The sequence below is a fragment of the Ruegeria sp. BG3 genome, assembly GCF_056538485.1.
The window spans coordinates 108,991-166,661 of the sequence record NZ_JBQFTE010000007.1; the positions used below are offsets into that span (position 1 = coordinate 108,991).

At 59.2% G+C, this 57,671-nt stretch carries 49 protein-coding genes (1 of these 49 running past the window's edge); 27 read left to right on the forward strand and 22 right to left on the reverse strand.

Annotated features, from left to right (window positions below; genetic code table 11):
- The 10 genes from murB to ACR0AI_RS12485 form a co-directional block, all read left to right on the forward strand.
- A protein-coding gene (murB, locus tag ACR0AI_RS12440; RefSeq protein WP_480674506.1) for a UDP-N-acetylmuramate dehydrogenase crosses the window boundary here: on the forward strand, window positions 1-361 show its final stretch. Its footprint begins 566 nt before the window's first position; 361 of the gene's 927 nt are visible here — the last part of the coding sequence; its start codon lies beyond the left edge, outside the window; its stop codon occupies window positions 359-361.
- A gap of 108 nt (window positions 362-469) precedes the next feature.
- Window positions 470-1,387: a D-alanine--D-alanine ligase gene (locus tag ACR0AI_RS12445; protein ID WP_480674504.1), complete on the forward strand. Its 918-nt coding sequence runs from the start codon at window positions 470-472 to the stop codon at window positions 1,385-1,387.
- On the forward strand, window positions 1,375-2,382 hold the full coding sequence (locus tag ACR0AI_RS12450) for a cell division protein FtsQ/DivIB (protein WP_480674502.1): 1,008 nt from the start codon (window positions 1,375-1,377) through the stop codon (window positions 2,380-2,382). The genes ACR0AI_RS12445 and ACR0AI_RS12450 overlap by 13 nt, the downstream gene beginning before the upstream one ends.
- 8 nt (window positions 2,383-2,390) lie before the next feature.
- Entirely contained in the window at window positions 2,391-3,725 is a 1,335-nt protein-coding gene (gene ftsA / locus ACR0AI_RS12455; protein WP_170375007.1) for a cell division protein FtsA, read from the forward strand.
- Complete coding sequence (locus tag ACR0AI_RS12460) at window positions 3,712-4,128, forward strand: hypothetical protein (RefSeq protein WP_480674500.1); 417 nt, start codon at window positions 3,712-3,714, stop codon at window positions 4,126-4,128. The genes ftsA and ACR0AI_RS12460 overlap by 14 nt, the downstream gene beginning before the upstream one ends.
- A gap of 349 nt (window positions 4,129-4,477) precedes the next feature.
- Entirely contained in the window at window positions 4,478-6,079 is a 1,602-nt protein-coding gene (gene ftsZ, locus ACR0AI_RS12465; RefSeq protein ID WP_480674498.1) for a cell division protein FtsZ, read from the forward strand.
- A 213-nt stretch (window positions 6,080-6,292) separates the two neighbouring features.
- Window positions 6,293-7,213: a UDP-3-O-acyl-N-acetylglucosamine deacetylase gene (lpxC, locus tag ACR0AI_RS12470; protein WP_480674496.1), complete on the forward strand. Its 921-nt coding sequence runs from the start codon at window positions 6,293-6,295 to the stop codon at window positions 7,211-7,213.
- A 126-nt stretch (window positions 7,214-7,339) separates the two neighbouring features.
- Window positions 7,340-8,203: an outer membrane protein assembly factor BamD gene (locus ACR0AI_RS12475; protein ID WP_170468611.1), complete on the forward strand. Its 864-nt coding sequence runs from the start codon at window positions 7,340-7,342 to the stop codon at window positions 8,201-8,203.
- Window positions 8,204-8,239: 36 nt separating this feature from the next.
- The gene (recN, locus tag ACR0AI_RS12480; RefSeq protein WP_480674493.1) at window positions 8,240-9,889 is read left to right on the forward strand and encodes a DNA repair protein RecN; all 1,650 of its coding nucleotides are present in this window, start codon (window positions 8,240-8,242) and stop codon (window positions 9,887-9,889) included.
- 100 nt (window positions 9,890-9,989) lie between these two features.
- Window positions 9,990-11,675 (forward strand): chloride channel protein, encoded by a 1,686-nt coding sequence (locus ACR0AI_RS12485; RefSeq protein WP_480674491.1) that lies wholly within the window; start codon window positions 9,990-9,992, stop codon window positions 11,673-11,675.
- Here ACR0AI_RS12485 and ACR0AI_RS12490 read toward each other — a convergent pair.
- Window positions 11,672-13,039 carry a DUF3179 domain-containing protein gene (locus tag ACR0AI_RS12490; RefSeq protein WP_480674489.1) on the reverse strand — a complete coding sequence of 456 codons (1,368 nt, stop codon included), beginning with the start codon at window positions 13,037-13,039 and terminating at the stop codon, window positions 11,672-11,674. The genes ACR0AI_RS12485 and ACR0AI_RS12490 overlap by 4 nt on opposite strands.
- A 159-nt stretch (window positions 13,040-13,198) precedes the next feature.
- Between ACR0AI_RS12490 and ACR0AI_RS12495 the strand changes: the two genes are divergently transcribed.
- Window positions 13,199-13,396, forward strand: a complete 198-nt coding sequence (locus ACR0AI_RS12495) for a hypothetical protein (protein ID WP_480674487.1) — start codon at window positions 13,199-13,201, stop codon at window positions 13,394-13,396.
- 124 nt (window positions 13,397-13,520) lie between these two features.
- Window positions 13,521-14,186, forward strand: coding sequence for an outer membrane protein (locus ACR0AI_RS12500; RefSeq protein WP_480674485.1), 666 nt, complete (start codon window positions 13,521-13,523; stop codon window positions 14,184-14,186).
- Window positions 14,187-14,212: 26 nt separating this feature from the next.
- On the opposite strand, the gene ACR0AI_RS12505 is transcribed toward ACR0AI_RS12500, so the two are convergent.
- The 6 genes from ACR0AI_RS12505 to ACR0AI_RS12530 form a co-directional block, all read right to left on the reverse strand.
- Complete coding sequence (locus ACR0AI_RS12505) at window positions 14,213-14,554, reverse strand: DUF427 domain-containing protein (RefSeq protein ID WP_170375024.1); 342 nt, start codon at window positions 14,552-14,554, stop codon at window positions 14,213-14,215.
- A 60-nt stretch (window positions 14,555-14,614) separates the two neighbouring features.
- Complete coding sequence (locus ACR0AI_RS12510) at window positions 14,615-16,405, reverse strand: aminopeptidase P family protein (RefSeq protein WP_480674482.1); 1,791 nt, start codon at window positions 16,403-16,405, stop codon at window positions 14,615-14,617.
- 83 nt (window positions 16,406-16,488) lie between these two features.
- Window positions 16,489-18,366 (reverse strand): cobaltochelatase subunit CobT, encoded by a 1,878-nt coding sequence (gene cobT / locus ACR0AI_RS12515; RefSeq protein WP_170643028.1) that lies wholly within the window; start codon window positions 18,364-18,366, stop codon window positions 16,489-16,491.
- A 120-nt stretch (window positions 18,367-18,486) separates the two neighbouring features.
- Window positions 18,487-19,473, reverse strand: coding sequence for a cobaltochelatase subunit CobS (gene cobS, locus ACR0AI_RS12520; RefSeq protein ID WP_480674480.1), 987 nt, complete (start codon window positions 19,471-19,473; stop codon window positions 18,487-18,489).
- A gap of 298 nt (window positions 19,474-19,771) precedes the next feature.
- Complete coding sequence (locus ACR0AI_RS12525) at window positions 19,772-20,548, reverse strand: hypothetical protein (protein ID WP_480674478.1); 777 nt, start codon at window positions 20,546-20,548, stop codon at window positions 19,772-19,774.
- A gap of 32 nt (window positions 20,549-20,580) precedes the next feature.
- Window positions 20,581-21,207: a J domain-containing protein gene (locus tag ACR0AI_RS12530; RefSeq protein ID WP_480674475.1), complete on the reverse strand. Its 627-nt coding sequence runs from the start codon at window positions 21,205-21,207 to the stop codon at window positions 20,581-20,583.
- A 107-nt stretch (window positions 21,208-21,314) separates the two neighbouring features.
- On the opposite strand from ACR0AI_RS12530, the gene ACR0AI_RS12535 reads away from it, so the two are divergent.
- On the forward strand, window positions 21,315-21,569 hold the full coding sequence (locus ACR0AI_RS12535; RefSeq protein WP_480674473.1) for a BolA family protein: 255 nt from the start codon (window positions 21,315-21,317) through the stop codon (window positions 21,567-21,569).
- A gap of 6 nt (window positions 21,570-21,575) precedes the next feature.
- Here ACR0AI_RS12535 and ACR0AI_RS12540 read toward each other — a convergent pair whose 3' ends face one another.
- The 7 genes from ACR0AI_RS12540 to pepN form a co-directional block, all read right to left on the reverse strand.
- A complete protein-coding gene (locus ACR0AI_RS12540; RefSeq protein ID WP_480674471.1) occupies window positions 21,576-22,475 on the reverse strand; it encodes a TonB-dependent receptor in 900 nt (299 codons plus the stop codon).
- Between the two features lie 142 nt (window positions 22,476-22,617).
- Window positions 22,618-23,028, reverse strand: coding sequence for a DUF4177 domain-containing protein (locus tag ACR0AI_RS12545; protein ID WP_170467971.1), 411 nt, complete (start codon window positions 23,026-23,028; stop codon window positions 22,618-22,620).
- 80 nt (window positions 23,029-23,108) lie between these two features.
- Window positions 23,109-24,353: a peptidase T gene (pepT, locus tag ACR0AI_RS12550; RefSeq protein WP_480674468.1), complete on the reverse strand. Its 1,245-nt coding sequence runs from the start codon at window positions 24,351-24,353 to the stop codon at window positions 23,109-23,111.
- An 88-nt stretch (window positions 24,354-24,441) separates the two neighbouring features.
- Window positions 24,442-25,953, reverse strand: coding sequence for an Asp-tRNA(Asn)/Glu-tRNA(Gln) amidotransferase subunit GatB (gene gatB, locus ACR0AI_RS12555; RefSeq protein WP_480674466.1), 1,512 nt, complete (start codon window positions 25,951-25,953; stop codon window positions 24,442-24,444).
- A gap of 69 nt (window positions 25,954-26,022) precedes the next feature.
- Window positions 26,023-27,276 carry a hypothetical protein gene (locus tag ACR0AI_RS12560; RefSeq protein WP_480674464.1) on the reverse strand — a complete coding sequence of 418 codons (1,254 nt, stop codon included), beginning with the start codon at window positions 27,274-27,276 and terminating at the stop codon, window positions 26,023-26,025.
- Between the two features lie 125 nt (window positions 27,277-27,401).
- Entirely contained in the window at window positions 27,402-27,785 is a 384-nt protein-coding gene (locus tag ACR0AI_RS12565; protein WP_480674663.1) for a hypothetical protein, read from the reverse strand.
- 41 nt (window positions 27,786-27,826) lie between these two features.
- Complete coding sequence (gene pepN / locus ACR0AI_RS12570) at window positions 27,827-30,379, reverse strand: aminopeptidase N (RefSeq protein WP_480674462.1); 2,553 nt, start codon at window positions 30,377-30,379, stop codon at window positions 27,827-27,829.
- 216 nt (window positions 30,380-30,595) lie between these two features.
- Between pepN and ACR0AI_RS12575 the strand changes: the two genes are divergently transcribed.
- The 3 genes from ACR0AI_RS12575 (at window position 30,596) to ACR0AI_RS12585 (ending at window position 34,247) form a co-directional block, all read left to right on the forward strand.
- Window positions 30,596-32,731, forward strand: coding sequence for a malate synthase G (locus ACR0AI_RS12575; RefSeq protein ID WP_480674460.1), 2,136 nt, complete (start codon window positions 30,596-30,598; stop codon window positions 32,729-32,731).
- A gap of 81 nt (window positions 32,732-32,812) precedes the next feature.
- A complete protein-coding gene (locus tag ACR0AI_RS12580; RefSeq protein WP_480674458.1) occupies window positions 32,813-33,238 on the forward strand; it encodes a GlcG/HbpS family heme-binding protein in 426 nt (141 codons plus the stop codon).
- Between the two features lie 229 nt (window positions 33,239-33,467).
- Window positions 33,468-34,247, forward strand: coding sequence for a gamma-glutamyl-gamma-aminobutyrate hydrolase family protein (locus ACR0AI_RS12585; protein WP_170678481.1), 780 nt, complete (start codon window positions 33,468-33,470; stop codon window positions 34,245-34,247).
- Between the two features lie 50 nt (window positions 34,248-34,297).
- On the opposite strand, the gene ACR0AI_RS12590 is transcribed toward ACR0AI_RS12585, so the two are convergent.
- Window positions 34,298-36,538 (reverse strand): xanthine dehydrogenase family protein molybdopterin-binding subunit, encoded by a 2,241-nt coding sequence (locus tag ACR0AI_RS12590; protein WP_480674456.1) that lies wholly within the window; start codon window positions 36,536-36,538, stop codon window positions 34,298-34,300.
- A 3-nt stretch (window positions 36,539-36,541) separates the two neighbouring features.
- A complete protein-coding gene (locus ACR0AI_RS12595) occupies window positions 36,542-37,006 on the reverse strand; it encodes a (2Fe-2S)-binding protein (protein ID WP_170461012.1) in 465 nt (154 codons plus the stop codon).
- A gap of 97 nt (window positions 37,007-37,103) precedes the next feature.
- On the opposite strand from ACR0AI_RS12595, the gene ACR0AI_RS12600 reads away from it, so the two are divergent.
- Window positions 37,104-37,682, forward strand: a complete 579-nt coding sequence (locus ACR0AI_RS12600; RefSeq protein WP_480674453.1) for a TetR/AcrR family transcriptional regulator — start codon at window positions 37,104-37,106, stop codon at window positions 37,680-37,682.
- Here the strand turns inward: ACR0AI_RS12600 and kynU are convergent.
- Window positions 37,675-38,868 (reverse strand): kynureninase, encoded by a 1,194-nt coding sequence (gene kynU, locus ACR0AI_RS12605; protein ID WP_480674451.1) that lies wholly within the window; start codon window positions 38,866-38,868, stop codon window positions 37,675-37,677. The two genes, ACR0AI_RS12600 and kynU, sit on opposite strands and share 8 nt — an antisense overlap.
- A gap of 193 nt (window positions 38,869-39,061) precedes the next feature.
- Between kynU and ACR0AI_RS12610 the strand changes: the two genes are divergently transcribed.
- From ACR0AI_RS12610 to ACR0AI_RS12635, 6 genes are all read left to right on the forward strand, one after another.
- The gene (locus ACR0AI_RS12610; protein WP_480674449.1) at window positions 39,062-39,511 is read left to right on the forward strand and encodes a methyltransferase family protein; all 450 of its coding nucleotides are present in this window, start codon (window positions 39,062-39,064) and stop codon (window positions 39,509-39,511) included.
- Window positions 39,512-39,641: 130 nt separating this feature from the next.
- On the forward strand, window positions 39,642-41,213 hold the full coding sequence (locus tag ACR0AI_RS12615) for a Re/Si-specific NAD(P)(+) transhydrogenase subunit alpha (protein WP_170554269.1): 1,572 nt from the start codon (window positions 39,642-39,644) through the stop codon (window positions 41,211-41,213).
- 13 nt (window positions 41,214-41,226) lie between these two features.
- Window positions 41,227-42,678 (forward strand): NAD(P)(+) transhydrogenase (Re/Si-specific) subunit beta, encoded by a 1,452-nt coding sequence (locus tag ACR0AI_RS12620; protein WP_170375069.1) that lies wholly within the window; start codon window positions 41,227-41,229, stop codon window positions 42,676-42,678.
- 159 nt (window positions 42,679-42,837) lie between these two features.
- Complete coding sequence (locus ACR0AI_RS12625) at window positions 42,838-43,194, forward strand: VOC family protein (protein ID WP_480674447.1); 357 nt, start codon at window positions 42,838-42,840, stop codon at window positions 43,192-43,194.
- Between the two features lie 107 nt (window positions 43,195-43,301).
- A complete protein-coding gene (locus tag ACR0AI_RS12630; protein WP_480674445.1) occupies window positions 43,302-44,579 on the forward strand; it encodes a DUF3422 family protein in 1,278 nt (425 codons plus the stop codon).
- Window positions 44,580-44,651: 72 nt separating this feature from the next.
- Window positions 44,652-45,788, forward strand: a complete 1,137-nt coding sequence (locus tag ACR0AI_RS12635) for an MFS transporter (RefSeq protein WP_480674443.1) — start codon at window positions 44,652-44,654, stop codon at window positions 45,786-45,788.
- A gap of 6 nt (window positions 45,789-45,794) precedes the next feature.
- Here the strand turns inward: ACR0AI_RS12635 and ACR0AI_RS12640 are convergent, their stop codons facing one another.
- The 3 genes from ACR0AI_RS12640 to ACR0AI_RS12650 all read right to left on the reverse strand — a co-directional run bounded on the left by ACR0AI_RS12640 (window position 45,795) and on the right by ACR0AI_RS12650 (window position 49,578).
- On the reverse strand, window positions 45,795-46,775 hold the full coding sequence (locus tag ACR0AI_RS12640; protein ID WP_170493718.1) for an ABC transporter permease: 981 nt from the start codon (window positions 46,773-46,775) through the stop codon (window positions 45,795-45,797).
- Entirely contained in the window at window positions 46,768-47,775 is a 1,008-nt protein-coding gene (locus ACR0AI_RS12645; protein WP_170375080.1) for an ABC transporter permease, read from the reverse strand. The genes ACR0AI_RS12640 and ACR0AI_RS12645 overlap by 8 nt, the downstream gene beginning before the upstream one ends.
- A gap of 96 nt (window positions 47,776-47,871) precedes the next feature.
- On the reverse strand, window positions 47,872-49,578 hold the full coding sequence (locus ACR0AI_RS12650; protein ID WP_170375081.1) for a peptide ABC transporter substrate-binding protein: 1,707 nt from the start codon (window positions 49,576-49,578) through the stop codon (window positions 47,872-47,874).
- Between the two features lie 286 nt (window positions 49,579-49,864).
- On the opposite strand from ACR0AI_RS12650, the gene ACR0AI_RS12655 reads away from it, so the two are divergent.
- Genes ACR0AI_RS12655 through ACR0AI_RS12670 form a run of 4 tightly spaced genes read left to right on the forward strand, consistent with a single transcriptional unit; the run spans window position 49,865 to window position 55,222 of the window.
- Window positions 49,865-51,685, forward strand: coding sequence for an ABC transporter ATP-binding protein (locus ACR0AI_RS12655; RefSeq protein WP_170375083.1), 1,821 nt, complete (start codon window positions 49,865-49,867; stop codon window positions 51,683-51,685).
- Between the two features lie 5 nt (window positions 51,686-51,690).
- Window positions 51,691-52,857: an acetylornithine deacetylase gene (gene argE, locus ACR0AI_RS12660; protein ID WP_480674440.1), complete on the forward strand. Its 1,167-nt coding sequence runs from the start codon at window positions 51,691-51,693 to the stop codon at window positions 52,855-52,857.
- A gap of 17 nt (window positions 52,858-52,874) precedes the next feature.
- Window positions 52,875-54,041: a M20 aminoacylase family protein gene (locus tag ACR0AI_RS12665; RefSeq protein WP_480674438.1), complete on the forward strand. Its 1,167-nt coding sequence runs from the start codon at window positions 52,875-52,877 to the stop codon at window positions 54,039-54,041.
- A 17-nt stretch (window positions 54,042-54,058) separates the two neighbouring features.
- The gene (locus tag ACR0AI_RS12670; protein ID WP_480674436.1) at window positions 54,059-55,222 is read left to right on the forward strand and encodes a M20 aminoacylase family protein; all 1,164 of its coding nucleotides are present in this window, start codon (window positions 54,059-54,061) and stop codon (window positions 55,220-55,222) included.
- Between the two features lie 42 nt (window positions 55,223-55,264).
- On the opposite strand, the gene ACR0AI_RS12675 is transcribed toward ACR0AI_RS12670, so the two are convergent.
- Window positions 55,265-56,587 carry a 3-deoxy-D-manno-octulosonic acid transferase gene (locus tag ACR0AI_RS12675; RefSeq protein ID WP_480674434.1) on the reverse strand — a complete coding sequence of 441 codons (1,323 nt, stop codon included), beginning with the start codon at window positions 56,585-56,587 and terminating at the stop codon, window positions 55,265-55,267.
- Between the two features lies 1 nt (window position 56,588).
- Window positions 56,589-57,596: a GTP 3',8-cyclase MoaA gene (gene moaA / locus ACR0AI_RS12680; RefSeq protein WP_170467931.1), complete on the reverse strand. Its 1,008-nt coding sequence runs from the start codon at window positions 57,594-57,596 to the stop codon at window positions 56,589-56,591.
- Between the last annotated feature and the right edge of the window lie 75 nt (window positions 57,597-57,671).

Genomic DNA, 57,671 nt, shown 5'->3' on the forward strand with positions numbered 1-57,671 from the left:
CGACGCGCTTCATGCCCGAATGGCGGCGCAGTTGCAAAAGCGCGACGAGACCCAGCCCACCAAGGACCGCAGCGCCGGTTCGACCTTCCGCAATCCGGCCGGGTTCTCCTCGACGGGGAAGGCAGATGATGTGCATGACCTCAAGGCTTGGAAGGTCATCGACGATGCGGGCATGCGTGGGGCCACGAAAGGTGGCGCGCAGATGAGCCCCAAGCACTCGAATTTCCTGATCAACACCGGTGATGCCACCGCCGCAGACCTAGAAGGTCTGGGTGAAGAGGTGCGAAAAAAGGTTTACGAAACAAGCGGCATCACGCTAGAGTGGGAAATCATGCGGGTCGGTGATCCGCTGAAAGAATAAAGCCCCAACCGTCAGACCATAACAGGCAATTAACGGCGACGGATCAAAGGCATAAACGCAATACGGACCACCACATAAGGTCCGGGGACATTGAGGCGCATGTTGGGTATGTCGAGCAGGACAAACCCCAAAGTGGCGGTATTGATGGGTGGCCCCTCGGCGGAACGCGAGGTGTCTCTCAGCTCTGGGCGCGAATGCGCAGCCGCCCTTGTGGGAGAAGGCTTTGAAGTGGTTGAGCTGGACGCAGGTCCCGACCTCTGCGCGCGCCTTTTGGATATCAAGCCGGACGTGGTTTTCAACGCCCTGCATGGCCGCTGGGGTGAGGATGGCTGCGTGCAGGGTCTGTTGGAGTGGATGCGTATTCCCTACACCCATTCGGGTGTTTTGGCCTCGGCGCTTGCAATGGACAAGCAGCGCAGCAAAGAGGTCTATCAGGCCGAAGGACTGCCCATTGTTCCCAGCGTGATCGTGCCCAAGGTCGAGGTGGTCGAGGTCCATGTGATGGAGCCGCCTTACGTCGCCAAGCCCAACAATGAGGGATCGAGCGTCGGCATCTATATCGTACACGAGGGGTCGAATGGTCCTCCGCAATTGTCGGAGGATATGCCCGATCACATCATGGTCGAGAAATACGTGGCGGGTCGAGAACTGACTGTGACCGTTATGAGTGATCGCGCCCTGACCGTGACCGAGATCATGACGGATGGTGGTTGGTACGACTACGATGCCAAATACAAGCCCGGCGGCTCGTGGCATGTGCTGCCCGCTGACATCCCGCAGGATATCTTTGACCGCTGCATGGACTACGCTTTGAAAGCGCACAACGCCTTGGGCTGTCGTGGCGTGACCCGGACCGACTACCGGTGGGACGACACTATGGGCGCGGATGGTTTGTTCCTGCTGGAAACCAATACTCAGCCCGGGATGACGCCGACCTCGCTGGTGCCGGAACAGGCAGAACACTGCGGGATGAGTTTCGGACAGCTCTGCGCCTGGATGGTGGAGGACGCCTCATGCGACCGCTAAGAGCCTCCCGCGCGCCAGTGATCCATCGGGCCAAACCTCTGGCCGGGCCGGATGCTGATTTCGAATCCGCTGATACCGAATCCCATGAAACGCAGCCTGTTCTGCGTTTGGGCGGGGTGAAGCTGTTCAACCGCACCGCGCGTCGGTCTGATCCGGCACCGTCGCGCCTCAGCTACCGGTTCCAGCGTTGGATGTTGACGCCGGGCATCCGTATGGGCGTCAAGCTGGGTCTGCCGATCTGCGCTGTTGCGGCCGCCGTCGGGCTCTACTTTGCGTCCGAGGAGCGGCGCGAGGCGCTCAATACCTATATCGCCGACATACGCACCTCGATACAGGAGCGTCCTGAGTTCATGGTCAATCTGATGGCCATTGATGGCGCAGGTCCCGGCCTGTCTAATGACATTCGAGAGGTGGTGCCTCTGGATTTCCCGATCAGCTCCTGGGATCTGGATGTCGAGCAGATGCGCGACACGATTACCGGGCTTGATCCTGTGAAATCGGCCACTGTGCGCATTCGGCCCGGTGGCATCCTGCAGGTGGACGTCGTTGAGCGTCAGCCTGTCATCGTGTGGCGCACCCGAGAGTCTATCGAGCTTTTGGATGAGACCGGCGTTCATGTCGACCTGATCGCCTCGCGCAAGGATCACAGCGACCTGCCTTTGATCGCCGGCAAGGGCGCGGATGAACATGTCGCCGAAGCGCTTGAGATTTTCCGCACTTCGCGCAGCCTTGGCACCCGTGTTCGGGGCCTTGTACGTATTGGCGAACGGCGCTGGGATTTGGTGCTGGATCGCGGCCAGCGCATCATGCTGCCGACGGATCGCCCAGTGCGTGCGCTCGAACGGGTGCTGGCCGTGAACGAAGTACAGGACTTGTTGGAGCGTGACGTGGCTGTGGTGGATATGCGCCTCGGACAGCGGCCAACAATCAGAATGACCAAAGCCGCCAGCGAAGACTGGTGGAATACAAAAGTGACAGTGGGTAACGGGCAGTAACGACCATGATGACCGATCTTTATCAGTCCCAACGCGCCATGCGGCAAATGCGCAGACAAGCGATGCAGCGGGGCGTTATCGCCATTCTGGATGTGGGCAGCTCGAAAATCTCATGCCTCGTGCTGCGTTTTGATGGCACCGGGCGGCTGAGTGAGGATAACACCATCGGTTCAATGGCCGGACAGACCGGGTTCCGGGTTATTGGCGCGGCGACCACCCGCTCGCGCGGGGTGCAGTTTGGCGAAGTCACGGCCATGCAGGAAACCGAGCGCGCCATTCGCACCGCCCTGCAAGCCGCGCAGAAGATGGCCGATATTCGCGTTGATCACGTGATCGCCTGTTTCTCGGGTGCGAACCCGCGTTCCTACGGTTTGGATGCGCAGGTCGATCTGGAAGGCCAGCTTGTGACCGAGGCCGAGGTTGGCCGTGTTCTGAACGCCTGCGATGTCCCGGACTACGGGGCGGGGCGTGAGGTACTGCATGCCCAACCGGTGAATTTTGCCTTGGACAACCGCTCGGGCCTGATCGACCCGCGCGGGCAGATGGGGCAATCTCTGGCCGTCGACATGCATATGCTGACCGTAGACGCGATTGCGATCCAGAACATCGTCCGCTGCATCAAGCGTTGCGATCTGGAACTCGCAGGGATTGCGAACTCGGCCTATGTGTCAGGTATCTCGGCATTGGTTGAGGATGAGCAGGAGCTGGGTGCGGCCTGTATCGACATGGGTGGCGGCACCACCAGCGTGTCGATCTTCATGAAGAAACACATGATCTACGCCGATTGTGTGCGCATGGGCGGTGATCATGTCACACAGGACATCTCGATGGGTCTTGGCGTGCCGACCGCCGTGGCAGAGCGGATCAAGACCTTCAATGGCGGTGTCCATGCGACCGGAGCCGACGATCGCGATCTGATCGATATTGGCGGTGATACGGGCGATTGGGAACATGACCGCCGTACCGTCAGCCGGGCCGAGCTGATCGGGATCATGCGCCCTCGGGTCGAAGAGATTCTGGAAGAGGTTCGCGTCCGTCTGGATGCCGCCGGGTTCGAGCATATGCCCAGCCAGCAGATCGTGCTGACCGGTGGAGGGAGTCAGATCATGGGGCTCGACGGGCTCGCGACCCGTATCCTTGGTCAGCGTGTCCGTCTTGGCCGCCCACTGCGCGTTCACGGCCTGCCACAATCTGCGACGGGGCCGGGCTTTTCCTCGGCCGTTGGTCTCAGCCTGTTTGCGGCGCATCCACAGGACGAATGGTGGGATTTCGAAATCCCAGTCGACACCTATGCTGCACGCCCGTTCAAACGCGCCGTTCGGTGGTTCCGTGACAATTGGTAGAGCCCTGCGCTGCGCCTTGTGCGCGGCGCTTGCGCCCGGCCTCGCTTCGGCGCAGTCCGTCATCTCACCTGAGACGTTTCTGGATGCAGTGCTGGGCAAAACGGTGCAGTTCCACGAAATCCGCAGCGGTGAGCTGGTTGGAACCGAGCAATTCCTGAACCGCAAGACCTCGGTCTGGCGGGTCGAAGGTGGGGGATGCGTCTACGGTCAGATCACAACACCGAATGGGCAGATTTGTTTTCTCTACGACGATGATACAGACGGCTTTCCCGTCTGCTGGTGGCCATTCGAATATCAGGGCCGTTTGATGGTTCGGTTGGCAGAGCTCAGCAATGGTGAAATCCAGGAGGTGCGCAGCATGACCAATCACAGCCTGAATTGTCCAAGTGCCCCAATCAGTTGAAAAACACCTTGCAGAGGCCTGATTTATCCCTCAAGATATCCACAGGACCCGCGAGAGGTTTTGCGGCAGGACATTGAGCAGTTTTCCGCACTTGTTTTGATTTGAATCCGGGGCGTGACGCATAGGTCGTTCACTGCTCGGATGCTCTGTGTCTTGTAGTGATCCGCATTGTTTCCGCTATATTTGGCAAAGCCTGCGAAATGCCGCCGGTTGCTGCCTTATTTCGTCCATATTTTGTGGAATCGCGTGATTTTTGACGTGACCTTTACGCATCACATCGCTAGAATCGAAGATGGATAGGTAAAGAAAAACACCGCTTTGGCGGAACAAAAATACAGGCGGACAGAGCATGACATTGAATCTTTCGATGCCCGGGCACGACGAACTGAAGCCTCGGATTACAGTATTTGGCGTTGGCGGCGCGGGCGGTAACGCAGTCAACAATATGATCGAGAAACAGCTGGACGGCGTGGATTTCGTCGTCGCGAACACCGACGCGCAGGCGCTGCAGCAAAGCCAGTCCTCGGCGCGAGTGCAGCTGGGTGTGAAGGTCACCGAAGGTCTGGGGGCAGGGGCCCGTCCTACCGTTGGGGCCGCAGCCGCTGAAGAAAGTATCGAACAGATTGTCGACCATCTCGCGGGTGCGCACATGTGCTTCATCACTGCCGGTATGGGCGGTGGCACAGGGACTGGTGCTGCTCCGATCATCGCGCAGGCCGCGCGTGAGCTGGGCGTGCTCACGGTTGGTGTTGTCACCAAGCCCTTCCAGTTCGAAGGCGCCAAGCGCATGCGTCAGGCGGAAGACGGCGTTGAATCGCTGCAAAAGGTCGTAGACACGCTGATCATCATCCCCAACCAAAATCTGTTCCGTCTGGCCAACGAAAAGACCACCTTCACCGAGGCGTTCTCGATGGCGGACGACGTTCTGTATCAGGGCGTTAAAGGTGTGACCGATCTGATGGTCCGTCCGGGCCTGATAAACCTCGACTTCGCGGACGTGCGCGCCGTGATGGATGAGATGGGCAAAGCGATGATGGGCACGGGTGAGGCCACTGGCGAAGATCGCGCGATCCAGGCGGCCGAGAAGGCGATTGCCAACCCGCTGCTGGACGAAATCAGCCTCAAGGGCGCGAAGGGCGTGCTGATCAACATCACCGGTTCGCACGACCTGACGCTGTTCGAACTGGACGAAGCCGCGAACCGCATTCGCGAGGAAGTGGACCCCGAGGCGAACATTATCGTTGGCTCGACGCTGGATACCGCAATGGAAGGGGGTATGCGCGTTTCGGTCGTCGCAACCGGCATCGATGCCAGCGAGAAGACCTCGGAAGTTCCGGTCGCGCGCCGCTCGATGTCCGAGCCTCTGACGCGCACTGTTTCCGCTGAAGAGCCGGTCCAGGAAGAGGCACCCGTCGCAGCCGAGGCCGCGCCGGTTCAGACCGAAAACCGCGAACCGTCGCTGTTCGAAGCGGCTGAAGAGCCGGCCCCGAGCCAGTTCCAGCCGCAAGTTGAGCAGGATGATGATGGTCTTCCGCCCCCGGCCTACCAGCCGCGCGTGGCCGAGTTCGAGCCGCAGCCGGAACCGGTTGAAGAGACCCCCGAAACCTATACCGCGCCACATCAGCATTCTGCCGGCACCCCCTCGCCCGAGGCGCTGCAACGCCTTCAGGCCGCGGTTCAGAATGTCCCCTCAGCGGCGCAACGCCTGACGGCTACTCGGCCTCAGGAACCAGCCCCTCAGCCGCAGGCAGAACACGAAGAGCGCCCCCGCTTCGGGTTCAATCGTCTGATCGACCGGATGACCGGCCACGCGGCAGATACACCTGCGCAACCGCCGCGTCATCAGCCGCAAATGCGCCAAGCTGACGCTACGGCACCTGTGCAGGAAGAGGCTGATCCGGATCAGGATCGTATCGAAATTCCGGCCTTCCTGCGCCGTCAAGCCAACTGATCGCGGTAACAAAATCATCGTAAAGGGTCGCCAAAAGGCGGCCCTTTTTTCATGATTTACAGGATCTTAAATAGCCCTGAGCAGGGTTTTGCCGATCTGTCACATTCATGTTTCATTCAGTTGCAAAGAGTGAGTTGAGCCTGAGGGGCCTCTTCCTTAACTCAGTGTCCAACACAGCCCGTATAGGCTGGACACCACGCGCTGAGGCCCATTTTGCAACATACGCTCAAATCTCCGGTTACGTTTAAAGGCGTTGGACTGCATGGCGGTCAACCTGCAATGATGACTCTGAAACCGGCAGCCGCTGGTCACGGGATCTGGTTCAAACGGACGGATATAGAGCTGGGCAATTCGTTGATCCCTGCAGTCTACGACATGGTCGAGCGTACACCGCTTTGCACCCGTCTGGTGAATGACGCCGGTGTTTCCGTCTCGACCATTGAACACATCATGGCAGCGCTTGCCGGGTGCGGTGTACACAACGCGCTGATAGAAATTGACGGGCCGGAAGTCCCGATCATGGATGGATCCTCGATCGACTTTGTGCGTGGCATCATGTCGAAAGGCGTTCGCCGCCAGGCCAGCCCGGTTCTGGCCTACGAAGTGCTGAAGCCCGTGACCGCGTCTCGTGAAGGAGCCAGTGCCTCGATCAAGCCTGCGGACGGGCTGATCATCGACTTCCACATCGATTTCGAGGATGCGGCCATCGGGAGCCAAACGAAAACGCTGGATATGCGCAACGGGTCCTTCGTGCGCGAACTCAGCGATAGCCGCACCTTCTGCCGCCGGATCGACGTCGAGACCATGCGTGAGAACGGCTTGGCTTTGGGCGGGACGCTGGAAAACGCTGTGGTCGTTCAAGGCACCGAGATTCTTACACCGGGCGGTTTCCGCCACGCGGATGAAGCTGTGCGCCATAAGATGCTCGACGCGCTGGGTGATCTCTATCTGGCTGGTGGTCCGATTCTGGGTCACTTCACCGGCGACAAGTCGGGCCATTCCATGACCAACACGCTGTTGCGTTCATTGTTCGAAACGCCCGGCGCGGTTCGTCCGATCCTGTGCACCCCCGAGCAGGCCGCCCGTCTGCCCGGTCAGGGCCTTATTGCCGCCGAAATCCCTGCTGTAGCCTGATCTGATCAACTCTGACGACATTTCCGCCAGTAAGTGGATAATGCGTTTTGCACCGGAATTTTCTGTGCTAGACCAAGGCTCGATCCGGTTTGGATCCTGTAAGTAAGACGACTAAGGATGAGCGGTATGGTTGGCAACAAAGCGGCAGTCAGATTCGCAAGTGCGATTCTTCTGGCAGCAGTTTTGAGCGCCTGCGGCAACGGGGGAGGCCTGTTCGGTAGCAAAGGCGCGGATCGGGATCAGAACCTTGAAGGGTTCACACCGGAACAAATCTATACGCGCGGTGAATATGAGCTGTCGCAGAATCGCTCGGACGACGCGGCGTGGTATTTCTCGGAAGTTGAGCGTCTGTATCCCTATTCCGATTGGGCCAAACGCGCGCTGATCATGCAGGCGTTTTCCTTCCATGCCGACAAGAATTACGAAGAAAGCCGTGCCGCGGCTCAGCGCTATATCGATTTTTACCCAACGGACGAAGATGCGGCTTATGCGCAGTATCTTCTGGCGCTCAGCTACTATGACCAGATCGACGAAGTCGGCCGCGATCAGGGCCTGACCTTTCAGGCCCTACAAGCGCTACGCACCGTGATCGAGGTTTATCCGGACAGCGAATACACCACCTCGGCCGTGTTAAAATTCGATCTGGCCTTTGACCATCTAGCGGGCAAAGAAATGGAGATCGGACGCTATTATCTGCGTCAGGATCACTACGTCGCGGCCATCAACCGGTTCCGCGTCGTCGTTGAGGATTTTCAGACCACCTCTCACACCGCCGAGGCGCTCTATCGCCTGATCGAGGCGTACCTGTCGCTCGGTCTGTTTGACGAGGCGCAGACGGCGGGTGCAATCTTGGGCTACAACTACCAGTCCTCGGAATGGTATGACGACGGGTACAAGCTGCTGACCTCGCGTGGGTTGGATCTGAAGAGCCGTGGCAACAACTGGCTCAGCACGATCTATCGCCAGACGATCAAAGGTGAGTGGTTGTAATCGCCATGTCATCTGGCTTGGGACGTTAAAGACCCGATGCTGCGCGCCCTCGATATTCGCGACATGCTGATCATTGACCGGCTGGAATTGAGTTTTCAGCCGGGATTGAACGCGTTGACCGGTGAAACCGGCGCGGGCAAGTCGATCCTTCTGGACTCGCTGGGTTTCGTTCTTGGTTGGCGCGGACGGGCTGACCTGGTTCGCCAAGGCGCTGCGCAGGGCGAGGTTGTGGCCGAGTTCGAATTGCCCGAGGGCCACCCCGCTCATGCTGTTCTGTCTGAGGCCGGTTTGCCGGGAGGTGAAGAACTGATCCTGCGCCGGGTCAACACGGCAGAGGGCCGAAAAACCGCTTGGGTCAATGATCGCCGCTGTTCAGGTGAGGTCCTCCGCGCTCTGTCCGAAACGCTGATCGAATTGCATGGGCAGCATGATGACCGAGGATTGCTGAACCCTCGCGGGCACCGGGTGCTGCTGGACGACTACGCTCAGGTTTCGGACCTGTTGGCCAAGGTCCGTCGGGCGTGGTCCGAGATGTCTCGCAGCCGCAAAGCCCTGGCCGAGACCGAAGCCGCTTTGGCCGCCATGCGCGCAGAGGAGGAATTCCTGCGCCATTCCGTTGCTGAGTTGGACAAGCTCGATCCGCAACCCGGAGAAGACGCTGATCTCGATGCCCGCCGCCGCATGATGCAAGGGGCGGAGCGTATCCGCGACGATGTTGCTCGTGCATTTGACCTACTGGGTGGCGACGGGGCCGAAGGCGCGATGTCGGATGCGATACGCTGGCTCGAGGGTGTGTCGGACTCTGCAGGCGGACAATTGGAGGAACCGATCGCAGCGCTTGGCCGGGCCATGATCGAATTGGGCGAGGCGCAGGATGGTGTGAATGCCTGCCTTCAGGCGCTGGACTTCAACCCCGCCGAACTGGAAGCCGCCGAGGAGCGTTTGTTCGCCATCCGAGCACTGGCCCGTAAACATGATGTGGCCCCGGATGATTTGGGCACGTTTGCTGATACGCTGCGTGATCGTCTGGGCAAGCTTGATGCGGGCGATGCCGATCTGGCCGACCAACGTGCCGCGGTCGAGGCGGCCCAGGCGACCTACGATGCGGCTGCGGCAGATCTTAGCGCTGCGCGTCAAGCGGCGGCTGGACAATTGGATCAGGCCGTCATGGCCGAGCTTGCGCCGCTTAAAATGGAACGTGCGGTGTTTCGGACAGAGCTTACCGAGTCCGATCCCGGACCCGAGGGCACCGACGCGGTGGCCTTTACGGTTGCCACCAATCCAGGCGCACCATCGGGACCGCTGAACAAAATCGCCTCAGGCGGGGAACTCAGCCGCTTTCTGCTGGCGTTGAAAGTTTGCCTGTCCGGCGATGACAGCGCCAGGACCATGATTTTTGATGAAATCGACCGGGGTGTGGGAGGTGCGACGGCCGATGCGGTGGGCCGCAGGCTGGCGTCTCTGGCGCAGGGCGGGCAAGTTCTGGTCGTCACGCATTCCCCTCAGGTCGCGGCGCGCGCGGCCCATCACTGGCGTGTGCAGAAGCAGGTCACCGATGGCCAAGCGCTTTCAACCGTTGTGCCGCTGGCCGAAATAGATCGCGTGGACGAAATTGCCCGCATGGTCTCGGGCGATACGATCACAGAGGAAGCGCGGGCGGCTGCTCGCGCTTTGTTGGAGGCTTAGTGCGTCTTTGGCGCAATCCGCCGGCCTGACCGTCGCTATCTTACTTTTCTCAGACCCCGCCGTGGCTTACTAAGGGTTAAGTTATGATCCCCGAGAGCCAATGACCCAATCAACCCGCACCGTTCTGCGCAACCAGCTCAATCAGGCTCTTGCCGCGATCAAGGATGCGTTGCGGGTGATGCGTCGCCGAGGGCCGAGCCAAATCCAGTTCTGGTTTATCGCTCTGGCGATTGGGATTGCGGCAGGGTTCATGGCGCTTGGGTTCCGCAAAGCGATCCGAGGCTTGCAGGCCTATATTTACGATACCGAGGATATCCTGCTGCTGCACAGCCACGCTGAGAAGCTGCCTTGGTTCATCGTGCTGATCATTCCAATCATCGGCGGGGTGATCGTGGGGCTGATCCTCACGCGCTTTACTGATGATGGCCGAGTACGCTCGGTCGCGGATGTGATCGAAGGGGCGGCGGTCAGCGATGGACGGGTCGAGACCAAGGCAGGCGTCGCTTCGTTGTTCGCCTCTTTGATTACACTCAGCACAGGCGGCTCCACGGGTCGGGAAGGGCCTGTGGTGCATATGGCCGGGGTCATCTCGACCTGGGTCAGCGACCGCATCCATGCCGACGGAATCACCGGGCGCGACCTGTTGGGCTGCGCTGTAGCGGCTGCGGTTTCGGCCAGCTTTAATGCCCCCATTGCAGGAGCACTATTCGCGCTTGAGGTCGTTTTACGCCATTTCGCGGTCCACGCCTTTGCACCCATCGTCATTGCCTCGGTCGCGGGGACGGTGATCAACCGGCTGGAATATGGCGACGTTACCGAGTTCACGTTGGATACGCCCGGCTCGCTGCAATTCTACGTCGAACTGCCTGCCTTCCTAATCCTCGGGCTGATCTGCGGGTTGGTGTCCTTGCTTCTGATGCGCTCGATCTTTTTTGCCGAGGATTTTGGCAATCATGTTCAAGCCCGACTGTCACTGCCCGGATGGCTGCGCCCGGCGGTTTCGGGCGCGATGCTGGGCCTTTTGGCGATCTGGTTCCCGCATATCATCGGCGTTGGGTATGAAACGACGATCCGCGCTCTGACCGGTGATCTGGTGCTGACTACGGCAATCCTGTTTGCGATCCTCAAGACAGTGGCGGTTGCAATTACCATGGGCGGGCGCATGGGCGGAGGCGTGTTTTCGCCTTCTCTGATGATCGGAGCGCTGACCGGGCTGGCCTTTGGGCTGATCGCCACCGGATTGCTTCCGGATGTATCGGGAACCCATACCCTTTACGCTTTTGCCGGAATGGGGGCCGTGGCTGCAGCGGTTCTGGGCGCGCCGATCTCGACCACTTTGATCGTGTTCGAGCTGACCGGAGACTGGCAGATCGGTCTGGCGGTGATGGTATCAGTGTCTATGTCCACCGCCTTGGCCTCACGCCTTGTGGACCGGTCGTTCTTCCTTACCCAGCTGGAACGTCGCAATGTGCATCTGGCGGCGGGACCACAGGCCTATCTGTTGGCCATGTTGCGTGCCGGAGCGGTGATGCGACCCATTGGCGATGTGCGCTCGATCACCAAGGAGGAAGCGCGGGCGCTGATAGAAAAAGGCCTCTGCGTCAAAGCAAGCGCGACGCTCGAGGCGGCAATGCCCTATTTTGACCGCGAGGATATTCCCTGTATCCCGGTGATCGTCATGGACGAAAACGGGACAGAGACGCCGGTTGGCGCGCTCTATCACATCGACGTTTTAAAGGCGTATAACCGGGCGCTGGCGGCGACAGCGGCCGAGGAACACTCCTAGCCGTTATACACGCTCGCCGCGTCGCCCAGATAATTGTCCCACGCGAACCAAAAAGAGATATGCCCGGCCACGCGCGGCAATTGCGTGCCATCCGGCCCGATCAGCATCTCTTCGGACAAGGTCCATTTACGACCGCTCTCATCGACCAGACCTCCGCCTGATGCCTTGAACCGGTGGCCCGCACGCTCATAGGCACGTACTGTCCGGCGGTCCGGATTGCCGATCAAAACCAAGGGTCGATCCGCAATAGCATCGTTGATCACGCGGGTCTTGTTGAAAGCGTCCAGCGGCCAGGCCCGCGCGGCGCCGAACTGGCGGATGGTGAAGATGTAGTCTTTCTGGCGATGCTCGGACTGATCCACCAAAGCTGGGAACATCAACTCGGGTGAGGCGAAATACTCGCGATACACCACGCCCGAGCCATAGTTGCGACGATGCCCGGTGCTGAGCGACAAGACGCGCGTGTCAGGGTGAGAGGTTTTCCAGCTGTCCCAGGTCGTGATCACCACGGGGCGCTGCTTCAGTTCGATCCCGCTATCCACCAGGGGCCCCACCACCGGTTTGCCGGTATACTGGTTCCACAGCGAGTGCGTCTCGCGGTCGAACATCAGCTTGTTCGAGCGATACAGGAACCCCGAGGAACCGAAGACAAACGGTTTCCGCTGACCCGGCACCTGCGTCTCAAACAAGATGCCGGACCCGCAGAGGGTGCAATAGGCCAGCGCCACCGGCACGCCGCCGATCACCTCGTTGAACATCTCGTGCCAACCCATGATCCTAAGCGGGTAAGCGCGCACGTCACCGTTGATCGAGACCCCAAAGACCAGATCATCATCTTTCAGATAGTCGGCGTCGGAGGCCGAGATCAGCTTCGGATTGTCCAGCGAAGGGATGCCATCCTTGCGCACGCCGCCCCAGGTGATCTCCTCCAGCCGGATCTTCATCCGCTCGCGCTGCAGGTATTCGGGACGCAGGAACAGGTCGAAATTGTCGTCGATCCGCAGCAAGACCTCGCGTTTGAACGGGATCAAAGAAGGGTGTGGGACGATCTGAGGGTTCTGCTCTTGCCAGAGCATCCAGTCGAACCAGTCGGTGCCAAGTTGCTCGCCGGTCAGAGTCTCCATCACCTCGACGATGTCGTCCCGCCGCCGGTCAGTGAAACGCATGGCGGTCAAGAGGGCAGGGACCACATCCGGGTTTCCGCGCTGAGCCAGAAAGGCCATCTTGGCTTCGAAATCCGTACGACCGCCGCGCAACGTGCTGTGCAGCGCGTCCAGCACAGGGTCTTCCTGCGCCCAGCTTGTGGCAGGCGCCAGCGCGCTGGCTCCGACCATTCCAACAAATTGGCGACGAGAAACAGGCATGGCACCCTCCGATCCTTTTTCGCGCTTAGTATGAGGGCAAATGCACCGCCTTGCATGAAACAGCTGCGTGATTGGCGCGTGATCACCCGCGATCGTTGATTTGAGGGGTTAGGTCTGAAAAACAGAGAGGGTATTTTCAGAGCAGATTTCCCATGACCAATGCGATGCTGGGTGGTCAGCCGCATCCCGCGCGCTCTGGCCGGCGGCGGGTTTTGTGTCTTGCCTGCCTTTGCGCATTGCCTTGCCTTCACCGCTTTGCCCATTTTCTATGTGTTGGGGTCGGACTTCCTGGCTATGCGCTCGATTTTGATCGCGACCTCTTTACTGGCGGGGACAGCGGCTGAGGAACACTCATGAGGTTTTGGTGGCGGCCGGGCCACTATGGGCTTCTCTTTGAATTGAACACGTTGTTTGAAAGTGCGGTGTCTCCTAGCCTAATTGACGAACTTCTCATGAAAGTCACTCTGATTGAGGTTTGGACATGTCTTACGAACGATTTTCTTGGCTGACAGCGGCGGTTGCGATCTCGATGATTGGTGCTGTCCCAGCTCGCGCGCAGGAGGCGCCCTATGTCACCGGCTTTCTCGGTATTACCGATATGGGCGACTATGATTTTGATTTCTTCCAAACGATTCCTTCAGTCGTGGTCGGTCAAGGCACCATCACAACCGACACTGGAATCTCCTACGGTCTTGCCGTCGGAATGAGGGTCGCGCCAAATCTGCGGGCCGAATTCGAACTTTCACACGCCTCGAATGACACAAAGGAAATCGGCCGCCCGTTTACCCAGTACGACGGAAGCTTTGATGCGACATTCGGGATGGTAAACCTCTGGTATGACATCCCGGTCCAAGGCAGGTTCAAGCCCTATGTTGGCGGCGGGCTTGGGTTTGCGCGGGTTTCCCACGACGGTCAGTCCGGTGCTGGCGTCACATTGGTCGATGACAGTGACACCGCTATTGCAGGGCAATTGGGGTTTGGTGGCCGCTTCCAAGTAGGGGAACGCGGAAACATCGACATCGGGTACCGTTACAAGACGACCGGCGATCTTGATTTCACCACGACCCAAGTGTTCATCCCGACAGATCTCACGGATGGCCGCTACTCGTCGCACTCGCTCATTCTTGGGTACAGCTACAGTTTCTGACAGACGTAACTAAGTAATTCCGGCCCTCAAATCTGTTCGACCTTGATCGAGTCCACCGGGTAGAAAGCCAGATAGTCTTTGAGGCCAGCCGTCTCCTTGCCGGGGGCCTCAAAGCTCCAGGCCGCGTTTTCGGTGACCGAGGACTTGTTCACGATCGAGAAATGCGTGGCATCGCCTTTGTGTGGGCAGTGAATCACCTTGTCTGTACGGTCCAGGAAGGCCATCGCGATGTCAGAACGGGGAAAGTAGATCACGGGTTCCAGATCACCTTCGCGCAGCTCTAGCGCGTTCGAGCTTTCGCCCAGAATGGCCCCACCAGAGCGGACGCTCCATTTGCCGGGTGCTTCGGTGATCGTGATTTCAACCATGTCTTTTCCCTCGTTCTTGTCAGGGCCTCTCCTTTGCCCATTTTATGTGACAGTCTGATGTCAAACTGGCGCAGTTGCGGCATCCAACCACAGTTGAGCGTCCTCGCCCAGCCTTGGCCTGATTTTTTCCGCAACGTCGCGGTGATAACTGTTCAGCCAATCCCGTTCCTGCGCGGTCAGCATGTCGACCAGGATCAGGCGGCGGTCTATGGGCACATAGGTCAACGTGCGCCACTGCAACATGGCCCGTTCCGCATCGCCGTCGGGCAGCGACGGTGCTTCCTCTACGACAATCAGGTTTTCGATCCGGATGCCAAACGCGCCCTCGCGGTAATAGCCGGGTTCGTTCGACAGGATCATACCGGGCTCAAAGGGTACGTGGCTGACGCGCGACAGGCGTTGCGGGCCTTCATGCACGCTCAGATACGCGCCGACACCGTGACCGACGCCGTGGTTGAAGTCCTGCCCCGCCTGCCACAGAGGCGCGCGCGCCACGCATTCGATATCGCGCCCGGCCAGTCCAATTGGCCAGCGCAACATCGACATGGCGATCATGCCTTTCAACACGCGGGTAAAGCAGACCTTTTCGGTCTCTCCGACCTCACCTATTGCGATGGTGCGCGTGATGTCGGTGGTGCCGTCCAGATACTGCCCGCCGCTGTCCAGCACCAACAAATGACCTTCCTGCAAGGTGCTGTCGGTCTCTTCCGTCACGCGGTAATGCATGATCGCCCCGTTGGCGCCGGTTCCGGCGATCGTGTCGAATGAGATATCCTGTAGCGCATTGTCCCGCCGACGGGCTTCTTCCAGCCGGGTCACGACCTGCGTTTCGCTGATCTGCCCCGGCGTTTGCTGATCCAGCCAGAACAGCGTTTCGACGACGGCAACGGCGTCGCGCAGGTGGGCCTCGGCGCTGCCTGCAATCTCGGCCGGGTTTTTGCGAGCCTTGGGCAGGGCGCAAGGGTCGCCTCCATCAACCATCCGGTCCCCAAGCGCATCCGCTACAATTTGAGGCACTGTGCCCGGATCGACCTGAACCTTACCTTCTAGGGCAGCAACGGCGTCCAGAAATCCATCAGGCTGGTGAACCGAAACCTGAGGGCTCAGATGTTCTCCCAGTTCGCCTAGTTTTGCTGCAGCCATGAACAGATCAACACGACCGTCCGCATGTAGAATGGCAAAGCCATGGGCGACCGGGTTGTAAGCAATGTCCGAGCCGCGAATGTTCAACACCCACATGATCGAGTCGGGCAAAGTGATCACCGCCGCACTCCGCCCGCCGTCACGCAGGCTTTCAGCCAGTCGGGTGATTTTGCTCTCAGCGGTTTCCCCTGCAAACTCAATCGGATGTACCTTGACAGGGTTCATCGGTGGGGCGGGCTGATCCTGCCATATCCGGTCCACTAGATTGGCACAGCGCACCAACTCGATCCCGCTTCCCTCAAGGTCCGTCTGCGCGGCTTTGATCTGACCAGCGGCATGTAGCCATGGATCAAATCCGACCGATCCCCCGTTCGGCAACTGCTGTTTCAACCAACTGCTCAGGCTCACATCGGGCCAGGGCACCGGAGTGTAGTCCTCCGCCACCTGCGCCTTGACCTGCGTCCGATAGCGCCCGTCTATGAACACCCCGGCCACGTCCCGCAGGGCGGCGCAAAACCCGGCCGAGCCAGTGAACCCGGTCAGCCAGGCCAGTCGTTCGTCCCGAGGGGCCACATACTCACCCTGATGCGCATCCGCACGCGGCACCAGAAACCCGTCCAAACCTTCGCGCTCTAGTTCCTGCCGCAAAGCAGCCAATCGCGGAGGTCCCTGTTCGGGCCGCGCTGTCACCTCAAAAGACTGAAACATACCTGCCTCCCTCAAGCCAAAGTGTGGTTCCAAGCCACCTCTTCATCTTTTTGAAAATATACCCGGCGGAGGCAAGGCCAGCCTCAGCTGGCCCTTTTCATCCCCATTACCCGGGCCCGCGCGCGCGGGTCGCTGTCGAACAATGCCGCCAACTGTTCGGTCATGGCACCAGCCAGCTGTTCTACATCAGTTATGGTCACCGCGCGATCATAGTACCGGGTCACGTCATGCCCGATCCCAATGGCCAACAATTCCACCATCTTGCGCTTTTCGACCATGGCGATCACGTCGCGTAGGTGTTTCTCCAGATAGTTCGCCGGGTTCACACTCAGCGTGGAATCATCGACCGGAGCGCCATCGGAAATCACCATCAGGATCTTACGCGCCTCGCGCCGCGCCAACATCCGGCGATGGGCCCATTCCAGCGCCTCGCCGTCGATGTTTTCCTTCAGCAGGCCTTCTTTCATCATCAGACCAAGATTGGGCCGCGCCCGCCGCCATGGGGCGTCGGCACCTTTGTAGATGATGTGACGCAGATCGTTCAGGCGTCCCGGCTGCTGCGGGCGGCCTGCATTCAACCAAGCCTCACGGGCCTGACCGCCTTTCCATGCGCGGGTCGTAAAGCCCAGAATTTCGACCTTCACGTTGCAACGTTCCAGCGTCCGGGCCAGAACATCCGCGCAGATGGCCGCAATTGAAATCGGACGCCCGCGCATCGATCCCGAGTTGTCCAGAAGCAGGGTCACTACGGTATCGCGGAACTCGGTGTCCTTTTCGACCTTGAAGCTCAGCGGCGTAGTCGGGTTGGCAACCACGCGCGCCAGACGACCGGCATCGAGGATACCTTCCTCGCGATCGAACTCCCACGACCGGTTCTGTTGCGCCTGCAAGCGACGCTGCAACTTGTTGGCCAAGCGGCTAACCGCACCTTTCAACGGCTCAAGCTGTTGATCCAGATAGGCACGCAACCGTTCCAGTTCAGCAGGCTCTGCCAAATCCTCGGCAGCGATTTCCTCGTCATGGGTGTTCAGGTAGACCTTGTACTCTGGATCAGCCTCGGACGCAGGCGGAGGGGCAGGCGGCTCCAGCGGAGCCTCTCCCTCGGGCATCTCCGCCTCATCGCCCATCTCATCCTCGGCCATCTCGTCCATTGAGACTTGGGCCTGAGATTGATCCTGCTGTTCTTCCTGCGACTGCTCGGGCGTAGCGTCAGGATCCTGTTCCTCCTGATCATCTTGCCCGGTGCTGTCGGGATCGGGCTGCTCTTCGGCGTTTTCCTCGGCCTGATCTTCCTGTTCTTCGTCCAGCTCATCAGGATCATCGCCCAGCTGGTCGCCATAGCCTAGATCTTTGATCACCTGACGGGTGAACTTGGCAAACTCTGCCTGATCCGAGAGGATTTCGTCGAGCTTCTCAAGCGTGCCGCCAGCCTGCTCCTCAATGTATCCACGCCAGAGGTTCATGACATTGTTGGCCGCCGGCGGCAGGTCACGCCCGGTGGCCAGATGCCGGATTAGATAGCCCGCAGCAACGGACAAAGGTGCATCGGCGGGCTGCTTGCACTGGTCATAACCGCGCCGTAAGGCTTCATGGCTGATCTTGACATCAATGTTGGAAGCCGTACCGGGCATATCCCGCGCGCCCATCGCCTCGCACCGAGCGGTTTCCATCGCTTCATAGAGGTCCCGCGCCATATCTCCGGGCGGGGCATAGCGCATATGGGTCGCGTCATCGTGATAGCGGCGCTGCAAGGCCAAGGCATCGGCGGTTCCGCGCGCCAGCAAAACCTCTTCGCGCGTCATCCGTCGCGACACCTGAGGCAACCGCATAGCCTCACCCGAAAGGCCCGAGGGATCGACGGTATAGCTTACGGAAAGCTCCGGATCGTCGGCCATGACCTTTGTAGCCTCGGCCAGAGCTTTCTTGAACGGATCAGCAGGGTTGTCGTTCTTTTGTGCCATGTCCCCAAGCCTTTCACATTGCCGTCCCGATTTCCACCAAACAGGAATCCGGATCCGCCTTCATCTGGCTAAAAATACCTCCGCCGGAGCCATTGCGTCCGAAGCGGGCGCAATTCGGCGTTAGCCCAAGCTCGCGCTCGCCGCGCTTTCCGGCAGTTCTTCGTCAAAACAACGCTGATAGAACTCAGCCACTGTCTGGCGCTCAAGCTCATCGCACTTGTTCAAGAAGGACAGGCGGAACGCATAGCCCACATTGCGGAAAATCTCGGCGTTTTGGGCCCAGTTAATCACGGTCCGGGGGCTCATCACGGTCGACAGGTCGCCATTCATGAATGCGGTCCGGGTCAGATCGGCAACGGTGACCATCTGGCTTACGGTCTTGCGGCCCTCGGCGGTGTTATAGAGCGGCGCTTTGGACAGCACGATCATCGTCTCGGCATCGTGGCTGAGGTAGTTCAGCGTCGAAACCAGAGACCAGCGGTCCATCTGCGCTTGGTTGATCTGCTGCGTACCGTGATAGAGGCCGGTTGTATCGCCCAGACCCACAGTGTTTGCGGTGGCGAACAGGCGGAAATTCGGGTTCGGAGTGATAATCTCGTTCTGGTCCAGCAGGGTCAGCTTGCCGTCATGCTCCAGAACGCGCTGGATCACGAACATCACGTCCGCACGGCCTGCGTCGTATTCGTCGAACACGATGGCGACAGGGTTGCGCAGGGCCCAGGGAAGGATGCCTTCGTGGAACTCGGTCACCTGCTTGCCATCGCGCAGCTTGATCGCATCCTTGCCGATCAGGTCGATCCGGCTGATGTGGCTGTCCAGGTTCACACGCACGGCGGGCCAGTTCAGGCGGGCGGCAACCTGTTCGATATGGGTCGACTTACCTGTACCGTGATAGCCCTGGATCATCACCCGACGGTTATGCGCAAAACCTGCCAGAATCGCCAAAGTCGTCTCTGGGTCGAACTTGTAGGTCGGGTCAATCGCAGGCACCCGATCGCTACGTTCCGCAAAACCTTTGACCGCCATTTCGGTATCAATGCCGAACACGTCACGGACGGAGATCTCTTCGGTGGGTTTTGCGTTGATATCAATCGATCCGTCAGCCATTCGTCTTGTCCTTATCCTTAGGCCCGTCTTGCCGGGTTTGAACCCGTGTGTGGTGCAACATATTCCGACCAAGGGCAAGAGGAAGAGGCGCCGGGGTCGGGCTGAGCGGATGTTTCTTTCAAACTGGCCCTATGAAGATAAGGCGTGCGCTAGCCGTCGGACTTAAGTTCAGGGCAAGTGTGGCCTCAAAAAGGGCGAGGAACAGGTTTTTCCTGTCGTGTTGCCGAACCGCTGGGTAGGTCAAACCAGAGACTAGTGTGATAAGCGGCTGAATGCGCACTGAGCTTCAGTGCATAACTTATTCCTCGGCATTCCAGTACCCGTTCTGCTCAATAACGCTGGCTACCGCAAAGGCTTTCTCTGCCAGTCGTTTCTCGGTCCTGTCATCCAACGCCAGTTCAGTGAAGCGGTCATAGAGCAGTTTGGAGGTATAGAATTCAAACGCTTTGGAGTTGCCTGGGCTTTCCCAGAATGCCGTGATCCAAACAGATTCTCGCCCAAGGGTACAAATCTTGCACCAGTCATTCCAAAGCCGTTCAACCAATTTCGTGTCGGGCGTCGCGGCGACCTGTGCAAACAAGCTGTCCAGGTTCCACCCGGCAAGAGCGAACATGCAAAGAGTGTCATCGAGATACCCGGTGTCACGCGAGATTTCGCGTTCAAGATATGCGCGTTGAAACCGATCCAAGACGCGCCATTCTTCGGCAGACCAATTGTTCGGATTGCCGGTCGCGAACCGGTTCAGGCTGACTTCAAGCCCAACACTCGCAGCTTCTTCGTCAGCAGCAAGAACTTCCAAAATGCGAGGCAGCAAATAGCCCCAGGTTCCCTTGGAGATTCCGTTTGGGTCGTATGCCGCAAAAAACCAGTCCTGAAGATAGTGTAGAGGCAACTCCGCGATGGGAGCCGAGAAAAAGTCGGCTTCGATATCCGCATCCATACAACACTTTTGGCAAACATCCGTGCTGGACGGTTTTGCGTAGTCAAAAACCGCGTAGGCATCACTGATGATCTCAAAGAACGGATCGTCGGGCTGCAGCTTTGCTCTAAGAGGTTTCTGGTGTTTGCGCGGCATTTTTCGACGTCCTCGAAACTGCGCCTCGAAAACTATTTAAAGTTCCGGCTGTCCTTGATCTGATCCCAGGCCCAGACGACCTCTTGCAGTTGCTCTTCCTGAGACCGGTCGCCGCCGTTCATATCCGGGTGCAGCACTTTGATCAGCTTCTTGTAAGCCTTGCGAACCTCGGCCTTGGACCAGCTGTCATTGGCCTCCAGAATCTCGATGGCGCGCCGTTCGGTGGGCGGAAGGCGGCGGCCACCGCCACCCGAGGTGCGGCCTTTGTTCTGGGTGCTGTTTGCCCCCAGAACCTGGTGGGGGTCTTCGATGCCCAGACGCGCCCACGCACGGGCCTCGGGGTCGCCCATGGGCTTGGTTTCACGCTCCCAGACTTTGTCCTTAGTACGTTGCGCGTTCAGTTCAGCCTCGGTCGTGCCGTCGAAGAAGTTCCACTTCTGATTGTACTCGCGCACATGCTGCTGGCAGAACCAGAAGAAGTCATCCAGAACGTCCGGGGCCTTGGGTGCGCGATACTTGCCCGCCTCTTCACAACCCGGATGATCACAGATTCGCACCGAGGTTTCAGAGGCGCCCGACATGCCCCGACGCCCGCGCGGGTTCTTTTTCTTGGCGCTGGAGACGGACATATCGAATCCGAAAGGGTCTGATTTCGTCATGCTGTGATCCTTAAGAACGCATCTTCTCGACTCGGAGGCAGCAGTTTAGTCTAAGCAGCCGAAAGTAGAAGAGGGGGGCGGCAAGTTTTTTGCCGCTGAGCGTAAAAATGACTGTGAGCGATGAAATCCGAACCCGACTGCAGGCCGCCTTTGATCCGCGTGAGCTTGAGGTGGTGGATGACAGCGAAAGCCACCGGGGTCATGCCGGGTTCCAGGAAGGCGGCGAGAGCCATTTCAACGTCCGCATCCGCGCCGCCGCATTCGAAGGACAATCTCGCGTGGCTCGACATCGCGCGGTTCACAAAGCGCTGGGTGACTTAGTGCCGCGTATCCATGCCTTGGCGTTGGATATTGGCGTTTAATCTCGCTTAAAACCTTAGTCGAAAGGCGAGGCCGACTAGAGGTGCTGTATCGTAGCTCTGGCGGCTGATTTCGTTGCCGTTTTCGTCCTCCAGTGTCAGTCGACCATCGAATTCGGCCCCGGCGAAGACGGTTAAAGACACGCCCGGATTCGGATTGTAACTGAGCGACGCAACCACGGGGAGGCTCTTGTCTTCGCCGATCCCGCTCGGAGCCAACCCCGCGTCGTCTAGCCGGAAGCGAATTTTTTCGGATCGGGCCGACAGCGAGAGGCTGAAATCGTCATTCAACGCGTAGCTGAGGGTGAGACCCGGCCCGCGAGTCGCACCGATTCCGGAACCGGTGTTCAGGTTCCAGCGATCATTGATGTCCCAATCCACCAAAAGCGCCGGAAAGAGATCGACACCACTATCTTCCAATTGCGTGAAGGCGCCAAAGGCCGGTCCTATGGTCAGGCTTTCGCTGATCTGCCACGCAACGCCCGCAAAAACACCATAGGTACGACCATCTGAAGATGCGGCGCCTTTCTGATAGTCCCACCTGACCTGAGGCGACACGAAAACACTGGCCCGCTGGCCAGCCTGAAACCGCAGAGGAGCCGATATTCGGATGTCACGAATGTCATTCCAAGGCTGGTTGTCCGCCGTGCTGAAGTCGTAGTCCAGCAGCCCGTAGCTGACTGAAATGCCAAGTGATGTTTCGCTATCAAATCGGTAAAGCCCGGTGGCCCGCAGGAACGATCGCGTCGCGCTGAAGTCTCCACCCTGATCCAGATCGGCGCTTCCTTGGTAAGCGGCGAGTCCCTCGATCTGGCTGACCCATCCCAGCCGTTGTTGTGCGGTGGCCGGCAGCGCGATCTGGCAGGCGATTGCGGAGAGGAAACAAAGAAGAGCGGTGCAAGGTTTCATCGCGACCGTGGTCCTGTTCTGTGACGAAGGATGTTTTGGAACGATACGAGCAAAACTCAGGAACGGATGACCGCCTGAGTCTCGTTGGCTCAATCCGTGTTATCTAAACCACACCCTCTAGTCCGTGCGGTCTGGATGCGTTTTACTTGGCCTCTTCGCTCGGTTTCAACGTCAACGGCGGCTCATCTACTTCGGCTGAAATTGGTTCCGGGGCTTGAACCGCATCTGGCCCGGGAACGGGCTGAGCCAAGGGCACACCTTCGGGCGTTTCGCTTGGCGATGGTGTGGCCACGGGGGCCACTACCTCGGTGGCGTCGGCCTCAATCACCCGCCGAAACACCAGCACGTTGCGCCAGTTCGTGGTCGATCCGGTCAGGCCCGAGCGTTCCTCGCTGGGCAGCAACTCGGCGCGCTGGTATTCCCATCCCTGTTGACCCATCTCGTTCAGCACTTGCTCGACCGAGGTGGCAAAGCGGCCTTCTGGCGTTTTGACGCCCTTGGCCTTCGCGCCCTTTTGCGGGGCCGGAATGACTTTGTATTCGTAGCGCGGCATCGACTGTTCCCTTGTACCTTTGGCCGACAGCTTATCACGCAGGTCGCCGGGTGAAAGAGACGTTGCGCAAGTGGCGCAAATCAGCCGGTTCTCTGCGCCGCCTTGGCCACAACCGAGAGGCAAAGCTCGGTCGCCAGCGCCATGTCCTGCACCGAAATCCACTCCAACGGTCCGTGAATGCACTGCATGCCGGTGAACAGATTGGGGCAGGGTGTGCCAAACTCGGTCAGGCGAGAGCCGTCGGTGCCGCCGCGGATCGGAACCGAGAGCGGCTCGATCCCCAGTTCCTGACAGGCTTCGCGCGCCAAATCGACGGGGGTCATGTCATTCTCGAGCCAATAGCGCATGTTGCGGTATTGATGGCCGATGTCGCAGGTGATGGTCGCGCGGGGCTCGGATGCTTGAACGGCGTCGCAGACCTTGCGCACCAAGTCGCGCTGGGCCTCAAGCCCCTCCATCTCGAAATCCCGCAGGATCAGCTTGATCTCCATCTCGGACGAACCGCCGTTCATATCGGTGACGTGGATGAAGCCTTCGCGTCCGTCGGTGACCTCGGGGGTCAGTGTAGCCTGCGGCAGGGTCTGTACGATCTTTGCGGCCAGATGGGTGGCATTGACCATCTTTTCTTTGGCCAGACCGGGATGGATCGACACGCCGGTGATCTTGATCACCGCGCGGTCGGCCGAGAAGCTTTCATATTCAATCTCGCCTACCTCTTGCCCGTCCAGCGTGTATGCGAAATCGGCCTTGAGGTCCTTTGGCAGTTGCTCTGTCACACCACGCCCGATTTCTTCGTCCGGCGTGAAAGCAATGCGGATGGGCCCGTGCGCAATGTCTGGATTTTCAATCAGGTGCCGCGCCATGGTCATCAGAATCGACACGCCCGCCTTGTCATCTGCCCCTAATAGAGTGGTGCCCGAAGCGGTGACCAGATCATGACCAATCTTTTCGGCCAGATAAGGGTGTTCCTCCGGGGACAGAACCAGATCGGGATCATCGGGAAAGGTGATCTCACCGCCGTTATAGCCCTTGATGACGCGTGGTTTGACACCGGTTGCGTTGAATTGCGGGGCGGTGTCGACATGGGCGAGGAATCCCACGGTCGGCCCTTCGGCGGTGCCGGGAATGGTCGCCACAACGACGCTGTCGCCGGTCAGCTCGACATCCTGCGCGCCGATCTCGGTCAGTTCCTGCCTGAGCAGGTTCAGCATGTCGAACTGAATGGGCGTACTGGGGGTCGAAGGCGATGTCTCATCGCTTTGGCTGTCGATGGCCGCGTAGCGCATCAGACGGTCTTCAAGTTCCTGATCGAATTTTCTGGTCATGGCACCTCTCCTGCGGGGAAGAAAGGGCACAAAAGAAAACGGAGTCAAGCGGGTGGCCTGACTCCGTCGCAGAACTTTGAAAACGGGCTTATGAGCCCAGCTTTTGGGCAACCAGCTCGTTGACGGCCTTGGGGTTGGCCTTGCCGCCGGTCGCTTTCATCACCTGACCGACGAACCAGCCCGCCAGCTTCGGGTTTACCTTGGCCTTTTCGACCTGAGCCGGGTTTGCGGCGATGATCTCGTCCAAAGCGGCCTCGATCGCGCCGGTGTCCGTGACCTGCTTCATGCCGCGCTCTTCCACGATCTGCGCCGGGTCGCCGCCTTCGGTGTAGACGATCTCGAACAGGTCCTTGGCGATTTTGCCCGAGATCGCATCCGAGGAAATCAGATCAATGATCCCACCCAACTGCGCCGGAGAAACGGGCGAGTCGGTGATCTCGTGGTCTTCTTTCTTCAGGCGACCAAACAGCTCGTTAATGACCCAGTTCGCGGCCAGCTTGCCGTTGCGGCCTTTGGCGACCTCTTCGAAATAGGCGGCGCTTTCGACCTCGGCGGTCAGGACCGAGGCGTCATAGTCGGTCAGGCCGAACGCTTCGATGAACCGCGCTTTTTTCTCGTCGGGCAGCTCAGGCAGATTGGCGGCGATGTCGTCGACCCATGCCTGTTCGATCTCCAAAGGCAGCAGGTCGGGGTCCGGGAAATAGCGGTAGTCATGCGCTTCTTCCTTGGACCGCATCGAGCGGGTCTCACCTTTGTCCGGGTCATACAGGCGGGTTTCCTGATCGACCTTGCCACCAGCTTCGACGATGGCGATCTGACGGCGGGCTTCGACCTCAATCGCCTGCTGAATAAAGCGCATCGAGTTCATGTTCTTGATCTCGCACCGCGTACCAAGATGCGAGAAGTCCTGTGTCTCCTGATACTTCTCATACGCACCCGGCAAACAGATCGAGACGTTTACGTCCGCCCGCAGGTTTCCGTTCTGCATGTTGCCGTCGCAGGTGCCTAGGTAACGCATGATCTGGCGCAGCTTGGCGATATAGGCGGCAGCTTCTTCGGGGCCACGGATGTCGGGGCGCGAGACGATCTCCATCAGGCAAACGCCGGTCCGGTTCAAGTCGACAAAGGACATATGCGGGTCCATGTCGTGGATCGATTTGCCCGCGTCCTGCTCCATGTGGATGCGTTCAATGCGAACCATGCGCGCGGTGCCGTCGCCCATCTCAACCAGCACTTCACCTTCGCCCACGATGGGGTGGTACAGCTGCGAAATCTGGTAGCCTTGCGGCAGGTCAGGGTAGAAATAGTTCTTGCGGTCAAAAGCCGATTTCAGGTTGATATCCGCTTTCAGGCCAAGACCCGTGCGCACGGCCTGTTCCACGCAATATTCGTTGATCACCGGCAGCATGCCCGGCATCGCCGCGTCCACGAAGGCCACGTTCGAGTTCGGCTCGGCCCCGAATTGGGTCGACGCGCCGGAAAACAGCTTGGCATTGGACGAGACCTGAGCGTGCACCTCCATCCCGATCACCAGTTCCCAATCGTGCTTGGCCCCGGCAATGGTTTTAACTTTGGGCATTTCGTATGTCAGGTCGAGCATGGCGCGCCTCTAATTTCCGCAGAAGTCTAGGCTTGCGTATTAGGCCCGGCGCGCCAAAGGGGCAAGGGGTTAGTTCCCTGAGACTTGCAACCCCGTCGGCGTGAAGGTCACGCTTTGACCATCGCGCAGTTCCTCGCGCAGTTGATCGGCGATCGCCCGCAGCGCATCTCGGCGGCCACGTGCGGCGAAGCGCTCGGTCGAGTTGACGCGCAGGCTGTTGCTGAACCCGTTCGCCGCATGGGCCCAGATCAGGGGGTGCAGCTCGGTCAGGTGATCGCGGATCAACCAGTTTGCGGCCTCGCAAATCTGTTTGCGGGCGATGTCGGCCTTAGGGTTGCGGCTCATCCCGTTTTGCAGCGTGACCGAACAATAGGCCGCCAACAGGTTGATCGTCTGCTGGTCGGGGCGGCGTTCGACGATGTCGTGCAACCCTTCCAGAAAATACTCGACATCCACGCGCGCGCAGGCTTCGTCATCCAATGCGATGGCATCGAACTGGACCCAAGTATAGCCCCCAGCACCCCATGTTTTCTGAGTGCGCGCGGCGTTGCGCAGGGCCTGAACTTCCAGCTGGTCGTAAGTCCCAAACCTGCGTGGCAACAAATGGCTGCCCATTGCGCGCATGTGGCGATGGTTTTGCGGGTCAAGCGTGATCAGCTCTTCGTATTTGTCTGCCACACGGGTGCGTGGGCTGACATGGCCCGCCAATAGGGCGCAATCCGCAGCGGCAATTGCTGGGCTGTTCGGCATGGCAGAGCGGCAGTCCTTCAGCAAATCGGCAGCGCGGTCGAAATGCGCGGCGCAACGGGATTGATGCAGTGAGGGCAGGTCTTTGGGGTCCGATGTCCCGCGCCATGCCCAGGCTAAATCAATATGAGCCAGCGCCACCACAAGGGCGATCATCGGGTCATCCGGGTGGTTCTGAATTTCACCCTCCAGTTCAGAGATGCCTGCCAGAAAGTCATAGTCTGACTGAGTTCTGCCATCCGACAAGGCATGTTCCGCAGCCAGCACAACATCTGCCCGGGCCCCGAAACCCAAAAGGTCTGCAATCGGCTGACCGCAGGGTGTTGTTTCGCGCGCGTCATCTGCGGCCCGCATCTCTTGCGAGAGTTCGGCCCACATATCCTGACGCGCCAGATGGCGTCCGCGTTCGATCGCCTGATGCCCGGCACTGTCATCTGTTTCCGCGATCGGGATGTTCAACTGCCCCGAGGCAACAAGCCATGCCGTTGCATCTGCGACCGACGCAGGCAAAGGCGTAGAGGTGGGACTGGAAGAGCCGAAAATACGGGCGGCAGCCGCCCTGAAAGACCGAAACATGGCAAAACTCGAACTGTAACAAACGTGTAACGCGTCCAGTTTGCCAAAAACTGTGTCTATTTCAAGGAGTCGTTGCGCACGTTAGTCCGAGGTGTGGTCAATTAGCCTATGGTCCTGGGATTGTTTCAAAAAACCCTAAAATGATGACGCTCAACGGTAAATCCCGCCTGCTGCAACACGTCTTCGAACTCTTTGTGTGGGGGCAGCGACTCATCCGGCAGGCGGAGGCGCTTGTCTGATTTCAGCACTGCCGAGACGCGGACCGAGAAATCCCAGCTGGTGTCAAATCGGAATCGGTCAACCTCGGACAGGTTCAGTTCGCCGCTGCGCTGGCCGGTGAACCAGCGCAAATTCTCGCCGGTCAGTTCGACCCCGGCGCTGGTGTCTTTCACAATATCCCAGACGGCCGGCAGTGTCGCCAGCGCCAGCAACGCCATCAACCACCAGGCCGCTTCTACGAAAAGGACCAGGCCGACTAGCACCGCGTAGATGCAGATCAGCAAGACCACCACACGCGGGTTCCGGTTTTGCCGTGTAAAGCGGAACGAGGTCATGCGCCGAGGATGCGCGAGACCATCTCGGTCGTGTCGCGTGACAGGTCGGGCGTGTCGGCGATCCGGCGCAGATGCGCGCGCATCAGCGCCTGACGGTCGGCGTCATATCGTTTCCACGTCTGGAACGCCGAACACATGCGCGCTGTGGTCTGCGGGTTCACCGGATCCAACCGGATCAGCCAATCGGCAAGCAGGGCATAGCCCGCTCCGTCTTCCTGATGGAAGCCCGCATGGTTCATGGCCAGCGATCCCATCAAGGCACGAAACCGGTTGGGGTTTTTCCAATTGAAATCAGGATGCTCTGTCAGGTTACGTGCGGCCTCGACCGTGGTCTGAGGGGCGGCCATCGAGACCTGCAGACCAAACCATTTGTCGACCACCAGCCGGTCATGCTGCCACTGGTCGTAGAAGGCGCTCAGTTCCGTCTCACCTTTGCCCGCGCGCAGCACGCAGGACAGGGCGGTCAGTTGCAGTGTCATATTGTCGGCAGTTTGGTACGCGTCTGCCGCCTTGCTGCCGCCGTCCAGCCGCGAGGTGAGAGCCAGCGCTGCTCCGCCCAATGCACGCTTGCCGGATTGCGCCGCGTCCGGTTGATAAGGGGCGTCCACAAGTGTTTCGCTGTGCAGCTTGGGCAGAAGATCCTGTACGTGTTGCGCAGTAGCTTGACGGAGAGTCTCGACAGCGGTCCAGATGGCCATCGGGTCGGGTGTGACGCCCTTGTCATGTAGGGCGGCGGCCAGTTCGGATTGGGTCGGAAGGCCCAGCATCAAGGCCCGATAGGCCGGGTCCAGTGTTTCATCGCGCAGTACGGCCAGCAGGCCATCCAGATAGTCGGAATCCGGCGTCGCCTCTTCGGTGATAATGCGCAGCAGACTGTCCTCGGCCAGCGAGCGCCCGGCCTGCCAGCGGTTGAACGGATCGGTGTCATGGGCCAGCAGAAAGGCGCGCTCAGCATTCGAAGTGTCATGTTCAAGGATCACAGGGGCCGAGAAATCGCGTAGGATTGAGGGCACGGGTTTGGCCGCCAGTCCGGCGAAGGAAAAGCTCTGCTCGGCCTCGGTCAGTTCCAGCACTTGGGTTGCGTGAACCTCGCCGCCGTTCGGGCCCAGCAAGCCGACAGCGACGGGAATGACCTGAGGCTGCTTATCCTCTTGTCCCGGAGTCGGGTCGGTGCGTTGGCTCAGCGTCAGCGTGTAGGTACCATCCGCCCAATCCTCGGCCACGGATACGCGCGGAGTACCGGACTGGCTGTACCAACGTTTGAACTGGCTCAGGTCGCGGCCTGTTGTGTCCTCGAAGACTTGCAGCCAATCTTCTATCGTGCAGGCCTGCTCGTCATGGCGGTCAAAATAGAGATCCAGCGCCCGTGCATAGGCTTCATCCCCAACCAGACGTTTCAACATGCCGATGACCTCGGCACCTTTCTCATAGACGGTCGAGGTGTAGAAGTTGTTGATTTCCTGAAAACTCTCGGGCCGGACGGGGTGCGATAGCGGGCCATTGTCCTCAGGAAACTGCCGTGCGCGCAGGTCGATGGCGTCGTGGATGCGTTTGACCGGAGCCGAGCGCATGTCCGAGGTGAACTGCGCATCGCGGAACACGGTCAGGCCCTCCTTGAGGCACAGCTGAAACCAGTCGCGGCAGGTGATGCGGTTGCCGGTCCAGTTGTGGAAATACTCATGTGCGATGATCGCCTCGATCCGTTCGAAATTCACGTCGGTCGAGGTTTCCGGGCTGGCCAGAACGGCAGAGGAGTTGAAGATGTTCAGCCCCTTGTTCTCCATCGCACCCATGTTGAAATCGTCCACGGCGACGATGTTGAACACGTTCAGATCGTATTCGCGGCCGTAGACGTCCTCATCCCATTTCATGGACTTCTTGAGCGCCTCCATCCCGAAGGCGCATTTGCCTTCGTCACCGGGGCGAACCCATAGGTTCAGCTCGACCTCGCGACCCGACATTGTGGTGAACTGGCCGGGATGCGCAATCAGGTCGCCGGCGACCAGAGCAAACAGATAGGCAGGTTTGGGCCATGGGTCCGTCCATTCGGCCCAGCCTTCGCCCTTGCCGGACGGGTTGCCGTTGGACAGCAGCACCGGAAGGTCGCCATTGATACGCACCGTGAAGGTCGACATCACGTCGGGACGGTCCGGGTAGTAGGTGATCTTGCGGAACCCCTCAGCCTCGCACTGGGTGCAATACATGCCGTTCGACATATAGAGCCCTTCAAGCGCAGTGTTGTTGCCGGGGTCGATCTCGACCACCGCCTCCCAGACAAAGGGGGCGTCGGGGGCGGCAACCGTCAGGCCCTCAGGCGTAAGGTTGGGGGACACGTCGGCACCATCGATGGAGGCGCGGATCAGCTTCAGTTGCTCGCCATGCAGGAAAAAACTGCGATCGCTGGCCTCAGGATTCGGACGAAAGGCGATGCGGGATGTGACGCGGGTGGCATTTGCTGCCAGATCAAACGTCAGATGCACATTGTCCACCAGATACCCGAACGGGGTGTAGTCTTTCAGATAGATCGTAGTGGGGGCGGCGTCGCGCATCGGGGGCCTCGTATCGGTTGGTTTGCGGGCGACGTTATGAGCATCTCAGTAGGGCTGCAAGCTGCGCCGATTGGACAGGCTCGATCTTCATGCAGTTTTTGAAACAGCTTTCGGGAAATTGGGTTATCCGAAATTGCGGTGGAAAAGTTGCTTATCGGAAACTTTCGGCCTAAGTGGTGCTTGCATACAATGGCACACAAGGCGGAGAAACGGATTATGAGCGGCAGAAACGCACGCAGCGGGTTGCAGGTGGCCAGCGAGCTGGTGGATTTCATAGAAAACCGGGCGTTGCCGGGCACGGGTGTTGAGGCAGAGGCGTTCTGGGACGGCCTGGCGCGCATGATCAGCGACCTTGGTCCAAAGAACCGGGCTCTGCTGGCCAAACGGGCTGCTATTCAAAGCCGTGTGGATAGCTGGCACCTTGATCACGCCGGACAGACCGAGGACCCTGCCGCATACCAAGCGTTTCTGCGTGAGATTGGCTACCTCGTTGAAGAAGGCTCGGATTTCGCAATCGAAACCGCCAATGTTGACCCGGAAATCGCCCTGATCCCCGGTCCTCAGCTTGTTGTACCGATCACCAACGCGCGCTTTGCTCTGAACGCCGCCAATGCCCGTTGGGGCAGCTTGTATGATGCGCTCTATGGCACGGATGCGATGGGCGATCTGCCTGTGGGCGGCGGCTACGATGCTGCGCGCGGCGCGCGTGTGATTGCATGGGCCAAGGCGTTTCTCGATGACGCTGTGCCATTGGCCAGCGGTTCTTGGGCGGATGTTACGAAGCTGAGCGTTGAGGCAGGCGCTTTGGTTCCTGCTCTCGAGGACGCCTCGAGCTTTGTGGGCCATGGCGGCGCCGCTGAAAAGCCCGAGTTCATCCTGTTGAAAAACAATGGTCTTCACATTCAGATCATGATCGACCCAATCAGCGCGATCGGCGCTGCTGATCCGGCCAACATCTCGGACTTGCGGCTCGAGTCTGCGTTGTCGACGATCATGGATTGCGAGGACTCCGTGGCCTGTGTGGATGCAGCCGACAAGGTTGTTGCCTACGGTAACTGGTTGGGTCTGATGAAGGGTGACCTGACTGAAGAGGTCAGCAAATCCGGCAAGACATTTACCCGCCGGTTGGCGGCTGATCTTGACTTCACAGACGTGAACGGAGCAGAGGCGCGCCTCAAAGGCCGCTCGCTGATGCTGGTGCGCAATGTGGGCCATCTGATGACCAACCCGGCCGTGCTGGATGCCGAGGGTAACGAGATTGGCGAGGGCCTCATGGATGCGCTCTGCACCACGTTGATCGCCATGCATGATCTGGCGCGCGATGGCGGCAACTCAGTCACCGGGTCGGTCTATGTGGTGAAGCCAAAGATGCATGGACCCCAAGAGGTCGCCTTTTCGGTCGAGATTTTCGACATGGTCGAAGACATCCTCGGCCTGCCGCGCAACACCGTGAAGCTGGGTATCATGGACGAGGAACGCCGCACCTCGGCCAACCTCAAGGAATGTATCCGGGCCGCGAAATCGCGCGTGGCCTTCATTAACACCGGCTTCCTTGATCGGACCGGGGACGAGATCCACACCTCGATGGAGGCAGGCCCGATGCTGCCCAAGGGCGACATCAAGAACACACCATGGATCGCGTCCTACGAGGATCGCAACGTCGATATCGGTCTGGCCTGCGGCCTGAAAGGCAAGGCGCAGATTGGTAAAGGTATGTGGGCCATGCCCGATCGCATGGGCGATATGCTGGAGGCTAAGATCGGTCATCCGCAATCCGGTGCCACTTGCGCATGGGTTCCCTCGCCAACCGCTGCGACTTTGCATGCCACGCACTATCATAAGGTCGACGTTCTGGCCCGTCAGGATGAGCTGACCGCCGGTGGCGCGCGTGGCACGTTGGAGGATTTGCTGACCGTTCCGCGGCTGGGTGGACGCAACCTCAGTGATGATGAGATCACCCGTGAGGTCGAGAACAACGCGCAGGGTATTCTGGGCTACGTTGTGCGTTGGGTCGATCAGGGCGTCGGATGCTCGAAAGTGCCGGACCTGAACGATATTGGTTTGATGGAAGATCGCGCGACCTGTCGGATTTCCAGCCAAGCGTTGGCCAACTGGCTGCACCACGGTGTCGTCAGCGAAGAACAGGTGATGGCGGCGATGCAAAAAATGGCAGCCGTCGTGGACCGTCAGAACGAAGGTGACACAGCCTATCATCCGATGGCGCCCGGTTTTGATGGCATTGCCTTCCAAGCGGCCTGCGATCTGGTGTTCAAGGGTCGTGTGCAACCGTCGGGCTATACCGAGCCGGTCCTGCATGCCCGCCGTTTGGAGTTGAAAGCCAGCTTGGGTTAAGTGGATAGGGCGGGAACGAGAGGGCTCTCCGCCCCCTCAAGCTCCCCCAGGATATTTTTGACCAGATGAAAGGGATCAGGGATGGCAATTTCCTTGCGCAAAGCGCGCACCATCATTCGTAAAGCTCTGGAAGAGGGGCGCCGGTTGGAGTTGAAACCGCTTTCGGTCGTTGTGCTGGATGCGGGCGGTCATGTCATTGCGTTCGAGCGCGAAGATGGCGCGGCCCCCGGTCGGTTTGGAATTGCGCAGGGCAAAGCCTATGGCTCGGTCATGCTGGGTATGGCAGGTACAGCTCAGATGCAGCGGGCCGAAGCGCAGGCCTATTTCATGGCTGCAGTGAACGGAGTTTATGGCGGTAAAGTCATTCCGGTGCCGGGTGGAGTACTGCTGCGCGACAAGAAAGGGGCAGTGATTGGCGCCGTTGGCGTGACGGGCGACACCTCGGACAATGACGTGCTTGCTGCGATGGCAGGGATCGAAGCCGCGAACCTTATTGGCGAAAGCTGATTTCCTTGAAGAAGGGGAGAGCCTGCGCGGGCTCTCTTACTCAACTTGGGTTTTTGTATTGCACGTTTAGCGGGCAATGGGAGTCCGATTGTGACAATGTCCCATCGGTTCAATAGGTGTGCGGCATTGAACAGGTACTTGCGCTGACACACAGGGCCTGTGCTATTGCGCGCTGTTGCCCCTGCCGATAGCTTTTCCACACGTTTAGGAAATAAATTGGGAAAGCAGAATGTCTCGACCCGTCGTCGGTATCATCGGCAACTCTTACTTGATGAATGACAACTACCCGACGCATGCCGGTGGCACGATGAACTCGGATGCCGTTGCGAATGTTTCTGGGTGTTTGCCGCTGCTGATCCCGGCTGATCCACGATACGTCTCAGTCGAGGAATTGCTGGACGCGTGCGACGGGTTTCTTCTAACGGGTGGTCGCCCCAATGTGCACCCCGAGGAATACGGTGAGCCGCCGACCGAAGCGCATGGCGATTTCGACCGGGCGCGCGATGCGATTACCTTGCCGCTGGTGCGCGCCTGTGTTGAGCGCGGCCAACCGTTTTTCGGAATCTGCCGAGGTTTTCAGGAAGTTAACGTGGCGATGGGCGGGACGCTCTATCCCGAGATCCGCGACCTTCCGGGGCGGCAGAACCACCGGATGCCACCGGATGGAACGCTTGAGGAAAAATTCGCCCTGCGCCATGTCGTGACTCTGAACGAAGGCGGCGTGTTCCATCGGCTGTTTGGAGCGCGCGAGGTGATGACCAATACGCTGCACGGTCAGGGGATCAAAGCCGTGGGCCAGAATGTCGTGATCGACGGTCATGCACCGGATGGCACGCCTGAGGCGATTTATGTCAAAGATGCGCCGGGCTTTACCCTCTCGGTCCAATGGCACCCGGAATGGGATGCTGCAAATGACCCGGTATCTCGCCCGTTGTTTGAGGCGTTTGGCGCGGCGGTCAAAGCCTGGTCCGCTGGATCAAGCACGCGGTTCCTGCAACAAACAGCGTAAGTTTTGGCACCGGTCCGGCCGGGAGGGGATGCCGGACCGGTGCGTCGCGATCAAATCAGCAGGTCGAACTGATTGATCAGCGGCAGGGTTCGTGCGCGTTCTCCGGTCAGATCAAACAGCGCATTACCTAAGGCCGGCATCGAGGGGGGTGTACCGGGCTCACCTGCGCCTCCCATATGGCGGTTGGTCTCGAGAACGCGCACTTCGACCTGCGGAGCCGTGTGCATGCGAAGTGCGTCATAGTCGGGGAAGTTGAACTGCTCGACTTCGCCCTCGGCAAAGGTGATCTCGCCGTAGCAAGCGGCGCTCAGGCCGTACATCATCCCGCCAAACATCTGTGCTTTGACGTTTTCTGGATCCAACGCGAGACCCATGTCACAAGCGATCCACGCCTTGTTGATGCGGATCGTGCCGTCTTCGTCGACCACCTCGATCACTTGCGCGACCGGGCTGCCAAAGCTGTAGGTAAAAGCGACACCTCGACCGACGCCAACCGGGGTTTGGCCGGTCCAGCCAGACATCTCTTTCACGGCCTCAAGGCAACCTGCCGAGGGGGCGTGTTCGGTCTTCATCAACTCCAGTCGGAATTCCAGCGGGTCGCGGCCTGCGGCGTGGGCCATCTCATCCATGAAGGTTTCATGGAAAAAGCCGTTATGGCTGTTGCCGACCGAGCGCCAGAAGCCAACAGGCACGTCGAGCTTCGCGATATGGCCGCTCATCCGGTAGTTCGGCACGGCATAGGGTTGGTTGAAGAAGCCCTCGACCAGAACCTTGTCGGGGCCTGCACCGGGCATCCCAGTATAGCGCTCAACCGCTTGCTGCGTGCAGGATTGCGAGGCAACCGCGCCGTCGATCAGCACCGCTTTGCCATCCTTCACAGCACCACGCAGCCGAGCGATCGCGCCAGGGCGGTAATAGTCGTGGCGCATGTCCTCTTCCCGGCTCCAGGTCGTCTGGACCGGAGTGCCGGGAACGGCCATAGCCACTTTGGTGGCGATCTCGCCGAAATCCAGTTCCCCACGGCGACCAAACCCACCGCCCAGATAGGTGGTGTGGATCTGCACCGCATCCGTATCCAGACCAGCGGTATTAGCCACGCGGAATTGGATCAGAGTGGGGGCCTGGTTGCCGCACCACAGTTCCAGCGCGTTGCCGGTGTATAGCGCGGTGGCGTTCATCGGCTCCATCGTAGCGTGGGCCAGATAGGGCAGGCGGTATTCGGCTGTGATTTCGGTTGCGCCCTCGGGTGTGACGCTGACGTCGCCGTCGTCGCGCATGGTCGAGTTTGCGGAATCGTCAAACGCTTCGGCGATCTTGGCGAAGATGCCGTCGGTCTCGGGCGGGTAGGGGGCATCGCCCCAATCCACGTCGATCGCCTCCACCGCTTGATTGGCGAGCCATGTGTTGTTGGCGATGACCGCAACGCCAGTGCCCAGATCGACGATCTGTTCGACCCCCGGCATGTCTTTTGCGGCGCTGTCGTCATAGCCGTTCATCGCGCCGCCCAGCTTGGGGTTCATGCGCACGGCTGCAAATTTCATACCAGGCAGGCGGACATCGACGCCGAATTCAGCAGTGCCTGTCGCTTTCCCAACCATGTCCAGACGCGGTTGGGTCTGACCCAGATACCGCCATTCGGACGGGTCACGCAGAGGCGCCTCAACCGGCTCAAGACCCGCCGCATCCATTGCGAGGTCGGTATAGGCGATTTTGTCGCCATTGGGCGCGATGACATGCCCCGAGGCCGTCTGTAGTTGCGACGGATCAACCCCCAGACGGTCGGCAGCGGCCCGTTTCAGCGTCTCACGCGCCGAAGCTCCGGCCTGCCGCATCCGCTCGAACCCGTCTTTCATCGAGGTTGAGCCTCCTGTGACCTGAAGGCTCAGCGCTTGGCCGAGGACACCGAGCGTTTCGCCCAGATTGTACTGGAAGTTCGAGACGTCGTAGCCCTTGTTTGGCAGGCTCTCTCCCATCAGCGCCGAATTGTAGTAGGCGGCTGCGGCGGGGCCGTGCAGAACGTTGATCTGATCAAGATCGACGTCCAGCTCCTCGGCGATCAAAGCAGCCCAGGTCGTCTTTACGCCCTGTCCCATTTCGGCGCGCGGAGCGAACAGCGTCACGCCATTCTGGTCGATCAGAACGAACGGGTTCAGCACGGCCTCACCCTCGCCAGGTTTCAGCGGGTTCGGGGCAGGGCGGGTGACGTAGTAGCCGCCAAAGGCCACACCGCCGACAATCGCGGCCGAGCCGATCAGGAAGGTGCGGCGCAGAATTGTTCCAACTTTGCCCATGTCTTAAGCCTCCTGCAACTTGCCAGCGGCGTCTTGGATTGCGGCGCGGATGCGGGGGTAGGTGCCACAGCGGCATAGGTTGCCCTGCATCGCGTCGTCTATGTCGGCGTCCGTTGGGGTCGGGTTTTCCGCAAGCAAAGCTGCCGCCTGCATGATCTGACCAGACTGGCAGTAACCGCATTGCGCGACCTGATGATCTACCCAGGCCTGCTGGATCACGGCCATCGCTTCGGGCGAACCGATGCCTTCGATTGTAGTGACATCGCCCCAGACATCGGACAGCGACACCTGGCAAGATCGCACGGCCTCACCATCGATATGCACGGTGCAGGCGCCGCAGGCGGCGACGCCGCAGCCGAATTTGGTTCCGGTCAGGCCGACCTCATCCCGCAGGACCCAAAGCAGGGGGACGTCGTCGGGCAGGTCAACCTGATGTTGCTTGCCGTTGATCTTCAGCGCGGTTGCCATGGCACACCTCTCGTAGCTGTGGCGGTTTCTGACATAATTGTCTGAAAGTGTCAGTGTGTCAATTGACAAAATAAGCGAAAAGTGTCAGATCGGTTTCATGACGAAAAAACAGGACGATCCGCGGCAACAGGCCATTCTTGCGTCGGCGCTTGAGGCGTTCGCGGCCTATGGGTTTCGCAAAACCTCGATGGACGACATCGCCAAAGGGGCGGGCATGTCGCGCCCAGCCGTGTATTTGCACTACAAGAACAAAGAGGCGATCGTGCGCAGCCTGACGCGCGCGCATTACGCCGACAAGACCGCAAACGTATCGCAAGCCTTGTCAGCCAGTGGCAGCGTGTCCCAGCGATTGGCGCGTGCGATTGACGGACAGATCAAGGGGTTGGCTGAGATACTGACCTCTGCCCACGGGCGAGAGATGCTGGATACCAGCAAATCGACTGCCTCGGACATTCTGGCCGAGGGTGAGGAGGAGATGACCGAGCTTTATGCCGACTGGTTGCGCCGTGAAGAAAGCGCGGGACGCGTTCGTCTGCCCAACGGCCCGGACGAGACGGCGAAGACCATCACAGCGACCCTGATGGGCGTTAAGATGACTGCAACCAACGCTGATGAGTTCGAAACACGCATCTCGCAACTCGCCGAATTGCTGGGCGCCGGACTCGAGGTCAGGTAACCCGCTGGCGGATTTTGTACTCGGGTTGGTCCCACAGGTTGTTCGTGATGATATCCGCCAGAATCTCTGCGGCCTGTTCGACGTCGCTTTCGTCAACATAAAGTGGCGTGAAGCCAAAGCGCATGATGTCTGGTGCGCGGAAATCTCCGATCACGCCGCGAGCAATCAGCGCCTGCATGGCCGAATATCCTTCGGCAAAGTGGAATGAGACCTGACTGCCGCGCTGTGCCGGATCGCGTGGGCTGGCGAGGGTTAGGCCGGGGCAGGTGGCCTCGACTTTTGCGATGAACAACTCGGTCAGTTCGATGGATTTCGCCCGGACATCGGCCATCTCGGCCATGTCCCAGACATCCATCGCCGCAGACAGCGCGGCCATTTGCAAGACCGGAGGGGTGCCGACTCGCATCCTCTCAATCCCCGAACCGGGACGATAGTCGAGATCGAAGGCAAAGGGTGCTTCGTGCCCCAGCCATCCCGAAAGCGCTGGGCGGACGCGGTCGGACAGGCGCGGAGCAACGTAGATGAACGCGGGCGCACCTGGGCCGCCGTTGAGATATTTGTATGTGCATCCGACCGCAAAATCGGCATTGCACTCGGCTAGGTCGACTGGAATTGCACCGGCGGAATGGGCCAGATCCCAAACCGTCACCACACCGTTGGCATGGGCCAGCTCGGTCAGAGCTTTCATGTCGTGCATACGGCCGGTGCGATAGTCGACTTCGGTCAGCATCAAAACCGCGACCTCTTCGGTGATGTTTTCAGCGACCTCTTCCGGGGCGACGACGCGCAATTCGTATTCCGCGCCCAGAGAGCGCAGCAGCCCGTCCGCCATATAGAGATCAGATGGGAAATTGCCGTTGTCCGACAGCACAACCTTGCGGCTCGGGTTCAGCTCCAACGCCGAAGCAACGGCCTGATAAACCTTGATCGATAGGGTATCACCCACCACAACGCTGCCTGCCTCTGCCCCGATCAGGCGCCCGATCCGATCCCCGAGACCTGTGGGCATTCCCATCCACCCGGCCTTGTTCCAACCGGTGATCAGCATCTGCCCCCATTCCTGTGTCGCCGTCTGGTGCAGGCGCGCGTCAACCGCCTTTGGCAACGGACCCAGAGAGTTGCCGTCGAGATAGAGAATGCCTTCGGGCAGTTCGAACATAGCTTTGGTCGCTTTGAAGTCGGTCATTCCGGCAGGGCCCTGTTGTTTATTTTGGTTGTATCCGTTGGCTATCGGATGCGCTAAGCGCTGTCTACCGATGCATATCTTCGAAATAAATTGCCGCGACCTTTTGATGTTTTGATCTTAAGGTCGGAAAGCGGTAGACAAACTGTCGAAAACGACACTTTCTTTGAGAGATATCGACAGGTAATCAGCGCGAATGCAGAAAATCGACATCCCTCCGATCTGGTTGCTGGGGGCCGCTTGCCTCGCGTGGTTGCAAGCGCAACACCTGTCCTTTGGGCTTTCCCTTGACGGGTGGTTGACTGATCTTGCCAGCGGCGTGCTCATCGGGGGCGGTATTGTTCTGGCTGTTCTGGCAGTTGTCGAATTCCGCCGCCATCAGACGACGGTAATGCCACACCAGACCCCATCCAGCATGGTGCAAAGCGGAATTTTCAAACGCAGCCGGAACCCAATCTATCTGGGAGACGTCCTTATCCTGACCGGTTTGATCCTGCGTTTCGATGCGGTGCTGTCGCTGGTTCTGGTGCCGGTTTTCGTCTGGATCCTGGAACGCCGCTTTATCGAGCCGGAAGAGGACCGCTTGCGCCGCAAATTTCGCGCTGACTTCGCCCGTTATGCGCAAAAGACGCGTCGCTGGATTTGAAGGTGTGCTGCCAATGACACAACGTAACGAATGCTGCAGTTGCGAAATAATCTTTCGCAATGTAGGTGAGGATTGAACGAAAGATGCAAAGAACTCGCGCGAACATATCGAAAGTAAAGGAGGCTCTCCGTTGAAGATAGGAACGCCAAAAGAAGTTTTTGACGGTGAGAACCGGGTGGCGATGACGCCGGACTCGGCGCGCCAGCTGCAAAAACTGGGCTATGACTGCCTGATCGAAAAGGGTGCCGGTGCTGCGGCGGGCTTTTCTGATGCGGCTTACGAAGAGGCCGGTGTCGAGGTTATGAAAACCGCGGCGTCGCTTTGGAAAGCTGCAGATATCGTTGCCAAGGTGCGCCAGCCGAATGAGACCGAGCTGAAGCGTCTGACCAAAGGCAAGACGCTGATCTCATTCTTCAACCCGGCCGGGAACGAAGAAGGGATGGAGGCTGCCAAGTCCAAAGGCGCGAATGTAATTGCGATGGAGATGGTTCCGCGTATTTCCCGTGCGCAGAAAATGGACGCGCTGTCCTCGATGGCGAACATCGCCGGGTATCGCGCGGTGATAGAGGCGGGTAACAATTTTGGCCGTTTTTTCACCGGTCAAGTGACGGCGGCCGGTAAAGTGCCGCCTGCAAAGGTGCTGATCGTGGGGGCCGGTGTGGCCGGTCTGGCGGCGATTGGTACGTCCACTTCGCTGGGCGCGATCACCTATGCGTTCGACGTGCGCCCCGAAGTGGCCGAACAGGTCGAATCCATGGGCGCCGAATTCGTCTATCTGGACTTTGAAGAAGACCAGCAGGACGGCGCGGCCACTGGCGGCTATGCATCGGTTCAGTCGGAGGAGTTCCGCGAAGCGCAGTTGGCCAAGTTCCGTGAATTGGCGCCCGAAATGGACATAGTGATCACCACCGCGCTGATCCCGAACCGTGAAGCGCCCGAGCTTTGGACCAAGGATATGGTCGAAGCGATGAAGCCGGGCTCGGTCATTGTTGACCTTGCGGCGGAGAAGGGCGGCAACTGTAAGCTGACCGTCGCGGATGAGAAGATCGTGACTGACAATGGCGTGACCATTATCGGCTATACCGACTTCCCCAGCCGGATGGCGGCGCAGGCGTCATCTCTGTACGCGACCAATATCCGTCATATGATGGCAGATCTGACGCCCGAGAAGGACGGTCAGATCAATCACGACATGGAAGATGACGTGATCCGCGGTGCAACCGTGACTCATGAGGGTGAGATCACCTTCCCGCCGCCTCCGCCCAAGGTACAGGCGATTGCGGCGCAGAAGAAACCCGAGGTCAAGGAACTGACCCCGGAAGAGAAAAAGGCGCAGGAAATCGCAGCCTTCAAGGCGCAGACCAAGCAGCAGTTCACCCTGCTGGGTGTTGGTGGTGCGTTGATGCTGCTAGTGGGGCTGATCGCTCCGGCCAGCTTCATGCAGCACTTCATCGTCTTTGTGTTGGCGATCTTTGTGGGCTTCCAGGTGATCTGGGGCGTGGCGCACAGCTTGCACACCCCGTTGATGGCGATCACCAACGCGATCTCGTCGATCATTATCGTCGGGGCCTTGATGCAGATCGGGTCCGGGTCGTTCCTGGTTATTCTACTGGCGGCACTGTCCGTGTTCATGGCCGGGATCAATATCTTCGGCGGCTTCCTCGTAACCCGGCGCATGCTCGCCATGTTCCAGAAATCCTAAGGAGGTCGGGCATATGATTGGCTTCACTTCTGCCGCTTATGTTGTTGCGGCTGTCCTTTTCATCCTGTCGCTCGGCGGCCTTTCGAACCAGGAAAGCGCCAAGCGCGCGGTCTGGTATGGTATCGTTGGTATGGCGCTGGCGGTTTTTGCCACGCTTGTCGGTCCGGGTTCAGGCCTATGGCTGCTGTCCATTCTGCTGATCATCGGCGGTGGTCTGATCGGTCAATACGTGGCGCAGCGCGTCCAGATGACCGAGATGCCGCAGCTGGTCGCTGCGATGCACTCGCTGGTCGGTCTAGCGGCCGTGTTCGTCGGCTTCAACGCGCATTTCGAGATCGGAAACGTGGCTCAGGTCATGGCAATCAAAGATAGCGCGGGTCAAGCGGACCTGTCCGACCTCGGTGCCTTTGCCAAGCTGATCGCAAAGAAGACGCCTGCGGAACTGGCGATCCTGCATGTTGAGCTGTTTCTGGGCATCTTCATCGGTGCGATCACCTTTACCGGCTCGGTTGTGGCCTATGGCAAGCTGGCGGGCAAAGTGACCTCGGCGGCGACCAAACTGCCCGGTGGTCATATGCTGAACGCGGCGGCTGCGGGTCTCTCGCTGATCTGTCTGATCTGGTACACCAGCTCGGGCGGTCTGTTCCCGCTGTTCCTGATGACACTGGCGGCACTGTTCATCGGCTATCACCTGATCATGGGGATCGGTGGTGCTGACATGCCCGTGGTTGTGTCGATGCTGAACTCGTATTCGGGTTGGGCGGCAGCCGCGATCGGCTTCAGCCTTGGCAACGACCTGCTGATTGTGGTCGGCGCTCTGGTCGGCTCGTCGGGTGCGATCCTGTCCTACATCATGTGTAAGGCGATGAACCGTCACTTTGTCAGCGTGATACTGGGCGGCTTCGGTGGCCCGCAGGGTGAGCAGATGGCCGTCGAAGGCGAGCAGATCGCGATTGAGGCAGACGGCGTGGCCGCTGCGCTGAACGATGCGGACAGCATTGTCATTATCCCGGGTTACGGCATGGCTGTTGCTCAGGCACAGCAGTCGGTGTCCGAGTTGGTCCGCAAGCTGCGCGCCAAGGGCAAAGAGGTTCGCTTTGCGATCCACCCCGTTGCTGGACGTTTGCCGGGCCACATGAACGTGCTGCTGGCCGAGGCGAAAGTGCCGTATGACATCGTGCTGGAGATGGATGAGATCAATGATGATTTCCCGGACACGGATGTGGCTATCGTCATCGGCTCGAACGACATCGTGAACCCTGCGGCGCAGGAGGATCCGAACAGTCCCATCGCCGGTATGCCGGTGCTGGAATGCTGGAAGGCCAAGCAGGTCTTTGTGTCGAAGCGCGGTCAGGGCACTGGCTATTCGGGCATCGAGAACCCGCTGTTCTTCAAAGAGAACACGCGCATGTTCTATGGCGACGCCAAGCAGTCGCTAGACAAGTTGCTGCCGATGATCGAGTGATCAAAACGCACAATTCAATTGCAAAGGGCGCCTGCGGGCGCCCTTTTCTTTTCTACTTTGAAGAGGGCTTGGCCTTCTCGCCTCCAGAGTATTGCAGCCAGATGAAGCAAGCTTGATATGCTATCTTACGTCTGACGGGTACTTTGTGGGAGCAAGGTCATGGAGAAAGTAAACGGAATCGGCGGGGTCTTTTTTCGTGCGAAGAACCCCAAGGCCCTGAGCGAATGGTATGAAAAGCACCTGGGGGTAAACCACTACGATCCGGTCCCTTGGAAGCAGGCCGAAGGCTATACGGTCTTTGCACCCTTCGCCCAGGATACCGCGTATTTTGGCCGAAGCGAGCAGCAGTGGATGATCAATTTCAGGGTTGATGATTTGGCCGCTTTGACACGCCAGCTACAGGCCGTAGGGATCACCGTCGAAACCAATCCGGATTGGGATAGCGAGGTGGGTAAATTCGCCCGTATTCATGATCCCGAAGGCAATCCCATCGAGCTATGGCAGCCAAATCAATGAATTGGCTGGAATGTATACCGTCGCATTCTTGTAAGTATCTGAAATAAAATGGGAATTGATGTATTTTGGGTGTGCCGTATAGTGTGTCGGATGAATCGGAGCCCCGCATGACGCCAATCGATGACCACCCTTTACGCTATCGGCTTGCCAATGAACTGCACGCCCGACCTTTTCCGGTGGCGCAGGTTCCATGCACGGTTGCCTTTCTGGCCATCAAGAAGCCCGGCACGTCGCAAGGTGGTGACCGGCAGGACGACATTGCGCATTTGATCAATCTGCTGGATCGCCACGGCGCGCCGCACCCTCAGCCCGACGTGACCCACTATGCGGGGCAGATCGGACGCTATTGGCTCAAGTGGGAACAACACACTGAGTTCGTAACCTTTACTGCAATCTCTCAAAACGTGAGTGAGCGGGCGTTCAACCCCGCCGATTTCGAAGTCTTCCCGCCCGATTGGATGATGGCCAGTCCCGGCCAAAGGATCACGTCGGCGTTGCTACGGGTTGTTCCGCGTCCAGAGGATGACGTCGTCCGGAACTTGCTACCGGATTGGTTCGAACCCGAAAGCCTTGCTGTGTCCTGCGTTTTGGACGATGCCGCGATCTGCGCAAGCGATTTTCGTATCGACCCGGCAGGACATATGCGGTTTGCGCTGTTCGTCTCGGATGGAACCGGAGAGCGCCGGGTTGGACGGATCATCCAGCGCCTGTGCGAGATCGAGACCTACAAGGCCATGTCCATGCTGGGGTTTGCACGGGTCAAATCGCTGACCCCGCGCATTGGCGAGTTGGATCAGAAGCTGACCGCGCTAATGGGCGAGATGACCGATGGCGGCAAACATCCCGATGATATGCTACCGCAACTGCTAAAAACCTCGACCGAGTTGGAGACGATCTCGGCACGCTGTTCCTTTCGGTTTGGGGCCACGGGCGCTTACGAGGCCATCGTTAACCAGCGTGTCAAAGTCTTGCGGGAAGAGCGGTTCATGGGGGGGCAGAGCTTTGCCGATTTCATGATGCGCCGCTATGACCCAGCGATGCGGACCGTGAAATCGACGGAACTGCGTCTGCAGGCCCTGTCAGACCGGGCCATCCGCGCCGGAGATCTGCTGCGAACACGTGTGGACGTAGAACGCAGCGCGCAGAACCAGGCCTTGCTGGAAAGCATGGACCGCCGCGCCGATCAGGCCCTGCGCCTGCAGCGCACGGTCGAGGGGCTGTCGGTGGTTGCCATCAGCTATTACGCCGTCTCGCTGGTCAGCTATCTGCTGTATCCTCTGACGTCGGCGGGGATCAGCAAGGGAATGTTGACGGCTTTGGTAACGGTTCCGGTCATTCTGGCCGTTTGGGTAGGCGTCCGCAGAATTCGGCGTCGGCTGGAGTGAGCGGCGCTTGCCTCTGTTTGGTAGCGTTGTACTAGTAGCCGGCGAAGCGCATCAAACAAGCGGAGCTTTAATATGATCAGTGTCGTTACTGCGTGGCGCGCCGTCACCGCGATGTTCGCGCTGAATGGTGCCCTGTTCGGTATCTGGGCCTCTCGCATCCCGGCGGTGCGCGATCATCTGAACCTCAGCCATGAAGAGCTTGGCTATGGTCTTTTGTTCATGGCAGCGGGTGCCGTCTGCTCCTTCCCGGTGACCGGGCGATTGACCGACCGGTTTGGGGCCGTATCGATCACGCGGATCATCGCGGTGCTGTACACCTTTTCGCTGGTTTTGCTGGCGCTGGCCGACAGCTTCACCATGCTTGCGGCGTTCCTGTTTCTGTTCGGTGCCTTTCATGGCTCGATGGACGTGGCGATGAACGCTTGGGCAGCCGAGGTAGAGCAGGCCTTCGACAAACCGCTCATGTCCTCGTTTCATGCGATGTGGAGCCTTGGTGCCGGCCTTGGGGCGGTCAGTGGATTTATAGCTGTTCAGCGGGATGCGACTGTTCTGCAGCATTTTCTGGTTGCGGGAGGCGTTGTAGTGGCACTGGCCTTGGCGATGTCCTGGGTACAATGGACGTCGCGCCGCGCGGAACAGTCTCAAAGTGCCGTGTTTGCATTCCCGTCCGGGGTGTTGATCCTCGTTGGTTTCACCGCGCTATGTGGTGCGTTGGGGGAAGGTGCGGTCGCAGATTGGAGCGCCCTTTTCCTGCGCGACGTTACTGGGGCCGCTGAGAGTGTCGCAGCCTTGGGTTATGCGGTTTTTTCAGTCGCGATGGTGGCGTGTCGTTTGGCTGGCGGCTTCCTCATCGCGCGCGTCGGCCCGGTCGCAGCAGCTAGGGGCGGTGGTGTCTTTGCTGCGATAGGGGTGTTCTGCGTGGTGTCCGCCGGTGCCGCGCCATTGGCGTTGGTCGGGTTCACGCTGATGGGGGTCGGCTATGCTGTGATCATGCCCTTGGCGTTCAGCCGCGCAGCCAACGACCCAAACATCCCGCCGGGACAGGCCATCGCTAGTGTCGCAACGCTCGGATATGGGGGGCTGTTGATCGGACCGCCGCTGATCGGGTTTCTGGCCGAGTTGCTGTCGCTGCGGATGGCGTTTGGTGTCTTGCTGCCGCTTGCGGTGCTTATCGTGGTCTGTGCCGGCGCGCTAAAGCGCGCCGACTGAGATTTGTCACCGGCCGCGAATGCGCGGATCCAGGGCATCACGCAAGCCATCGCCCAGATAGTTCACGCTGAGAACAGTCAGCGAGATCGCAAGGCCGGGCCAGAATACACGCTCGGGGTATTGCTGAAGATAGTCGACGCCATCAAAAAGCAGGCGGCCCCAGGTCGGGAAATCCGGCGGGAAGCCGAGCCCGAGGAAGGACAGCGCGCTTTCGGTGATGATCGCCGTCGCAATCCCCAGCGTTGCCGACACCATGATCGGAGACAGGACGTTCGGCAGGATGTGCCGCGTGATGATCTGCCGATTGCTGGTGCCGATTGAACGTGCCGCGAGAACGAACTCACGCTCTTTGATGGCCAGCACGTCGCCCCGCACGATCCGCGCTGTGGGCATCCACGAGGTGATGCCGATGGCGCAGACGATCAGGATGAAAATCCCGCGCTCCAGCCCGAATGCGGCGGACAGAGGCTCGCGGAAAAGCAGCATCATGACCAGCAACAGGGGCAGCAGGGGCAGGGCGAGGAACAGATCGGTCAGACGCATCAGCGGCCCATCGAGGCGTTTGAAGAAGCCTGCGATCACACCAATGAACGATCCCAGAAACAGCGCCAGCAACATAGCGGTGATGCCAACCGAGACCGAGGTCTGACCACCCGACATCATCCGCGCCAGAATATCCCGGCCCAGCTGATCGGTGCCGAACGGATGCGCCCAGCTGGGGCCCTGATTGCGCGACCGGATGTCGATCTGGGTTGGATCGATGCTCCAGAGGTAGGGCCCCAGATACACACCGGCGACGATGAAGATGAACAGGATCGCCCCGATCATCGCGCCTTTGTGCGTTTTGAACTGATCCCAGACATCGCGCCATTGGCTGCGGGGTGGGGTGGTCAGGTCGTCCATCACGCCCGCGGTCGGCAATGCGGTTGAGGCAGGGGCCAATCCTTCGTCGGGGACCAGCGTGTCTGATTTGTCGGTATCAGTCATAGCGAATCCTCGGGTCCAGAATGCCGTACAGAACGTCAGCGATCAGGTTGAACAAAACGATCAGCACCGCAAAGATGAAGGTCAGCGTCTGCACCATCGGCAGGTCGTTGGCTTGAATCGCGCCGATCAGCAATTGGCCGATACCGTTCACCTTGAAAACCTGCTCGGTGATGATTGCGCCGCCGAAGATGGCCGGAATACCGAGCGCAATAACGGTAACCACCGGGATCATCGAGTTGCGCAGGACATGGACCATCACAACCGTGTATTCGCTCAGTCCTTTTGCGCGGGCGGTACGAACGTAGTCTTGGTTGAGGTTGTCCAGCATCGAGGCGCGCATGAAGCGGCTCAGCTGTGCCGTAATTTGAAGCGCCAGAACCATGACCGGCATGATCATCTGCTTGAGCTGCACGACGAAGCTATCCCAGCTATTCACCACGTGAGTCGTGTCATAGATTGATGGGAACCAGCCCAGCTGGACCGAGAAGATCACGATCACCAGCACGCCCGAGAAGAAGGGCGGGACCGAGAAGCCGACCATCGAGACGAATGTGCCCATCTGGTCGAACCAGGAATACTGGCGGTATGCGGAATAGATGCCGATGGGCAGTGCGATCAGGATGGCGACCACGTAGGCGGTGCCGACAACCCACAGAGTCTGCGGGATACGCTGAACGACGATGTCCATAACGGGCGAGCGGGTCTGCCACGAAATCACACGCAGGTCACCTTCTGAGAAGGTGGTGCCGAACATATGGTCGATCAGAACCTGCGGCTCGATCCAGAAGAACTGCACGATCCATTTCCAGAACCGGATATGCATCGGCTGGCCAAGGCCAAGCGCCTCTCGCATCTTCTCTTTGACTTCGGGGGGAACGGTGAGGGGAACCTGTGCCATCGGGTCGCCTGGGGCAAGCTCGAGCAGCAGGAAAATGACGAGGCTGATGAACAGCAGCGTGGGTACGGCCAGCACCAGTCGTCTGATGGTAAAGTTGAGCATTCAAAGGCGCCTTTGTTGATGCGTCTTTTTGTTGGAGTGGTCTGCAAATGACCGCGCCCCGATAGAGATCGGGGCGCGATATTGCAAGATTAAAGCTTAGGAACCGGTCTTGCGGTACCAGTCCGCAATGTTCCACAGCTCGCTGTCCCAAACGTTTAGGACAACACCACCCAGGGTGTTTGCATGCGCCGACAGACGGCCACGGTGCACCAGCGGGATCATGCCGCCGTTTTGAACCATGATGTCGTTCAGCTGCTTGGCGATTTCCGCACGGGCTTCCAGACCTGCGGTTTCAGCCAGTTTGGCGTGCAAGGCGTCAAACTCTTCGTTGCAGAAGCGGCTGATGTTCTCACCCTGCCACTGCGATTCTGGCTTCGGTGCCTTGTCGCACAGACCGTTGCCCAGATAGGACTGCGGGTCGGTGCCGTTGAAGGTGTTGGCGTACATCTCAACGTCGGCATAGAACTTCTGGAAGGTGTCAGGCGAACCCGGGTCACCGCCGAAGAAGACCGATGCGTTGATATTGCGCAGTTCGGATTCGATGCCGATCTGGCTCCACCATTCCTTGATCAGCGCCTGGAAGTCCTGACGCACAGCGTTGGTCGAGGTCTGGTAGACGATTTTCAGAGGCACACCGTCTTTTTCACGAATGCCGTCGCCATCGGTATCAACGATGCCTGCGTCATCCAGCAGCTTCTTAGCGCCTTCGATATCCTGCGTGTCACAGCTCATCGAGGTCGAGCTAAACGCAGCCGGGGCCGGAACCCAGTTACAGGTCACCTTGCCAGCTTGGCCATAGCCGATTTCCACCAGCAGCGGGCGGTCGATGGCCATGGACATGGCTTTGTAAACGGCCGGATCCTGCAGGAATGGGTGCGGATGCGCGGCTGTCGAGCGCTCGCCTTCCGGCAGGTCGGGCGACGGGTTGGTCTGGTTCAGCATGATACGCTCGACCAGCGGGCCGAAGCCTGCGACCGGAGTACCTTTGCCACCTTCCTGCATCTGCGCGATGACCTCAGGGGCCAGCTGCAGGTTCCAGGCGTAGTCAAACTCGCCAGTTTCCATAACCGCACGACCTGCCGCTGTTGCGTCGCCACCACCTTTGAAGGTCACGCTGGCAAATGCCGGCTTGGCCGGGTCACGGTAGTTGTCGTTGGCGGCAAATGTGATCACGTCGTTCGGTTTGAACTCGGTGACGACAAACGGGCCAGTGCCGATCGGGTTGAAGTTCTGATCTGTACATTCAGGGGCTTTTGCGCCCATGCAATCAGCGAACTGAGCGGCCTGAATGATCGGGCTTTCACCACCCACAAACGGTCCGTAAGGGAAGGGGGTTGGTGCGTCGAACGTTACCTTAACGGTTAGGTCATCGACAGCTTCGACATCGGTGACGCCTTCAAACTTGGTCACCTGTGCACAACCGCCTTCGGGGTCCATGCAGTAGTTTGCGGTAAACACCACGTCGGCCGAGGTGAACGGAGTACCGTCCGACCATGTGAGGCCAGGCGCAATCTTCCAGGTAATGGTGGTCAGGTCTTCGCTGACGCCGCCATTTTCAACGGTCGGGATTTCAGCGGCCAGATACGGCACCATGTTCCCGTCTTGGTCGTAGCGTGCAAGTGGTTCGATAACCAGCGAGGCTGCCTCAACATCTTTTGTGCCACCCGACAGAAACGGGTTCATGATTGATGGAGCCTGCCAATAAATAATGCTGACATTGCCGTCCGATCCGCGCTCGGCAAAGGCCGCTGGGGCCATCGCCGTGCTTGCAATCGCACCAAGCAAAAGGGTTTTGATCTTCATAAGTCACTCCCGAATTGGACACTTGCGTGTCTCGATTATCTCCGCAATGCCTGCGGATTTGGCGTTGCCGACTTGTGGCTAAGGCATTGTTAGAAATAGCAATTGCATTTCGCGCAACGCGATTTCTGCCTTCGCTGGTTGTCGGTTACGCGGGTATCGAAACAGAACTTAGGAAAATTGCAAGCCTTGCCGTCACGAAATCGTGCATTGCGTTTGACTTTTCCTGGCTCGCCGCCTTAGCGTTCGGCATCCATAAAAACAAAACGACCCAAAAGGGAGCGCGCGCGTGCTGGATCAACCAATTGCCCAGATCAAAAAACTGAGGGTGGAGTTTCAGACGAAAGACGGCCCGGTCGTGGGCGTTGAGGACGTCTCGTTCGAGGTGAATCCGGGCGAAACGGTTTGTATTGTTGGCGAATCGGGCTCGGGCAAGTCGGTTTCATCTCTGTCTCTGATGCGTCTTGTCGAGTTCGGCGGAGGCGAAATCGCTGGTGGCGAGCTGCTGTTTGACCGCCGCGACGGGGCCGAGATGGACCTGGCTGATGCCGATCAAGATCTGATGAAACAGATTCGCGGCAACGAGATCGGTATGATCTTTCAGGAGCCGATGACGGCCTTGAACCCGGTTTTCACCGTTGGTCGGCAACTGACCGAAGGGCTGCGCATTCACAAGGACATGTCCAAGACGCAGGCCGAAGAGCGCGCTTTGGAGCTGCTGCGGCAGGTGCGAATCCCCGAACCCGAGCGCCGTCTCAAGCAATACCCGCACGAGTTGTCAGGGGGGATGCGACAGCGCGTGGTGATCGCCATGGCTATGGCGTGCGAGCCGCGTCTGTTGATCGCGGACGAGCCGACGACAGCATTGGATGTGACCATTCAGGCTGAGATTCTGGCCCTGATGGACCGTTTGAAACGCGAAACGGGTACTGCGGTGATGTTCATCACCCATGACATGGCTGTGGTGGCACAGATGGCCGACCGCGTTGTGGTCATGTTCCGCGGCAATAAGGTCGAAGAAGGCCCGGTCACTGAAATTTTCGAGAACCCGCAGCATGATTACACCAAGGCGCTGCTGGCCGCGGTGCCGAAACTGGGTGAGATGCAGGGAAAGGCCGCGCCGGAACCGATGAAGCTATTGGGTGTTGAAGGGCAAAATATCGCTCCGATTCCCGGCACGGAAGAAACACTACTGACGGTCAAGAACCTGACCACGCGCTTCCCGGTCAAAGGCGGCTTGCTGCGCCGGACGATCTCGAATGTTCATGCTGTTGAGGATGTCTCGTTCACGCTGAACAAAGGGCAGACGCTCAGCCTCGTGGGCGAATCGGGGTGCGGCAAGTCCTCGGCCGGGCGCTCGATCCTTAGATTGGTCGAGCCGATGGCGGGTGAGGTCAATCTGGACGGCGTCGATATCATGAAGCTGGACCAATCCGGTCTGCGCAAAGCGCGGCTGGATATGCAGATGATCTTTCAGGACCCGTTCGCTTCGCTCAATCCGCAGATGCAGTTGATCGACCAAGTGGCCGAACCGATGCGCAACTATGGCGTGGCCTCGGGGTCGGAACTGCAAGATCGCGTTGCGCAGCTGTTCGACAAGGTGCAACTGCCGCGCAGCTTCATGCGCCGTTTCCCGCATGAGATGTCCGGCGGTCAGCGTCAGCGTATCGCAATCGCCCGCGCCTTGGCGTTGAACCCGAAACTGATTATCGCGGATGAGGCGGTCTCGGCGCTGGACGTGTCGGTGCAGGCGCAGGTGCTGAACCTGATGATGGAGCTGCAATCCGAACTGAGCCTGTCTTACCTGTTCATCAGTCACGATATGGCCGTCGTGGAGCGAGTCAGCCACCATGTGGGCGTGATGTATCTGGGCCGGATTGTCGAACTTGGGCCGCGCGCGCGGGTGTTCGAGAATCCACAGCACCCGTATACACAGGCGCTGATGAAGGCGGTTCCAATCGCGGACCCGAACAAACGGAAATCGGAAAAAGATTTGAATTTCAAACCGATCCCGTCACCCATTCATCCAATCGGATACGCGCCAGAACCGTCGAAGTACAACGAGGTTGAGCCGGGCCATTTCATCCTGACTACGGATAGCGGGTACTAACACATATGCCACAGCGTCTGACGCCGCTTGAGATCATGACCAAGTTGATCTCATTCCCGACTGTAAGCCGTGACACAAACTTGCCACTAGTGGACTGGGTCGAAGGTTACCTGAACGAACACGGTATCGAAGCCCATCGCTGGCCGGACCCGGATCAGCCGAACAAGGCGGCGATTTTTGCGCATGTCGGCCCGTGGGAAGAGGGGGGCGTTGTCCTCTCGGGTCACACCGATGTCGTTCCGGTGGATGGACAGCCCTGGGACACGGATCCGTTCATTGTCACTGAGAAGGACGGCAAGTACTATGGACGCGGCACCTGCGACATGAAGGGCTTTGACGCGCTCGCGATTTGGGCCTTGGTCGAGGCGCGCGAAGCGGGGCTCAAACGTCCCTTGCAACTGGCGCTGAGCTTCGATGAAGAGGTTGGATGCACTGGCGCTCCGCCAATGATCGAGGCGATGAACAAAGTGCTGCCCAAAGGCTCGGCTGTGATCGTGGGCGAGCCTTCGACAATGCAGGCTGTCACCGGCCACAAGGGCGGTTTTGGCTATGACACGCATATGGTTGGGTTTGAGGTTCATAGCTCGATCATGCACACAGGCGTGAATGCCATCATGGAGGCCGCGCCGCTGATCAATTGGGCGAATGAACAGAACACCCGCAATCAGGCGGCCACGCCCAGCGAAACCGCTGCGGTGTTCGATCCGCCTTGGACTACTGTCCATGTAGGCATGATCGAAGGCGGCACTGCGCATAACATCACGGCCAAGGATTGCCACTTCATGCTGGATTTCCGCACGGTGCCGGATGAAAGCAAAGCCGCGTGGCGCGATGCCTATTTAGAACAAGTGCGCGCGGTTGAGGCACGGATGCAGGCCGTCCACCCCGAAGCGCGGATCGAAATCTCCGAGAATTTCTCGATCCCCGGCTTGGTCCCCGAACAGGATGGTGAGGCCGAAGCTCTTGTACGCGCGCTGACCGGTGACAACGCAAGCCATGTGGTCAGCTATGGCACCGAGGCCGGGCAGTTTCAGGAAGCGGGTTATTCCGCGGTTATCTGCGGCCCGGGCGACATCGCGCAGGCACATCAACCGAATGAGTTCATTTCGGTCGCGCAGTTCGAAGCGGGCCATGCATTCATGCAGCGGCTGGTCGAGAAACTGTCTACCTGATCCCGAGGAGGTCCAAAATGCCGGTGAAAAACAGACTTGCTGAAATGCAGGCAGAGATCACCAAGTGGCGCCGCCATCTGCATGCTCATCCCGAACTGATGTATGACGTTCACGAGACCGCCGCCTTTGTTGTGGAACGGTTGAAGGCCTTCGGTGTCGATGAAATCACCGAGGGCGTCGGCAAGACAGGTGTTGTGGCTGTAGTCAAGGGCCGCTCGGACACCAAGGGTCGGGTGATCGGATTGCGGGCAGATATGGACGCCCTGCCGATCGAAGAGGCGACGGGTCTGGACTATGCCTCGACCGTTCCGGGCAAGATGCATGCCTGTGGGCATGACGGGCATACCTCGATGCTGCTTGGGGCTGCGCAGTACCTGGCCGAGACGCGGAATTTCGATGGGACCGCCGTGCTGATCTTTCAACCGGCCGAGGAGGGCGGCGCCGGAGGTCTCGCCATGTGTCAGGACGGGTTGATGGAGCGCTGGGGCATTCAGGAAGTCTACGGCATGCACAACATGCCCGGCCTGCCGGTTGGTGAATTTGCGATCCGGCCCGGAGCTTTGCTGGCCTCGTCAGACGAGTTTGAAATTACCGTCACCGGCAAAGGTGGCCACGCGGCCGCCCCGCATGAGGCGGTGGATACAACGCTTGTCGCCTCACATATTGTTGTGTCTTTGCAATCCGTTGTGGCCCGCACCGTCGATCCGATCAAACGGGTTGTTCTGACCGTGGGCACGTTTGAGACGGACAGCGTGGCCTCAAACGTGATTGCGCATACGGTCCGTCTGAAAGGCACGGTACGAACGCTTGACCCCGAGTACCGCGCGATCGCGGAACAGCGTGTTCGCCGGATTGCAGAAGATACGGCCTCGGCCTTTGACGCGTCCGCAAAGGTAGAATGGACGCCGGGCTATCCGGTGACAGTAAACTCCGAGGCCGAGACTAGCTATGCCGCTGAAGCCGCCGCAGCCGTTGCTGGAAAGGTAAACGATGGTACCGACCCGATCATGCCGTCGGAAGATTTCGCCTACATGCTTGAAGAACGGCCTGGAGCCTACATCTTTCTAGGGAACGGAGACACGGCAATGTGTCACCACCCGGAATACAATTTCGATGATGACGCCATACCCGCCGGCTGCAGCTGGTTCGCTGAAATGGTCGAACGCCGGATGCCGGCCGAATGATTTAGGAGAGACAAGATATGCCAGTCAAAAACCGCTTTGCGGAACTGCAGGACGAGATCACAACGTGGCGACGTGACCTGCACGAAAACCCCGAAATCCTGTTTGAAACCCACCGCACCAGCGCTTTGGTGGCCGAAAAGCTGACAGAGTTCGGCTGCGATGAGGTCGTCACTGGTATTGGCCGCACCGGCGTTGTCGGTGTGATCAAGGGCAAGTCGGACAGCAAGGGCAAGGTGATCGGTCTGCGCGCGGATATGGACGCTCTGCCGATCCTCGAGGCGACGGGGTTGGACTATGCCTCGAAAACGCCGGGCGCGATGCACGCTTGCGGCCATGATGGCCATACTGCGATGCTGCTTGGGGCGGCGAAGTATCTGTCGGAAACCCGCAATTTCGACGGGACCGTTGTCGTGATCTTCCAGCCCGCCGAAGAAGGCGGTGGCGGTGGTCGTGAGATGTGTGAAGACGGCATGATGGACCGCTGGAACATCCAGGAGGTTTACGGGATGCACAACTGGCCGGGCAAACCGGTCGGCAGCTTCTCGATCCGTCCGGGGTCGTTCTTCGCGGCTACGGACCAGTTTGACATCACGTTTGAAGGGCGCGGCGGCCATGCCGCCAAACCGCAGGAGACGATCGATACCACCGTGATGACGGCGCAGGCGGTGCTGGCGCTGCAAACGATAGCGTCCCGCAATGCGGACCCGGTTGATCAGGTGGTTGTGTCGGTAACCTCGTTCGAGACCTCGTCGAAGGCCTTCAACGTGATCCCGCAATCGGTTCAGATCAAAGGCACCGTGCGCACCATGAGCAAGGAGATGCGCGATCTGGCCGAGCAGCGGATCAACGAGATCTGCAATGGCGTGGCGGCGACCTTTGGTGGCACGGCCAACGTGACCTATATTCGGGGCTATCCGGTTATGGTGAACAGCGATGAGCAGACCGAGTTTGCGGCTGACGTCGCGCGGTCGGTATCTGGTGCTTGCGAAGAGGCCCCTCTGGTCATGGGCGGTGAGGATTTTGCCTTCATGCTGGAAGAACGTCCTGGGGCCTATATCCTCGTAGGCAATGGCGACACAGCCATGGTTCATCACCCCAAATACAACTTCAACGATGAGGCCATTCCAGCCGGATGCAGTTGGTGGGCGGAGATTGTTGAACAGCGGATGCCTGCGGCCTGATGGAGAGGGTGGGGGCTCTGCCCCCACACCCCCGGGATATTTTCAGCCAGATGAAGGGGGATCCTTCGGTTCGAGGTTGAGTGTGGTGCAGAGCGTTTCGATCACGTTTTGCAACGCGTCTTTTTGGGTTGTGACGCAGGCGCGGGCGGCAGAGCGGGCTTGGGTCAGGGCTGCGTCGTTGGACAGCCAGGTGTTGATGGCTTTCTCCAGATCTTCGGCGGTTTCAACCTGAACGGCTCCGCCGGTTTCGATCAGGGGTGCGAAAGTTTCGGCAAAATTGAAGTAGCCCGGACCGGTTATGACGGCAGCCCCAGCTTGAGCTGGCTCGAAGGGGTTGTGGCCGCCGATCTCTCTCAAAGACCCGCCGAGAAAGACAATTGGGTAAAGCGCGTACCACGTGCCGGTCTCGCCAAGGGTATCGGCCACGTAGACTTTTGTCTCATTAGTGATCGATTCGGTCTTGGTTCGGAAGGCCGATGTTAGTTTGGCTTTGGTCAGGAGGGTTGCGACCTCCTCGCGCCGTTCCGGGTGGCGCGGTATCAGCAACAGCAGCAAGTCTGGGTACTGCTTCAGCAAGCCGTTATGGGCGGCCAGAACCGTTTCCTCTTCGCCTGCATGGGTCGAGCTAGCGATCCAGACGGGTCGATCGCCGATCTTGCCTTGGATATCCGTCAGCGTGGTTTGATCCACCGGCAATGGGTCGGACATCGCCTTGAGGTTGGTGCCGGGCTGGACGCGCTGTGAGTCCGCTCCGATGGCGATCAGATTCTTGGCCGTTTTGTCGTTCTGCGTCAGGAACAGCGCGAAGTGGTCCAGGATGAAGCGCGCCGTATCGGGGCGCTTTTGCCAACCTGCGACGGACTTGTCAGACAAACGCGCGTTCAGAAGGCACAGAGGTGTGCCGCGCCCAGCCGTCTCAACGATCAGGCGGGGCCAGATTTCACTTTCTACGAATACGGCGGCATCTGGCGCCCAGTGGTCCAGAAACCGTCGCACAGGCCCGGCGCTGTCCAGGGGTGGAAACTGATGTCGAGTGCGAGGGGGCAGTCGCTTGGCAATCAGTGCGGCAGAGGTGGGCGTGCCGGAGGTGATCAGGAACTCGGCTTGAGGCAGGCGCTCGCCAAGCCGGTGGATCAGGCTAAGCACTGAAAGGCTTTCGCCGACGCTCGCGGCGTGAAACCAGATCAATTGTCCCGGGGGGCGGTCGAGGCTGGCATAGCCCAACCGCTCCTGTTGGCGCTGGTCCGAGACTTCGGCCGCCTGCAGCTTTTTGCGCACGGTCCGCCAGGCCAAAGGCTGCACGAGAGAGGTGACACCGCAGTACAGCTTGTACAGCAGCGTCGGACGAACGTTAGAGCCGAGCATGTCAGCCGCCTGTGTGGCTCATGTGGCGGCTCATCTGGCCATCGACGGCCTGACGGGAATAGTCGAAATCATGCCCCTTGGGTTTGAGGTTGATCGCAGCGCGGATCGCCTCTTCCAAGGGTTTTTCCGTGTCCGGGTGATCGCGCAACGGCGCGCGCAGGTCGGCCATGTCCTCCTGACCCAGGCACATGTAAAGCTCACCGGTGCAGGTCAGGCGCACGCGGTTGCAGCTTTCGCAGAAATTATGGGACAGCGGGGTGATAAAGCCGATCTTCTGGCCAGTTTCTTCAAGCCGGACATAACGCGCGGGCCCTCCGGAGCGTTCGGCCAGATCGGTCACGCTGTAGTGGTTTTCGTATTCCTTGCGCACATCCTTGAGCGACCAATACTGATCCAGTCGGTCCTCATTGCCGATATCGCCCATCGGCATGACCTCGATCCAGGTCAGGTCCATGTCGCGTTCGGCGCACCATTCGGTTATCTGGGGCAATTCGGGTTCGTTGAAGCCCTTCAGCGCCACCGCGTTGATCTTGACCCGCAGGCCCGCCTTTTGCGCGGCATCAATCCCGTTCAGAACCTGTTTCAGACGTCCCCATCGCGTAACGGCTGCGAATTTATCCTCATCCAGCGTGTCCAGCGAGATATTCACCCGCCGCACACCCGCCGCGTAGAGATCATCGGCAAATCGCGCAAGCTGCGAGCCATTGGTTGTCAGCGTCAGCTCTTTAAGCGCGCCGCTTTCCAGATGACGGGTCATGGAGTTGAAGAACGTCATGATATTGCGACGCACGAGCGGCTCACCACCGGTGATGCGCAGTTTCTCAACGCCCATATTCACGAAGGTGGAACACATGCGGTCCAGCTCTTCCAGCGTCAGCAGCTCTTTCTTGGGCAGAAAGGTCATGTTCTCGGACATGCAATAGACGCAGCGAAAGTCGCAGCGGTCGGTTACCGAGACGCGCAGATACGTGATGGCACGGGCGAAAGGATCAATAAGCGGAGCAGTCATGCGGTATAGGTAAAGCTGGAATAGGCCCGCGACAAGAGTGAACTGTGCTTTGGTCTGGTACAGCTGCTTGAGCGG

Bases quoted from the DNA above. Each gene is read 5' to 3' on its own strand.
- ACR0AI_RS12510 (WP_480674482.1), bottom strand. From the start codon at position 16,405: ATGTTTCAGTCTTTTGAGGTGACAGCGCGGCCCGAACAGGGACCTCCG.
- ACR0AI_RS12670 (WP_480674436.1), top strand. From the start codon at position 54,059: ATGCCAGTCAAAAACCGCTTTGCGGAACTGCAGGACGAGATCACAACG.
- moaA (WP_170467931.1), bottom strand. From the start codon at position 57,596: ATGACTGCTCCGCTTATTGATCCTTTCGCCCGTGCCATCACGTATCTG.
- ACR0AI_RS12495 (WP_480674487.1), top strand. From the start codon at position 13,199: ATGCGATGCTGGGTGGTCAGCCGCATCCCGCGCGCTCTGGCCGGCGGC.
- ACR0AI_RS12675 (WP_480674434.1), bottom strand. From the start codon at position 56,587: ATGCTCGGCTCTAACGTTCGTCCGACGCTGCTGTACAAGCTGTACTGC.
- ACR0AI_RS12450 (WP_480674502.1), top strand. From the start codon at position 1,375: ATGCGACCGCTAAGAGCCTCCCGCGCGCCAGTGATCCATCGGGCCAAA.
- ACR0AI_RS12490 (WP_480674489.1), bottom strand. From the start codon at position 13,039: ATGCCTGTTTCTCGTCGCCAATTTGTTGGAATGGTCGGAGCCAGCGCG.
- ACR0AI_RS12585 (WP_170678481.1), top strand. From the start codon at position 33,468: ATGTCTCGACCCGTCGTCGGTATCATCGGCAACTCTTACTTGATGAAT.
- ACR0AI_RS12635 (WP_480674443.1), top strand. From the start codon at position 44,652: ATGATCAGTGTCGTTACTGCGTGGCGCGCCGTCACCGCGATGTTCGCG.
- ACR0AI_RS12475 (WP_170468611.1), top strand. From the start codon at position 7,340: ATGGTTGGCAACAAAGCGGCAGTCAGATTCGCAAGTGCGATTCTTCTG.
- ACR0AI_RS12600 (WP_480674453.1), top strand. From the start codon at position 37,104: ATGACGAAAAAACAGGACGATCCGCGGCAACAGGCCATTCTTGCGTCG.
- ACR0AI_RS12650 (WP_170375081.1), bottom strand. From the start codon at position 49,578: ATGAAGATCAAAACCCTTTTGCTTGGTGCGATTGCAAGCACGGCGATG.
- ftsZ (WP_480674498.1), top strand. From the start codon at position 4,478: ATGACATTGAATCTTTCGATGCCCGGGCACGACGAACTGAAGCCTCGG.
- recN (WP_480674493.1), top strand. From the start codon at position 8,240: ATGCTGCGCGCCCTCGATATTCGCGACATGCTGATCATTGACCGGCTG.
- pepN (WP_480674462.1), bottom strand. From the start codon at position 30,379: ATGCGCGACGCCGCCCCCACTACGATCTATCTGAAAGACTACACCCCG.
- cobT (WP_170643028.1), bottom strand. From the start codon at position 18,366: ATGGCACAAAAGAACGACAACCCTGCTGATCCGTTCAAGAAAGCTCTG.
- cobS (WP_480674480.1), bottom strand. From the start codon at position 19,473: ATGGCTGACGGATCGATTGATATCAACGCAAAACCCACCGAAGAGATC.
- ACR0AI_RS12485 (WP_480674491.1), top strand. From the start codon at position 9,990: ATGACCCAATCAACCCGCACCGTTCTGCGCAACCAGCTCAATCAGGCT.
- ACR0AI_RS12665 (WP_480674438.1), top strand. From the start codon at position 52,875: ATGCCGGTGAAAAACAGACTTGCTGAAATGCAGGCAGAGATCACCAAG.
- gatB (WP_480674466.1), bottom strand. From the start codon at position 25,953: ATGCTCGACCTGACATACGAAATGCCCAAAGTTAAAACCATTGCCGGG.
- ACR0AI_RS12535 (WP_480674473.1), top strand. From the start codon at position 21,315: ATGACTGTGAGCGATGAAATCCGAACCCGACTGCAGGCCGCCTTTGAT.
- kynU (WP_480674451.1), bottom strand. From the start codon at position 38,868: ATGACCGACTTCAAAGCGACCAAAGCTATGTTCGAACTGCCCGAAGGC.
- ACR0AI_RS12610 (WP_480674449.1), top strand. From the start codon at position 39,062: ATGCAGAAAATCGACATCCCTCCGATCTGGTTGCTGGGGGCCGCTTGC.
- pepT (WP_480674468.1), bottom strand. From the start codon at position 24,353: ATGACCAGAAAATTCGATCAGGAACTTGAAGACCGTCTGATGCGCTAC.
- ACR0AI_RS12445 (WP_480674504.1), top strand. From the start codon at position 470: ATGTCGAGCAGGACAAACCCCAAAGTGGCGGTATTGATGGGTGGCCCC.
- ACR0AI_RS12540 (WP_480674471.1), bottom strand. From the start codon at position 22,475: ATGAAACCTTGCACCGCTCTTCTTTGTTTCCTCTCCGCAATCGCCTGC.
- ACR0AI_RS12525 (WP_480674478.1), bottom strand. From the start codon at position 20,548: ATGCCGCGCAAACACCAGAAACCTCTTAGAGCAAAGCTGCAGCCCGAC.
- ACR0AI_RS12545 (WP_170467971.1), bottom strand. From the start codon at position 23,028: ATGCCGCGCTACGAATACAAAGTCATTCCGGCCCCGCAAAAGGGCGCG.
- ACR0AI_RS12505 (WP_170375024.1), bottom strand. From the start codon at position 14,554: ATGGTTGAAATCACGATCACCGAAGCACCCGGCAAATGGAGCGTCCGC.
- ACR0AI_RS12560 (WP_480674464.1), bottom strand. From the start codon at position 27,276: ATGTTTCGGTCTTTCAGGGCGGCTGCCGCCCGTATTTTCGGCTCTTCC.
- ACR0AI_RS12530 (WP_480674475.1), bottom strand. From the start codon at position 21,207: ATGACGAAATCAGACCCTTTCGGATTCGATATGTCCGTCTCCAGCGCC.
- ACR0AI_RS12620 (WP_170375069.1), top strand. From the start codon at position 41,227: ATGATTGGCTTCACTTCTGCCGCTTATGTTGTTGCGGCTGTCCTTTTC.
- ACR0AI_RS12625 (WP_480674447.1), top strand. From the start codon at position 42,838: ATGGAGAAAGTAAACGGAATCGGCGGGGTCTTTTTTCGTGCGAAGAAC.
- ACR0AI_RS12590 (WP_480674456.1), bottom strand. From the start codon at position 36,538: ATGGGCAAAGTTGGAACAATTCTGCGCCGCACCTTCCTGATCGGCTCG.
- ACR0AI_RS12595 (WP_170461012.1), bottom strand. From the start codon at position 37,006: ATGGCAACCGCGCTGAAGATCAACGGCAAGCAACATCAGGTTGACCTG.
- ACR0AI_RS12575 (WP_480674460.1), top strand. From the start codon at position 30,596: ATGAGCGGCAGAAACGCACGCAGCGGGTTGCAGGTGGCCAGCGAGCTG.
- ACR0AI_RS12645 (WP_170375080.1), bottom strand. From the start codon at position 47,775: ATGCTCAACTTTACCATCAGACGACTGGTGCTGGCCGTACCCACGCTG.
- argE (WP_480674440.1), top strand. From the start codon at position 51,691: ATGCCACAGCGTCTGACGCCGCTTGAGATCATGACCAAGTTGATCTCA.
- ACR0AI_RS12640 (WP_170493718.1), bottom strand. From the start codon at position 46,775: ATGACTGATACCGACAAATCAGACACGCTGGTCCCCGACGAAGGATTG.
- ACR0AI_RS12500 (WP_480674485.1), top strand. From the start codon at position 13,521: ATGTCTTACGAACGATTTTCTTGGCTGACAGCGGCGGTTGCGATCTCG.
- ACR0AI_RS12580 (WP_480674458.1), top strand. From the start codon at position 32,813: ATGGCAATTTCCTTGCGCAAAGCGCGCACCATCATTCGTAAAGCTCTG.
- ACR0AI_RS12630 (WP_480674445.1), top strand. From the start codon at position 43,302: ATGACGCCAATCGATGACCACCCTTTACGCTATCGGCTTGCCAATGAA.
- ftsA (WP_170375007.1), top strand. From the start codon at position 2,391: ATGACCGATCTTTATCAGTCCCAACGCGCCATGCGGCAAATGCGCAGA.